We start from the raw sequence: 55,984 nt of genomic DNA, 5'->3' as shown, positions 1-55,984 counted from the left end.
GTGCGCTCGGCGCAAAGGCCTGATGCGTCGCTCGCGCAGCGACGGAGTACGGCGTTGGGCGGCCGGTTGTCGCCGGTGTTCTATCGCGAGCCGTTGCAGGTGGTCCGGGCTGCAGGGCCGTGGGTGCACACGGCCGACGGCCGCCGGTATCTCGATGCCTACAACAACGTTCCGGTGGTCGGACACGCGCATCCGGCCGTAGTACAGGCGATCTCACGGCAGGCCGCTGTGCTGAACCTCAACTCGCGCTACCTCCATCCGAACGCGATCGAGCTGGCCGAGCGGTTGACCGCGTCGATGCCGGACGGCCTGGACACCTGTGTCTTCGTCAACTCCGGCAGTGAGGCCAACGATCTGGCCTGGCGGATGGCGAAGGTCTTCACTGCGAGGTCCGGCGCCGTCGTGGCCGATCTCGCGTACCACGGGGTGAGCGAGGCGACCGCGGCCTGGTCGACCAACACTTATCCGCCGTCCGCTCGCCCGTCGCATGTCGAGGTCTTCGAAGCGCCCAGGGGACAAGAGGAGTCCGGGGTGGCCGCGGACCGGGTGCGGGCGGCGCGATCGGCCTTGCAGGCAACGGGAAACGACCTTGCCTTGGTAGCGGTCGACAGCGTGTTCAGCAGCGCCGGCATTCTCACGCCGGCCGACAGCTTCATGCAAGGACTGCAGGACGAAGCCCGGGCCGCCGGTGGACTGTTCCTGGCCGACGAGGTCCAGGCGGGCTTCGGGCGGGGTGGGCGGAACCTGTGGCGGTTCAGCGATTTCGGGCTCACCCCGGACTTCGTCACGCTCGGCAAGCCGATGGGCAACGGGCACCCGATCGCTGCCCTGATCACCCGGCGCGAGATCGCCGACCGGTTCACGGCGATCGACGAGTTCTTCAGTACCTTCGCCGGCAACCCAGTCTCCTGTGTCGCAGCGCTGACCGTGCTCGACGTGATCGAGCAGACCGGCCTGGTCGCACGGTCCGGTGCGATAGGCGCTGAGCTGAGGGCCGGCCTCGAAGCGCTGGTCCCCGCTGGTGTCGAGGTCCGCGGCCAAGGCCTGATGATCGGCGTCGACCTGTCCAGCCGGCCCGGTACTGCGTCCGCGGTGGCCGAGCGCCTCCGCGAGAACGGCGTACTGGTCGGCACCACCGGCCCGGGCGGCGACGTACTGAAGATCCGTCCGCCGCTGATCTGGGAGCCAGAGCACATCGAATACTTCCTGGAGGCATTTGAGCGGACTGCACTAGCCTGACCAGGTGCGAGAACTGGTTGTGCTGGGCACCAGTAGTCAGGTGGCGTCGCGGGAGCGGAACCAGAATGGCTACTTCCTGCGCTGGGACTCCGAAGGCTTCCTGTTCGATCCGGGCGAGGGTACGCAACGGCAGATGCTGTACGCCGGTGTGCCCGCGACCGCCATCACGCGACTCTGCGTCACCCACTTCCACGGCGACCACTGCCTCGGCGTACCGGGTGTGATTCAGCGGCTGTCACTCGACGACGTGCAGCACCCGGTCCACGCGCACTACCCGCAGTCCGGGCAGGAGTACTTCACCAGACTCCGGTACGCCGCTTCGTTCTACGAGCGGGCCGAATTGCGGGAGGAGCCGGTGGAGGAGGACGGGCTGCTCTCCGTCGGCAGCTTCGGGCAACTCTGGGCGCGCCGGCTGGAGCACCCGGTCGAGTCCTTCGGCTACCAGCTGATCGAACCCGACGGCCGCCGGATGCTGCCCGACGAGCTGAGCCGCTACGGCATCCAAGGCCCCGCCGTCGGTCGCCTGCAACAGGCCGGCTCGCTGGTCGTCGACGGACGGACAGTCACCATCGAGCAGGTGAGCGAGCCCCGCCCGGGTCAGCGGTTCGCGTTCGTGATGGACACCCGGCTGTGCGACGGCGTCTTCCGGCTCGCCGATCAGGCCGACCTGCTGGTGATCGAGTCGACGTACCTGTCCTCGGAGGCCCAGCTGGCCAGGAACTTCGGCCACCTGACCGCGCGCCAGGCCGCTCGGGTCGCGCAGGAGTGCGGCGTACGGAAGCTCGTGCTCACCCACTTCTCCCAGCGCTACACCGACCTCACCCTTTTCCACGCGGAGGCGGCCGAAGAGTTCGACGGCGAGATCGTCGTCGCCACGGACCTGGCCCGGACGCCGGTCCCCGCCCGCCGCTGACCCCCGGTTGCCGGTCGGGAACAACGGGTACCCGATGATGGTTCTAGGTTCTATTACCCGCGTGAGCAAGGAGATCGAATGCTGTACGGAGCTGAGCACATCAAGCGCTACGAGGAGACCGACGGCGCCGAGGGATATGACTGGGGCGACCACGGCGCGCACATCCTCATCCTGTCGACCATCGGCCGCAAGTCGGGCGAGGAGCGCAAGAACGCGCTGATCTTCCGTGAGGTCGACGGCGGCTACGCGATCGTGTCCTCCTACGGCGGTGCGCCGAAGAACCCGGACTGGCACTTCAACCTCGAGGCCGACCCGAACGTGAAGGTCCAGATCAAGGGCGACAAGTTCGCCGCGAAGGCCCGGGTCGCCTCCGACGAGGAGCGCGCCGCGATCTGGCCGAAGATGGCCGAGGTCTGGCCGGACTACAACGAGTACACCAAGAAGACCGACCGGGTCATCCCGATCGTGATCCTGGAACGTCAGTAGTTCGTGATCCGGCTGGGATGCGGTCGCTCTAAGATGCGACTGTGTCACTGAGTGTTCTGGAGTCCCGGGCCGAGACGGCCGAGCCGGCGGCCGTCGACTGGCTCGACCTGCTCGCTCGCGAAAAGCTCGCACTCGCGATGGCGGTCCGGCTCGGGGACTGGATGTCGCAGGGCTACAGCCATCTCGCGCTGGGCCGGGCCGCGCTGGCTCTGGGAGACCACCGCAGGGCGCGGCAACAGCTTGCCGAGGGCACGTACATTCTGCGTGCCCTCGGCATCCATCCTGATCCCGCGGCCTGAGGCTCAGCGCAGGTCGCGGAAGAACTCGCGGACGTCGGTGACCAGGATCTCCGGCTCCTCGAGTGCCGCGAAGTGCCCGCCGTGATCGACATCGGTCCAGCGGGTGATGTTGTTGGTGGGCTCGCAGTACTTCCGGATGCAGACGTCGTGCGCGAACGCGAGCACGGCCGTCGGTACGCCGGAGTTGACCGGCCGCTCGCCCCACGAGTTCTGCGCGTACCCGACGTACGCCGCCGAGCTCGCCGTACCGGTCAGCCAGTAGATCATCACGTTGGTGAGCAGCCGGTCCCGGTCGATGATCGTGTCCGGCAGCGCGCTGCGCGGATGCGTCCACTCGCGGAACTTGTCCATGATCCAGGCGAGCTGCCCGACCGGTGAGTCGACCAGCCCGTACCCGACCGTCTGCGGCCGGGTCATCTGGATCTGGATGTAGCCGAACTCCTCGCGCTGGAACGCCTGGATCCGCGCCACCCGGTCCTGCTCCAGCGGAGTCAGCGCCGCGATCTCCTCCTCCGACATCTGCATCGGCGGCAGGTTGGGCCCACCGTTCGTGTGGACGCCGACCACGTGCTCCGGCGCCGATCGAGCGACCTCCGGTGAGACGGCGCCACCGATGTCACCACCCTGTACGCCGTACCGCTCGTAGCCGAGTTCGGCCATCAACTTCGCCCACGCCCGGCCGATCCCAGACCGGGTCCAGCCGCTCTCGTGCACCGGCCCCGAGAACCCGAACCCGGGCAGCGAGGGAATCACCAGATGGAAGGCATCCGCCGCATCGCCACCGTGCGCAGCGGGATCGGTCAGCGGCCCGATGATGTCCAGGAACTCCGCGATCGAACCCGGCCAGCCATGAGTGAGGATCAAGGGCAAGGCGTCCGGGTTGGGCGACTTCACGTGCAGGAAGTGGATCCGTTGACCGTCGATCTCGGTCGTGTACTGCGGGAAGCTGTTCAGCTGCTTCTCCGCCGCGCGCCAGTCGTACTGGGTCCGCCAGTACTCGACCAGCTCACTCAGCCAGCCGACCGGTACGCCGGTGTCCCAGCCGTCACCGGGCAGCGGCGCGGGCAGCCGGCTGTGGTCGAGCCGGTACTTGAGGTCGTCGAGGGCACTCTGCGGGATGTCGATGGTGAAGGGCTTCATGTCTCCGACTCTTTCACCCAGTTAGGTCATTCTCTGTCCTAGCTCAATGGGAGACTTCGGAACATGTTGGAAACCTCGGCCCGCCTCCTCAAGCTGCTCTCCTTGCTGCAGTCCCCGCGCGACTGGAGCGGTGCTGCGCTCGCCGAGGAGCTGGGCGTCGGCGTCCGGACGGTCCGCCGCGACGTCGACAAGCTCCGCAACCTCGGCTACCCGGTCGACGCCGTTCCGGGCGTGGCCGGCTATCGACTCGGCGCCGGCGCCGCCCTGCCACCACTCCTGCTCGACGACGAGGAAGCAGTCGCTGTCGCGATCGGCTTGCGCGCGGCCGCGACCGGAAGCGTGGCAGGCATCGAGGAGTCGTCGGTCCGCGCGTTGACCAAGCTCGAGCAGGTCCTGCCATCGCGCCTGCGCCACCGGGTGCGGCTACTCCAGTCGGTCGCCATCGCCCCATCGGTCGGCGCTGCGGTCTCACCCGAGGTCGTGATGGCGGTCGCCACGGCCGCCCGCGATCACCAGCGACTCCGCTTCGACTACCGCAGCCACGGCGGCACCTCCACGGTCCGTACTACGGAACCGCACCGACTCGTCCACACCGGGCGCAGGTGGTACCTGGTCGCCTGGGACCTGGATCGCGACGACTGGCGAACCTTCCGCCTCGACCGCCTGGAACCACGCATCCCGACCGGCCCGCGCTTCACCCCACGCGACGCGCCCGAGCTGGACCGGACGATGCAGGGCGTGGCATCAGGCGCCTACACCTACCAAGCCCGCTTCGTCATCCAAGCCCCCGCCGACCAGATCGCCGACCGAATCCCCAGCACCGTAGGCACCGTCGAGTCGATCGATGCCACCAGCTGCCTGCTGAAGGTCGGCTCGAACTCCCTCGACGAGCTGCTCATGCACACCGGCGCCCTCGGCTACGACTTCACCATCCAGCACCCACCAGAACTCATCGAGCGCTCGCATCTACTGGCTGCGCGGCTGACCGCGGCGACTACTGGCCGGCCGGCTTGATGTTCTGGTTCAGGTGGAAGATGTTCGCCTGGTCCCAGATGGTCTTCAGTGAGGTCAGGCGGGCCAGTTTGGCGGGTGGGAAGGCGCGGTTGACGGTCTCGCCGTTCAAGGTGTTGAGGTAGGCGCCGCCGGCGTACTGGTCGAGGGTGGCGGCGTACGCGCGGATGGTGGCGATGCGTTCGGCGTCGTCGGCCGGGTCCTCCCAGCGGGTGGCGGTGACGAACTCGAACAGGGTGTCCCGGTGGCTGAAGGCCGCATCGTCGTCCGGTACTTCGGAGATCGCGCCGCCGTAGGCCTGCAGGCTCGCACCGACGCCGGGGTTGCGGAGCAGCGCGCGGATCGCCTCGTCGGGCAGGCTCTTGAAGTAGTGGCCCTTCCAGTAGCGGCGGAAGCGGTGACCTTGGATGCTGTCGTCGCGGCTCTGCAGAGTCAGGTAGGACATCTCCTCGATGGACTCGTTGGTCGCGTTGCCCATCGCCCTGAAGGCGTCGAGCAGTGCGTCCGGGTTGCCGGGGGCGCCTACCCAGACGAAGCCGACGGTGACGTGGTCGCCGTTGATGTACGCGGTGAAGGTCGCTTGGCGCGGGGCGGTGGCGTTCAGGTCGCGCCAGGTCTGCAGGATTTTGAAGGCCTCGGTGGTGGGGTAGGTGAAGTCGGCGACGAGGGCGCGGGTGCCGATCTGGTGCAGCCGGAAGACGAACTCGGTGACGATGCCGAAGTTGCCGCCGCCACCGCGCAGGCCCCAGAAGAGCTGCGGGTTCTCCGTGGCCGACGCCGTGACGACCTCGCCGTCGGCGGTGACCAGTTCGTAGGAGAGGACGTTGTCGCAGGCGAGCCCGTACTGCCGTGCCAGCCAGCCCATGCCGCCGCCGAGGGTGAGCCCGCCGACGCCGGTGTGCGAGACGTTGCCGGCCGTCGTGGCCAGCCCGTACTTCTGCGCGGCGCGATCGAGCTCGCCGAGCATCGCGCCGCCTTGGACCCGGGCGACCTTGGCGTCCGGGTCGACGTCGACCGCGGCCATCGGAGTGAGGTCGATCATCAGGCCGCCCTCGGGAACCGCGAGGCCGGCGATGTTGTGCCCACCGCAGCGCACGGCGATCTCGAGGTCGTTGGCCCGGGCGTAGCGGACAGCGGCGGCGACTTCGGCGGTACTGCGGCAGCGGGCGATCGCGGCCGGGTGCCGGTCGACCATGGCGTTCCAGACGGTGCGCGCCTCGTCGTATCCGGTGTCGCCGGGGTGCAGCAAGGTCAGGGCGTCGGTGGCGGTCATCGTGCTGCTCCTCTGCGGGGGATTTGCTGGTGGTTCCACCCTGACAGCGAAGCGGTACCCGGATAAGGTCCAGTTGTATGAGCCGATCCAGGACCAATTCCGGTACCGGCGAGCTGCTGGTCGAGCTCCGCCGGGACGGTGGCGTGCCGCTGCACCAGCAGCTGGAGAGCGGGATCCGGGAGCGGATCCGGCAGGGACTGCTCCGTGCCGACACGGTGATGCCGGCGACCCGAGCGCTCGCGGCGGACCTGGGGTTGTCGCGTGGAGTGGTCGTCGAGGCGTACCAGCAGTTGGTCGCCGAGGGATATCTGGTCAGTCGGGCCGGCGGCTACACGCAGGTGGCGCCGGCCGCTGATGGTTCGATTTCTGGTGCCAGGCCGACGAGCGCTGCTACCCGTCAGGTCGATGGTCCGCCGCGGATCGACTTTCGGTACAGCCGGCCGGATGTCACGCAGTTTCCGCGAGCGGCCTGGTTGAGGTCGGTCCGGCGGGTGCTGAACGAGACGCCGCATCGGGCGCTGGCCTATCTGGACGGGCAAGGCTCGATCGAGTTGCGGGAGGCGATGGCCGACTACCTCAACCGGGTTCGCGGGACGTCGGCGCGGGCCGAGACCATGCTTGTCTGCAACGGGTTTGCGCAGGGATCACGGTTGCTGCTCCAGGTGCTCGCCGCAGCGGGGTACAAGCGGTTGGCGGTCGAGGACCCGTCTGATGACGAGCTTCGCGGGGTCGCGGCGACCGCTGGGCTGGAGGCTGTCGGCGTACCGGTGCTGGAGGCCGGGCTGGACGTGGAGGCGCTCGATCGGTCGGGGGCGGACGTAGTACTGGTGACTGCGGCGCATCAGTTCCCGACCGGGGCGGTGACGTCGGCCGCGACCCGGGCAGCGCTCATCGAGTGGGCGACGCGGAGGGACGCGTTGATCATCGAGGACGACTACGACGCGGAGTACCGGTACGACCGGGAGCCGATCGGGGCGATGCAGGGGCTGGCGCCGGACCGGGTGGCGTATGCGGGGACGGCGAGCAAGACGCTGGCGCCGGGGCTGCGGCTGGGGTGGCTGATCCTGCCGGAGTGGCTGGTCGAACCGATGGCGACGGCGAAGTTCGTGGATGATCGCGGGTCGTCGGTGCTGGACCAGTTGACGTTCGCGGATTTCGTGGCGCGGGGTGAGTTCGACCGGCATCTGCGACGGATGCGGCCGCGGTACCGGGCGTTGCGGGACGCGCTCGTCGGGCGGTTGGCTTCGGCGGTACCGGATCTGCGGCCGATCGGGGTGTCGGCGGGGCTGCACGTGATGACCTGGCTGCCGCCGGACCTGACCGAGCGCGACGTGACGCAGGCCGCACGCGAACGTGGCGTCGGGGTCTATGGACTCCGGCCGTACTGGGTGCAGAATTCCGGTCCTGAGGGTCTGGTCTTCGGCTATGGCAGCCTGACCGAGCCGGACGTTGCCGAAGGCATCGACCTGCTCGCCGACGCCATCGCCGCGATACGAAGGTAGGCAGCCCATGGTGGACCGGTACGTCGACACGGTGCTCGGCCGGATTCGCTTGCAGGTCAGCGGATCCGGCCCCGCGATGCTGTTCTGGCCGAGCCTGCTGATGGACGGCGGACTCTGGGCCGGCCAGGCTGCTCATTTCGCCGACCGCTTCCAGGTGGTCGTCGTCGATCCACCCGGCCACGGCGGTTCGAGCCCTCTGACCCGGACGTTCACCTTCGACGAGTGCGCGCGGGTGATCGTGCAGATCCTCGATGCGTTGAGCATCGATCGCGTCCACATGATCGGCAACTCGTGGGGCGGAATGAAGTGGTTGCCACAGTCAACGAATCCGTACGCCGAGTGGTGATCAGCTCGGGCCGCCGCGCGGTGACCAGCGTCGTCCCGCGTCGCCCGGACCAACGCGAGTTCTTCGCCCGAATCAGCACGCCGGTACTCGTCGTGGCCGGCGCCGAAGACGCGACCTTCCCGGTAGGGGAGGCCCGGGCGATGGCTGACGCGATCCCGGGCTCACTCTTCGTCGTGCTGGAAAAGGCCGCCCACCTCGCCGCGCTCGAATGCCCGGCCGAGGTGAACGCTTTGATCGAAGAGTTCGTCGCCGCTCATTCGTAGTCGGTCGACGTGGTGATGTCTGCCCAGCGGGCTGCTTCCTCCGCGCGTGAGCGGGAGGCTCGGTCGGCGTGCTCCAATGCGTCCTTGCCGAGCAGGAGACGGAGTGGTGGCTCGTCGAGCGTGACGATGCGGATGATGGCTGCGGCCGCCTTGGCCGGGCCGCCGGGTTGCTGGCCGTCCACCTTGAGGCGGTAGCGGTTGAGCTCGCCGACGGTCGACTCGTAGTCCTCGCCGACGGCCGCGATTGCCATCGATGAGCCGCCCCAGTCGGTTCGGAAGGCGCCGGGCTCGATGATGGTCACCTTGACGCCGAACGGCTTGACCTCGTTGCTGAGTACTTCCGAGAAGCCTTCGACGGCGAACTTCGCGGTCTGGTAGGCGCCCATGCCCGGCGTACCACCGACCCGGCCGCCGATCGACGAGAACTGGAGGAAGTGGCCGGCGCGCTGCGTACGGAAGTACGGGAGGGCCGCCTTGGTGACGTTCACGACGCCGAAGAGGTTGGTCTCCAGTTGCGCGCGGAAGTCGTCGTCGGGCGTCTCCTCGATCGGGGCGCTGTTCGCGTAGCCGGCGTTGTTGGCGACGACGTCCAGGCCGCCGAACTCGTCGATCGCGGTCTGGACCGCGCTCTTGGCCGCCTCGGCGTCCGTGACGTCGAGCGCGACGGCGCGGATCTGGTCGCCGTACTGCGCGACGAGGTCGTCGAGCTGCTCGGGCTTGCGGGCGGTGGCGACGACGCGGTCGCCGGTGGTGAGGACTGCCTTGGTGAGCTCACGGCCGAGGCCGCGGGAGCTGCCGGTGATGAGCCAGGTCTTGCTCATGATCTCTCCGTCTCGATGTAACTGACTGGTTGGATAGTTCTATGAAACCTCGCCGGCCGCCGATATGCAACTGACCGGTTGGTTGGTTAGGCTGGGGGCATGCAGAGAGACGCGGAGCGGACCCGGCGGCAGATCCTGGCGGCGGCGACCGAGGAGTTCGCCGAGCGCGGGATCGCCGGCGCCCGGGTGGACCGGATCGCGACGGTCGCGGGGTGCAACAAGGCGATGCTCTACGCGTACTACGGGAGCAAGGACGGGCTGTTCGACGCGGTCTTCACGGCGTACGTGGAGCTGTATCTGGCGGAGGTGGGGTTCGACGCGGAGGATCTGCCGACGTACGCGGGCCGGGTCTTCGACTACTTCGAGCGGAATCCTGGGCATCTGCGGCTGGCGACCTGGTACCGGCTGGAGCGGCCGGCTTCTACCCAGCTGGACGCTGTCGTCGCGGTCAATGCTGAGCGGCTGGGGGCGCTGGAGGAGGCGCAGTCGGCGGGGGAGGTGCCGGCGGACTTCTCGCCGGTCGCGTTGCTGTCGTTGATCCAGTCGATCGCGACCAGTTGGTCGACGATGAATCCGGAGTACAAGGCTGCTCAGCCGGCTCGGGCGGTCCGTCGGCAGGCGGTCGTGAAGGCGGTCGAAATGCTTCTTCATCGGTAATTCACGGGGGTGTGCCAGGTCACTTCGGATTCTCAGCTGATTCATCGGTTCAGCCGATGGAGTTCTCAGACTGCCGAGGTCTACTCGTTGTCAGGCAGGAAGGGCTGAGGAGGCAACGGGACATGAACACCACCGAAGGACCGCAGGAGCCGGGAAACCAGAACCCGGGGAACCAGCAGTCGGCGCAAACAGAAGGCGTGCAGCCGGAAGGCATGCAGGCGGGAGGTGCCGCGGAGGCAGCCGGTCGGCCGGCGCAGCAGCAGCCCGCACCGCAGCAGCCGCCGGCACCGCAGGCGCAGACGCCTGGCTCCGCGCAGCCTTCGGGGAATCCTCAGCCAGGGCAGGGGAATCCGCAGCAGGGATGGGTGCCGGACGGGCAGCCGCACTACGGTCCGGCCCACCTGGGCAACGGCCCGCAGGGCCAACCGCAGTACGGCCAGGCGCCGCACGGGCAGGGGCCATTCGGTCCGGGGGCGTACGGGCAGGCGCCTTATGGGAATGGGCAGTTCGGGCCTTCGCAGTATGGGCAGCAGTATGGGCCGCCGGTGTATGGGCCGCAGTGGGGGCCGCAGGCGGTGGCGCCGAAGAAGCACAAGCGGCTGCCGATGGTGATCGGGGCGCTGGGGCTGGCGGCGGTGGTCGCGGCCGGGTCTGTTGCCTGGGGCATCGATCAGCAGTCCAACGCGAACAGCTCGACCATGTCGCAGGTGATGACTCCGTCGGCGGTGGCGGCGAAGGTGACGCCTGGGCTGGTCGACGTCAATACAGTGCTCGGCTTCCAGGGCGCCCGCGCCGCCGGTACCGGCATCGTGCTGACGTCGGACGGCGAGATCCTCACCAACCACCACGTGATCGCCGGCGCGACCGAGATCAGCGTGGTCGACAAGGGCAACGGCAAGACGTACACGGCAACCGTGGTCGGCTACGACACAGCGCATGACATCGCCGTACTGAAGCTGAAGGACGCGTCCGGGCTGGAGACGGCGAAGATCGGCGACTCGTCCAAGGTGAAGGTCGGCGACCAGGTCGTCGGCATCGGCAACGCGGGCGGCAAGGGCGGTACGCCGAGCTACGCGGCCGGCAGCGTGACCGCGCTGGACCAGGCGATCACTGCGACCGACGAGTCCGGCTCCAACCCGGAGAACCTCGCCGGGCTGATCCAGACCGACGCGAACATCCAGCCGGGCGACTCCGGTGGCCCGCTGGCCAACTCGGCCGGCGAGGTGATCGGCGTCGACACCGCGGGCGGCACCAGCAACCCGGGCAGCGGCAACTCGCAGACCGGCTACAACCCCAACGTCAACAACAGCTTGGTGCCCAGCACGGCGATCGCCGCGCTGACCGACTACGGCAACGGGTACGGCGACGGCAACGGACCATTCGGCGACGGCAACAACCCGTTCGGCGACGGCAGCGGCCTTCCCAACCAGGGCCAGGGCAACGGCCAGGGTGACCAGGGGCAGAACGGCGGCCAGGCGACCACCACCGGGTACGCGGTACCGATCAACCAGGCGATGGACGTCGTCAAGCAGATCGAATCCGGCAAGGAGTCCGCGAACGTCCACATCGGCAGCTCCGCGATGCTCGGTGTCTCGGTCCTCTCGAACGCCAACGGCACCGCCGGCGCGGTCATCAACGATGTCGTCGCCAACGGCAAGGCAGCGGAGGCGGGCCTGGTGGCCGGCGACGTGATCACCAGCTTCGACGGCAAGACGATCGACTCGCCCGACGCGCTGTCCACCGCCCTCAACGCCCACCACCCCGGCGACAAGGTCTCGGTCTCCTGGACCGACCAGTCCGGCACCCAGCACACCAAGACCATCGAACTCACCACCGGCCCGGTTCGCTGACACCCTCCCGTCACCGAACCGCCCTGAACGGGCCCGCGCGCTCCCTCCCCCCAGAGCGCCCGGGCCCGTTCGCATGCCACGCTGACCCGGTGACGGGACTCGACCTGCATCTGGAGCTGCGACTGGATCCGGCCCAACCGACCGGTCGCGCACTGGAACAGGCACTCCGCGAGGCAATCCGCTCAGGGCGCCTAGCGACCGGCACCCGGCTGCCCGGGACGAGGTCCCTGGCCGGCGACCTTGGAGTCGCCCGAGGAACCGTAGTCCAGGCGTACTCGCAGCTAGTAGCCGAGGGCTGGCTAGTAGGCCTCCCCGGCGCTGGCACGCGAGTAGCAGCGATCATCACCACTTCTAGGAATTCCATCGACCTTCGGAGTAGTGGTGTGGAGTCGGTGGGTGGGGGAGAGGTTCTGAGTTTGCAGGCTGGGCGGCCGGATCTCAGTTCGTTTCCTCGGCAGGTGTGGGGGCGGGCGGTGCGGCGGGTGCTGGCGGGAGCAACCAGCGAGAGCTTCGACTACGCGCCGCCGGAGGGCTTGCCGGTACTACGGAACGCGGTGGCCGAGTATGTGTCGCGGGCGGCTGGGTTGGAGATCAGCCCGCTGACGGTCGACGCGTCTGGGGCGGATCCGGACGACGTACGAGGGCAGGTGGCCGTGTTGACGCCGGCTCATCAGCATCCGCGGGGCGCGGTACTGGCTCCTGAGCGGCGGGTGAGGTTCGTCGAGTGGGCGAAGGACGGGTTCGTCGTCGAGGATGACTACGACGGCGAGTTCCGGTATGACCAGCAGCCGGTCGGGGCGATGCAGGCGCTCGCTCCGGACCGGGTGATCTTCGCCGGTTGCGCGAGCAAAGCGCTTGCGCCCGGTGTGCGGCTCGGCTGGCTGGTCATCCCGCCAGTACTACGCAAGCCGTTGCTGCAGGCAATGACCAGTACCGGCTCCGGTGTCTCCGCGATAGAGCAACTGGTGATGGCCGACCTGATCACCCGCGGCGACTACGACCGGCACATCCGCAAGGTACGGCTGGAGTATCGCCGCCGCCGGACCGAGCTCGCCGACCGCGTCAACGCCGTCTGGCCGCATCCTTTGGAGGGGATCGCGGCCGGTATGCATGCACTGCTCCCGCTCGATTCGGCCGAGGAGGAGCGCAGGCTGATCGACGTCGCGCAGTACGGCGGGCTGTCGGTCCATGGCCTGCACGGGATGGACTACTGGCACACCGAGGACGACGCCCAGCCGGCCGCGCTCGTCCTCAGCTATGCCACTCCACCGCCGCATGCCTGGCGGACGGCCCTCGACCGCCTCACCAAGGTGCTTCAGGCAACAAACCCCTCGCGCCAGGACGGATAACGCGGCGTCCACTTCAAGTGCTTGCGGGCGTAGTGATTGTCCGCCCCACGCGCCCACGGCGCGCGCTCGGCCTCGACAGCAGCCGGCTCCGCCGCCCCCACCGATCGCGCGAATGCCGGCACCCACACACTGCCCGGCACCGGCTCGTCATCCACGATGTTGACGGGACCAGTCGGCCACTCCAGAGCCTGTACAGCGGCAGTCGCAGCGTCGGCGATATGCAGAAAGCTGGTCACATCAGCGGTGGGAGCCAGCTTGCCCGCGCGCACGGCGTCGTCCATCAGCGCGCCCTTCGTGTACCAAGTCCCCGGCCCGTAGAACAGCCCGTACCGCAACACGACCCACTCCGGCGCCTCCGCCACAATCTCCTCCAGCGCGACCACCCCGGCAACCGAGTTCAGCCGGGCTCCGTCCGCGCCGACATCCAAAGGAGTCTCCTCGGTCGCAGGCTGCACGCCAGGCTCGTAGACCCACGCGATGCTCTGCGCGATCACCTTCCGTACGCCGGCACCGAGCGCCGCGTCGACAAGATTGCGCGTGCCGACCTTCCGGATCTCCACGTTGCCCGCGTAGTCCCGGTTGGCCAGATCCGTCAGCTGGTGCATCACGACATCGGGCTCGGCCGCCGCGACAGCCGCCGCAACCGCCGGAGCGTCGTAGATGTCGGCCAGCACTGAATCGGCACCTTGGCTCCGCAACCGCTCCGCAGCCTCCGGTCGCCTGATCAACCCGGTGACCTGATGGCCGGCCGCCACCAGCTCAGGTACGAGAAGTCGCCCGACCGCACCGGTCGCGCCCGCCAGGAACACCCGCATCAGGACCTCGTGCCCGCCGAGTCGGTGGCAGCGCTCGCGCCCGGCCCCGCGCCCTGCGGGGCTCCGCGGCGGTCGCGTCTTGCTTCGAGTTCGTCCGCGTCGACGAAGGTGAGCATCGGTTCGCCGGGGACGCCGATCATGACGGCGACGAACTTGCTCTCGCGGTCGAACAGGATCTCGCCCTCGAGCATGTACCCGAAGACCGGCCCCGAGTGCCGGTGCGGCGCCGCGCCCGGGTCGCCGGGCGGTAGTTCGTTGGTGATCGTCATGACCTCGGCGCCGGCCGGGACCATCGGCGGCACGATGTCGAGCAGCATTGTCAGTTTGTTCGTCATACTCGCCAAGCTAATCCGGCTCCGGACCATTCACCTGGTCCACTTCCGGGCCATTTCACTGGACCACTTGAGCCACCACGCCGCAAAGGTGAACGATCGTTTAGTATTGATGGTGAACAAGCGTTCACCCCTGCGCCGTGAGGATCCCCGAGTTGACCGTCCGCCCTGCTGCTCACCCACGCCTGGTACTGGCGGTGCTCTCCTCCTGCGGAGTGCTCGTCGCGGTCATGCAGACGATCGTCGTGCCGTTGCTGCCGCAGTTCCCCGCGCTGACCCACAGCAAGCCGGCCGACGTCAGCTGGCTGGTCACCGTGACCCTGCTGACCGGCGCCGTCTTCACCCCGCTGCTCGGTCGCGCCGGTGACATGTACGGCAAGCGGAAGGTGCTGCTGGTCGCGCTCGCGTCGATGGTCCTCGGTTCCCTGCTCTGCGCCATCAGCTCGCTCCTGCCGGTACTGATCCTCGGTCGCGGCTTCCAGGGCGCGGCCGTCGCGGTCGTACCGCTCGGCATCAGCATCCTGCGCGACGAACTGCCGCCGGAGCGCGTCATCCCGTCGATCGCGATCATGAGCTCGACCCTCGGCGTCGGCGCCGCGTTCGGCATCCCGGCGGCAACACTGGTGGTCGAGTACCTGGACTGGCACACCATGTTCTGGATCTGCCTCGGGCTCGGCCTGCTCAACATCGTGGCCGTACTGCTCGTCGTCCCCGAGTCGGCGTTGCGCAGCAGCGGGCGCTTCGACGTACTGGGTGCGCTCGGACTGAGTGGGTTCCTCGTATGCCTGCTGCTCGCGGTGTCGAAGGGGAGCGCCTGGGGCTGGGGCTCGCCGGCGACCGTCGGGCTGTTCGTCGCCGCGCTGGCGATCGTGCCGCTCTGGGGCTGGTACGAACTGCGCAGCGCGACTCCGTTGGTGGACCTGCGAGTGTCGGCCCGTCCGGCCGTGCTGTTCACCAACTTGGCGGCGCTGCTCATCGGCTTCGCGTTCTACGCCAACTCACTCAGCACCGCGCAACTGGTCCAGGAACCCAAATCGACCGGCTACGGCCTCGGCGCGTCGATCGTGGTCAGCGGGTTGTGTCTCTTGCCGGGTGGTGTCGCGATGGTGCTGCTGTCGCCCGTCTCGGCCCGGATCTCGAAGGCTCGCGGGCCGCGATTCACGCTCGCGGTGGCGTCCGGGCTGATGGCGCTCGGCTACCTCGTCCGGCTGTTCACCAGCGGGAACCTGGCCGCGATCGTGGTCGGCGCGACCGTCGTCTCGGCCGGAACCGCCGTGGCGTATTCGGCGCTGCCCGCCCTGATCATGCATGCTGTGCCGGTGACCGAAACGGCCGCGGCGAACGGCCTCAACACCTTGATGCGCACGATCGGCCAGGCGGTTTGCAGCGCCATCGTGGTGACAGTGCTGACCAATGTGGTCGCGACGCGCTCCGGAGTCACCGCTCCGACCCTGCACGCGTACCTGCTCGTCTTCGTGATCGCGGGCAGCTGCGCGCTGGTCGCGGTCGGTCTGACGCTGCTGATCCCCGCGCGGCGCGCAGTACCGGCGAGGCACCCCGAACTGGCCGAGACAGGCCGTACGACGTGACCGACGCCAGCCGCCCCGCCATCCTCAAGGCCGCCCGCCGCGCCTTCGCCCGCCAGCCCTACGACGCGGTCACCCTGCGCGGGATCGCCAAGGACGCCAACGTCAGCGCCTCGCTGATCATCAAGCACTTCGGCGGTAAAGAGGCTCTGTTCGGCCGGGTCGCCGACTTCAGCGACGCGGCCGCACTGTTGCTGGCGGCGCCGAACGAGGAGCTCGGCCGGCATGCCGTCGAAACGCTCATCAACTGGCGCCGCGAAACCGAGACCGACCTGCTCCTCCGGGTCATCTTCGCGATCGGCGTAGGCGACGAACGCAAACTCCTCCGCGACCACTTCCGCGACCAGGTCGTGCACGCCTTCGCCCAACGCCTCACCGGCGACCACGCCGCCATCCGCGCCGAACTGATCGTCGGCCACCTCCTCGGCCTCGGCGCCACCCTCTCCGTCAACAAGGAGGGCCCGGCCGCCGCGGCCGAACCCTCCCTGATCGCCGACCTCTACGGCCCGGGAATCCAAGCGCTCATCAACTAGGGCGTCACGAACATCGTTGCCATCATTCCGGCGTCGGCGTGGCCGAGGAGGTGGCAGTGGTAGAGGAAGCGGCCGGGGAAGTCGGCGAAGCGCATGATGATGCGGACCCGCTCGCCGGGCATCACGGTGACGCTGTCCTTCCAGCCTGATTCGAACGGGGCGGGAGGGTTGCCGTCGCGGTCGAGGATCTGGAAGCGGACCAGGTGGGTGTGGAAGACGTGCGGGATCGGCAGTTCGGGGGTCTCGCCGTTGAAGATGGTCCAGACCTCGGTGCTGCCGAGCTTCGGGCGGATGTCGATCCGGTCGGGGTCGAAGCTCTTGCCGTTGATCACCATCTCGCCCTTGGCGAGGTCCAGGTTGAGCTGGAAGTCGCGGTGGACCTTGGCCTGCGACTCCTTCAGGCGCTGGATCGGGACCAGCTTGCCGGGCAGCTTCGGGTGGCCGCTCGTCGACTTCACGACGTCGAAGCGCAGGAGCCGCATCGGCGTACCGAAGACGGAGCTGTTGAGGACGATCTGCGAGCCGTCCGGGTACTTGCCGAAGTCGATGATCACCTCGGCCCGCTCGGAGGGGGCCAGCGGCAACTTGCTGACGGCGACCGGGGCCGCGAGCAGTCCGCCGTCGGTGCCGATGACGTGGAAAGCGTCGCCCGAGCCCAGGGTGAGCTCATGGAGGCAGTCAGCGGACGAGCCGTTGAGCAGCCGGAACCGGTAGCGCCGCTGCTCGACGGTGAAGCGCGGGATGCTCGCCAGGGCACGCCGAACAGGACGGCGGCGATCAAGGTGAGCGCGAACGTGTAGCGGATGGTGACCAGGGCGACGCCGGTGAGATGCGAGGCCAGCGATACCCCGGCGACCTGCTCGTCGAACAGCCAGCCGTGCGCCAGTACTTCGGGAACGCTGGCGACTCCGGCGACGAGCGCGGCGGCGACGGCGTACGCGATCCGAGCCCGGGCGGTGTCGGCGCGCCAGAAGGCACGGACCGCGAGCGCGGCGATCAGCAGTACGGCGATCGTCACCGGCAACGCCAGCGTCGAGTCCCGCAGGAAATGCAGCAGCGGACTCAGTTCATGGTGCTCGCGAGCACCATGGCCTTCATGCAAGCCGACAGCACCCGCCGCGACATGCTGGTCAGGCAGGTAGACGTAATGCAGCACCCAGCCGGTCACGTAGTTCTCGACCACCCCGAGTGCCACGACTCTCCAGATCATGGCTCCCCCTTCAGACTCCCCAACCCTCACCGAGCCGCCCCTGCGCGGTCATCGGTGGCAACTGCCCATCTCACCCAGCCCACTACCTACGCTGGAGACATGAAGATCGCCTTCGCCTCGGACGACGACAACGAATGCGTGCAGGCCGTCGTGGCCTACCTCCGGTCGGAGCACGAGCTGGTCACCCCGACGGCCTCAACCACTTGGCCGACCATGTCCCAGGAGCTGGCCCAGTCGGTCGTCTCGGGGGAGTGCGATTTCGGCGTACTGATGTGCTGGACCGGCACCGGTACTGCGATCGCCGCCAACAAAGTGCGGGGAGCACGGGCGGCGACCGTCAGCGACGCGTGGACGGCTCGGGGTGCGCGGCTGTGGAACGACGCCATCCGGGAGCTGTAGGAGCTGTCTCAAGTACTGGCGGGTAATCTCAATAGTTGGGCAGAGATTCTGCTTCGGGAGTCTCGGTCAGTAAGATCGAAGTCCAGGTCGAGAGGCGCTGCGACGGGCCCGGAGGGGCTCGCCACGCTCGGTCTGGTTCGACCGAGTAAGGGCGCCTCCGGAAACTCTTCTGGAGGTGGCCGACGGTGACGGATCGTCAGACCGAGTTACGGACCTTGCTCGACCAGCGGGTCGCGGTGCTGGACGGCGCCTGGGGCACGATGCTGCAGGGCGCGAAGCTGGCGCCCGAGGACTACCGCGGCGACCGTTTCCTCGACCACAGCCACGACGTGACCGGCGACCCGGACCTGGTCAACCTGATGCGCCCGGACGTGATCCTGGACGTCCACCGGCAGTACCTGAACGCCGGCGCCGACATCACCACCACCAACACGTTCACCGCGACCAGCATCGGCCAGGCCGACTACGGCCTCCAGTCGCTCGTGCGGGAGATGAACCTCGAGGGCGCCCGGCTGGCCCGCCAGGCCGCCGACGAGGCCGGTGGCAAGTTCGTGGCCGGCTCGGTCGGCCCGCTGAACGTCACTCTCTCGCTGTCCCCGCGAGTCGAGGACCCGTCGTACCGGGCGGTGTCGTTCGAGCAGGTCAAGGACACATATGCCGAGCAGATCTCGGCGCTCAAAGAGGGCGGCGTCGACCTGCTGCTGATCGAGACGATCTTCGACACTCTGAACTGCAAGGCCGCGATCGCCGCTGCCCGCGAGGTCGCCCCCGAGCTCCCGCTGTGGATTTCGGTGACCATCGTCGACCTGTCCGGTCGCACGCTGTCCGGCCAGACCGTCGAGGCGTTCTGGAGTTCCGTCGAGCACGCCAAGCCGCTCGTCGTCGGTGTGAACTGCTCGCTCGGTGCCGCCGAGATGCGCCCGCACGTCGCCGACCTCGCCCGGTTCGCCGACACCTACGTCGCCTCCCACCCGAACGCCGGCCTCCCGAACGCCTTCGGTGGGTACGACGAGACCCCGGACCAGACGGCCGGGATGCTGCAGGAGTTCGCGCAGTCCGGCCTGGTCAACATCGTCGGCGGCTGCTGCGGTACGACGCCGGCCCACATCGCCGAGATCGCGAAGTCGGTCAAGGGGCTGCCGCCTCGTTCCGTTGTCCCGGCGTCTGAGCAGACCCGGTTCAGCGGGCTGGAGCCGTTCTCGATCGGCCCGGACACCGGGTTCGTGATGATCGGCGAGCGGACCAACGTGACCGGCTCGGCGCGGTTCCGCCGGCTGATCGAGTCCGACAACCACCAGGCCGCGGTCGATGTCGCGCTGGAGCAGGTCCGCGGCGGCGCGAACCTGCTGGACGTGAACATGGACGCCGACCTGCTCGACAGCGAGCAGGCGATGACGACCTTCCTCAACCTGGTCGCGACCGAGCCCGAGGTGGCCCGGATCCCGATCATGATCGACAGCTCGAAGTGGTCGGTGCTCGAGGCCGGACTGAAATGCGTGCAGGGCAAGGGCGTGGTCAACTCGATCAGCCTGAAGGAGGGCGAGGAGGAGTTCCTCGAGCGTGCCCAGCGGATCCGCGACTACGGCGCCGGCGCGGTGGTGATGGCCTTCGACGAGCAGGGCCAGGCCGACACCGTCGAGCGCAAGGTCGACATCTGCGGCCGGGCGTACGACCTGCTGACGCAGAAGATCGGCTTCCCGCCCGAGGACATCATCTTCGACCCGAACGTACTGGCCGTCGCGACCGGCATGTCCGAGCACAACGGGTACGCGAAGAACTTCATCGACGCGCTGCCGCTGATCAAACAGCGCTGTCCGGGTGTCCACATCAGCGGCGGTATCTCGAACCTGTCGTTCTCGTTCCGCGGCAACGACATCGTCCGCGAGGCGATGCACTCGGCCTTCCTGTACCACGCCGGCCAGGTCGGTCTGGACATGGGAATCGTCAACGCGGGCCAGCTCGCGGTCTACCAGGACATCCCGGCCGACCTGCTGGAGCTGGTCGAGGACGTCATCTTCAACCGGCGCGACGACGCCACCGACCGGCTGGTCGCCTTCGCCGAGAACGTGAAGGGCAAGGGCACCAAGCGCGAGGTCGACCTGAGCTGGCGTGAGGGCACCGTCGAGGAGCGGCTGTCGCACGCGCTCGTGCACGGCATCGTGGACTTCATCGAGGAAGACACCGAGGAGGCCCGGCTGACCCGCAAGCGGCCGCTCGAGGTGATCGAGGGCCCGTTGATGGACGGGATGAAGGTGGTCGGCGACCTGTTCGGCGCGGGCAAGATGTTCCTGCCGCAGGTGGTGAAGAGCGCGCGCGTGATGAAGCGCTCGGTCGCGTACCTGGAGCCGTTCATGGAGGCGGAGAAGGAGCTGGCCCGGCAGGAGGGTCGCGCCGAGGACGTCCGCGGGCAGGGCAAGGTCGTGCTGGCGACGGTCAAGGGCGACGTCCACGACATCGGCAAGAACATCGTCGGCGTCGTGCTCGGCTGCAACAACTACGAGGTGATCGACCTCGGCGTGATGGTGCCGGCCGCGAAGATCCTCGACACGGCCGTTGCCGAGGGCGCCGATGTCGTCGGGCTGTCCGGGCTGATCACGCCGTCGCTGGACGAGATGGTCGCGGTCGCCGCCGAGATGGATCGGCGTGGGCTCAAGCTTCCTTTGCTGGTCGGCGGTGCGACCACGTCGAAGCAGCACACGGCGGTCCGGATCGCACCGGCGTACGAGAACACGACGGTGCACGTGCTCGACGCGTCCCGGGTGGTCGGGGTCGTCTCCGATCTGCTCGACGAGGATCGCGCGGAAGAACTTGCCGTGAGCAACCATGCCGCTCAGGAGATCCTCCGCGAGCAGCACGCGAACAAGCAGCGCAAGCCGATGCTGACGGTCGAGGCGGCTCGGGCGAATCGGGAGGTCGTCGACTACGGCGAGATTCCGGTCCCCGAGTTCATCGGCGTACGCCGGGTAGCCCCCGATCTCGAGACCCTGCGCGCGATGGTCGACTGGCAGTTCCTCTTCCTGGCCTGGGAGTTGAAGGGCAAGTACCCGGCCATCCTGGAGCAGCCCGTCGCTCGGGAGCTGTTCGACGACGCGAACACGTTGCTCGACCAGATCATCGCGGACGGCTCGTTCACCGCGAAGGGCGCTTACGCGTACTGGCGGGCGCACAGCGAGGGCGACGACATCCTGCTCGACGACCTGGGTGTCTCGTTCCCGATGCTGCGGCAGCAGACCGAGAAGCCCGCCGGCCGCGAGAACCGTTGCCTGTCCGACTACATCGCGCCGAAGGGTGACCACCTCGGCGGCTTCGCGGTGGCGATCCATGGCGCCGAGGAGTTGGCGGCGAAGTACGAGGCGCAGAACGACGACTACAAGGCGATCATGGTCAAGGCGCTGGCCGACCGGTTGGCCGAGGCGTTCGCCGAGTGGATCCACCTGGAGGCGCGCAAGGGCTGGTTCGAGCCGGACGCGGAGCCGCTGCTGGAGGACCTGCACGCCGAGCGCTTCCGCGGCATCCGGCCGGCGCTCGGCTACCCGGCGAGCCCGGATCACAGCGAGAAGGAACTGCTCTTCGACCTGCTCGAGGCAGACCAACTCGGCCTCGGCCTGACCGAGTCGTTCGCGATGACCCCGGCCGCGGCAGTCAGCGGCCTGATCTTCGCCAGCCCGGCCGCGAAGTACTTCAGCGTCGGCCGGGTCGGCAAGGACCAGGTCACCGACTACGCCAAGCGACGCGGCATGCCGCTGGCGGAACTGGAGCGCTGGCTCCGCCCGAACCTGGCCTACGACCCGGACTGAGGATTTACAGTGACGGGATGACTGTCACGCTGAGGGCCGCGAGAGCGGGGGATGCCGATGCGATCGCCTCCATCTGGTACTCCGGATGGGGCGACGGGCATCTCGGGAACGTGCCGGACGAACTGGTCGCGATCCGCACCAAGGAGTCGTTCTGGGAACGGGTACCGGCCAGGATCCCCGACACGACTGTGGCACTGGCCGAGGCTGAGGTGGCCGGCTTCGTGATGGTCGTCGGGGACGAGGTCGAGCAGGTCTACGTGTCCGGCGAGCACCGTGGCTCCGGGATCGCAGGGACGTTGATCGCCGAGGCTGAGCGGCAGGTGATGGCCAACGGGTACGACGAGGCCTGGCTCGCGGTGGCGACCGGCAATGCGCGGGCCCGGCGCTTCTACGAGCGCAGCGGCTGGATCGACGCGGGTGCCTTCGACTACCCGGCGACCACCGACGACGGACACATCCCGGTGGCGTGCCACAGGTACGTGAAGAAGGTCTAGATGCTGGAGCGTGAGGCGCTGCTGGCGACGCTGCGGGAGGTCGAGCCCGGGGCGATGGTGTTCGTCTCCGGCGAGGCGGGGATCGGCAAGACCTCACTGGTACGCGCCTTCTGCGCCGACCAGCCATTGGTCCGGTACGGCTTCTGCGACGCCCTCGGTACGCCTCGAGCGCTCGGTCCGCTGCATGACATCGCGAGGTCGAGCCACGACTCCGCGCTGACCGGCCTGCTGGCGTCCGGAGCCGACCGGCACACGCTCTTCACCGCGTTCCTCGACCTGCTCGCCGCCGGACCGTCGGTGACTGTTGTGGAGGACGCGCACTGGGCAGACGAGGCCACGCTCGACCTGCTGCTCTTCGTCGGCCGCCGCATCGACGAACTGCCCGCACTCGTCATCGTCACGTATCGCTCCGAGGAGGTCGGTCGCGACCACCCGCTGCGCCGAGTCCTGGGCGACCTGGCCACCGCCCGGCCGGTACGCCGGTTGCAGGTGCCTGCACTGTCTCCGGCAGCAGTGGCCGAGCTGGCCGAGCCGCTCGGGCTGAACGCGGACCAGTTGTTCGCGGTGACCGACGGCAACCCGTTCTTCGTCACGGAGGCGCTCAGTGCGCCGGGCGAGGAGCTACCGGCCACGGTGCGGGACGCAGTACTGGCCAGGGCTGCTCGACTCGGCCCTGACGGTCGGGCTGTACTGGACATTGTCTCGCTGGTGCCGGACCGGGCCGAGCTTGCCCTTGCAGGTAAGGGGGTTGAGGAGTGCATCGAGTCCGGCATGCTTCAACTGGAAGGGCAGACCGTCCGCTTCCGTCATGAGCTTGCCCGGCGGGCGATCGAGTCCGACGTACCGGCTGTGCGGCTCTCGTTGCTGCACGGGCAGGTGCTGGACTACCTGGCCGGCTTGGACGAGGTGGATCCGGCACGGCTCTCGTACCACGCGGAAGCATCCGGGGATCGTGCCGCTGCTCTGGAGTACGCGCCACTGGCCGCCCGGCGAGCGGCAGAGGTCGGCGCCTACCGGCAGGCGGCTGAGCACTACGCGCGAGCGTTGCGGCACGCGAGCGGAGCACCCGTGGAGGTGCAGGCCTCGCTCTGGCGAGACAACGCGGAGGCCTGCGACAACAGCGGATACCTGGCTGAGTCGGTCAAGGCATCGGAGCGATCTGCCGAGCTGTGGGCGTCACTGGGCGAGGTCGACAGGCAGGCCACAGTGATGGCTCGCTGCTCGCACGTGCTGTGGAAGGCGGGCCGCAACACCGAGGCCCACGCAATGGCGCGCGAGGCAGTAGCCCTGGTGGAAGCCGGTACGCCGGGGCTCGGGCTGGCGACGGCGTACGCGGCGCTCGCCAGGTTGCTCATGCTCGGCCGGGACATGCCAGGAGCGATCGCCCTCGGGACCAAAGCGGCCACTTATGCGGAGCAGATCGGCGACACCCAGGTATTGGGTCGCGCGCTCAACGCGGTCGGCAGCGCGCATTGGCTGACCGATCCTGAGCGTGCAGTCGAGGTGCTGACGGCCAGCCTGGATGCGGCGGTCGAAACCGGCGACCAGATGGGCGTCGCCTCGGCGATGACCAATCTCGGGTCCGGCGCCGGGGAGGTACGCCGGTACGCCCTGGCCGACCACTGGCTTGCAGCGGCTACCGAATACTGCTCAGCACGCGACCTGGACGCATCCGGGAGCTACGTGCAGGCGTGGCAGTCGCGGAGCCTGTTCGAGCAGGGCCACTGGTCTGCTGCCGGCGCCAAGGCGGCCGAGGTGCTCGCTGCGCATAGCCAACACGTGCCGTCGTACATCGTGGCCAATGTGGTGCTCGGCCGGCTTCGGGCGCGACGGGGAGATCCTGACGCGGAGACGCCATTGCGGCGGGGGTGGGAACTCGCAGTACAGACAGGGGACCTGCAGCGGTTGTGGCCGGCCGCTGCGGCGCTGGCGGAGAACGCCTGGCTGCAAGGGACTCCTCAGCTGATCGAGGGGCTTGTCGCGGAGACCTATGAGCACGCGCTGGTGCTGAAGCATCCGTGGGCGGTCGGGGAGCTGGCGCAGCTACTGCGGCTCGGGGGAGTCGAGACAGAGCTTCCGGAGTACGTCGCTCAGCCTTATCTGACTGGAGAGGGATGGAAGGAGCTCGGGTGCCCGTACGAGGCTGCGCTGGCCCTGGCTGCGAGTGAGGACCCGGAGCGGCAGGTGGACGGGTTGTTCGGGCTGCAGCAGTTGGGCGCCTGGTCGACAGCCGAGGTCGTCGCGAAGCAGTTGCGCGAGAACGGCATCCAGCGCCTGCCCCGGCGCCCCCGCGGCACCACCCGCGAGAACCCCGCCCACCTGACCGACCGCGAAACCGAAGTACTGGCCCTACTCGCCGAGGACCTCCGCAACGTCGACATCGGCGCCCGCCTGCACATCTCGCCGAAAACGGTGGATCACCACGTGTCGTCGATCCTCGGCAAACTCGGTGTCTCGTCGCGCCAGGAAGCGGCTGAGTGGCTGCGGCTACACGACGCGTAGCTTGCGGGTGGCAGGGACGATCAGCAGTAGGGCGGCGCAGACCAGGCCGAGACCGGAGGCGAAGACCATCAGCGGCCGCTCCCCGGTCAGTGAGGCCAGTGGTCCGGCGATGCTTCGGCCGAGCGCCATGGTCACCAGCGAGCCGGCGACGTCGTACGCGTAGACGCGGTTGAGCAGCTCAGAGGGGATCTGTGTCTGGACGGTCGTGGACCAGATGACCGACCAGAAGGCGAGCCCTGCTCCGGCAATAGCCCAGCCGATCACCAGCACGGTCAGGTCGGGATGGAGTGCCGGGATGAGTGGGTAGATCGCGAACAGAGCCCAACCAGCCGAGCCGACCGCCAGTGGGCGGTGTGGACGGATCCGGATCGCCACAGTGCCGCCGATGGCTCCACCTGCGCCGAATGCGGCCAACCCGATGCCCAGCGCGGCTGAGTCGAGGTTCGACACGATCAGGTCGGCGCCGATCGGCAGGGAGACCCCGACGACGAAACACCCGTACAGCAAGAAGATCGTGATCACACTGGACAACCAGCGCCTTGCCCGGAACTCCTGCCAGCCCTCGGCGAGTTGACCGAGGAAGGCTGCTCCTGCTGACGGCTGGACGCCGGGCAGCCGCAAGGCGAACAAGCAGAGCGCACTGATCGCGTAGGTGGCCGAGTAGATCGCGAAGACGACGCTGGGCCCGGAGACACTCACCAGCACTCCGGCTGCCGCCGGCCCGAGGACGGCTGCCATCGATTCGGCGATGCGGAGAATCCCGTTGGCCCGCTGCACGTCGTCGGCGACCTGCGGGACCATGCTGGCCACACCAGGCTGGAACATCGCGGTAGCCACGCCACTGACGAACTGCAGCACGACGATCGTCGCCAACCCGGGAGTGCCGAGGGCGAACAACACTGCCATGCCCGCTTGCAGGACGAAGCGCGCGACGTCGGCGATCACCATCATCCGGCGAGCGGTGAAGCGGTCCGCGAGCACACCGCCGACCAGCATGCAGAGGGCGACGGCGGCGGTCCAGGAGCCGAGTGCGTAGCCGACCCCGCCGGCGCCGTAGCCGGCTTGGAGCACCCCGACCGACAGGGCCACCGGCAACATCGCGTCGCCCAGCAACGAGGTGGTGCGCGCACCGAAGTACAGGCGGAAGTTCCGCGACCACGGCGAGCTGGTCGGTGCCACCACGGTGGGTAGATCGGTCGCGCAGCTCATCGGGTCGACTCCCAGGGATATATCAGCGGCTGGTGATGAATCGATAAGATATCATCGGCGGATGATACGTGGTCAAGCTGTTTCGGCGGCGGTGATGCTCGAGGTCGGCCGGGCGCTGAGCTGTGAGAACCGGCTCAACCTGCTGATGGCCCTGACCGAGGGCGAGGCGACGGTGAGCGAGCTGGTCGACTACACCGGGACCAGCCAGCCGAACGTGTCGAACCACCTGGCCGTGCTGCGGTCCGTCGGTCTGGTCGCCAGTGAGCGCAGTGGGCGCACGGTCCGCTACGAGCTGGCATCACCGGAGGTCGGCAACCTGGTCAAGGCACTGATGGCGGTCGCCGAAGATAGGGAGCTGACCGGGCGAACATAGGGAGCTGCTCCCGATGGCCGGGCGGCCGCGGATCGGCAGAGTTCTTCGTGGGAGGCGACCCAGCCTCCCGACAACGAAGAAAGGCACTGCTGATGAATCGCTACCTGGTAGAGCGCAGCTTTCCCGAAGGCCTCGAAATCCCGACCGACGACCGCGGCGCCAAGTCGTGCCTGAACGTCGTCGACGGCAACGCGCAGCACGACGTGACCTGGGTGCACTCCTACGTGTCGCCGGACCACAAGACGACGTACTGCGTGTACGACGGCCCGTCGCCCGAGGCGATCCGCAGCGCGGCCGAGACCAACGGCCTCCCGGTCACCAAGATCACCGAGGTCCGGGTCCTCGACCCGTACTTCTACCACTGACGGCTCTCCCAGGGTTAGTTTGCTTTTGCAAGCATTTGAGCCCGTACTTGGGAGAGATCATGGTCAAGCGTTCCTGGCGCCGTCCGTCGCGCCGGCTGGTCCTCACCGGGGTCGTCACTCTCGCCGTTGCCTCCGTGGCAGGCGGAGTGGCGTACTCCGCGGGGGTGGCTGCCCAGCAGCCGGCCATCCAGACGTCGACGCCCCGGTCCGAGAAGCAGGTCACCAACATCGACGTACTGCGGCAGCAACTCCGCAACTACTACGGTGACCCGCTGGGAACCGGTACCTTCGCCGCGGACGGCAACTACGCCAAGGAGGCCAGGTCGGTCGCCAAGGACGGCACCCGCTTCCTGGCGGGCCGGCACCACACCCGTGGTACCAAGGCGATCCTGCTCGACGTCGACGACACCTCGCTGGCGACCTGGAACTACGAGATCGCCAGCAACTGGGCGTTCAACCCGGGTACCAACGGGACCTTCGTCACCGAGCAGCGCTTCCCGGCCGTCCCCGGCATGGTCGACATGGTGAAGTCGGCCGAGCGTGAGGGCTACGCGATCTTCTACCTCACCGGGCGCGGTGCGGCCCAGGAGCAGGCGACCCTCGGCAACCTGACCGCCGACAACATCGGCGTCGACGCCGGCTACCCGAAGCCGACCGATCTGCGCAACGGCGAGGACGGTCTGTTCACCAAGCCGGCCGTCGCCGACTACCCGGCGTACCTCAAGACCGCCTGCGCCGGCGACCCCAACGGTTCCTGCACAACCATCCACTACAAGTCCGCCACCCGGGCCCACATCGAATCCCTCGGCTACGACATCGTCGCCAACTTCGGCGACCAGTTCAGCGACCTCAAGGGCGGCTACGCCGACCGCACCTTCAAGTTGCCGAACCCGAACTACTACCTGCCCTGATCCCCGCCTGATCAGGCATGGCCTGTCCCGTGCTTGATCGGTAGCGTCGACTGCGTCTACTGATTGGGGGAACGGGGATGCCAACAGCGGAAAGTGTTTTCGCGCTGGTCGACAAACAGGATGTGCGGGGGATCGGGGCGTTGCTCGCGCCGCGGGCGAGGTTTGCCATCGGCAACCGTGAACCGGCCAACGGGCGGGACGAGATCGTCGCCACCCAAGGGATTTTCTTCACTTTGGTGCAGGGGCTGAGGCATGAGCTGCTGCGCGAATGGGCAGTTGACGACACCACCATCGCCGAGGCCAACGTGACCTACACCCGGCTGGACGGTCGCGACGTCACGGTGCCGGCGGTTTCGATCTGGACGGTTGACGAGGCCGACCTGATCACGGACTTCCGGGTCTTCATCGACCAGAGTCCGGTCTTCTTCGAGGAGCCGCTGGAGTGCTAGCGCGGTAGGACGCCGGTGAGGACCGTCTGCAGGGAGTCGCGGAGGGCCGGGCCGAAGGTGATCCGGAAGGCGGCGACCTCGGGGTCCGTCTCGTAGACGGCGAGGATCGCGGCCGAGGGGTGGGAGTGCGTCCAGATGGCGCCGGTGAGCATCACGGTCGCCGCGATCAGCCGGCCGGCGCCGTCCTCGCCCAGCTCGGGGAGGCGGGCGAGGACCTGCCGGATCATCACGGCGTAGTTCGCGATCGAGCTGCGCTTGAACGCGGCCGCGACCTCGACGGAGATGTTGTGCTCCAGTACGGCGGCCTGCGCGGCGATCAGCGCGCACAGCATCGGCCGTGACTCCAGCGTCGTGACGATCGCGTCGACCACCAGGCCGGCGCGCTCGCCGCCCGGTGCGTCGAGGTCGACGGTCGCGGTCAGTTCGGCGTCGAACTGGTCCATCCAGGCGCGCGTCTCGGCGTCGAGCAGCTCCAGCAGGACCGCCTCGCGGGAGTCGAAGTAGTTCAGCACGTTCGACTTCGCCAGCCCGACGCGGCGGCTCAGCTCGTTCAGGCTGAGCTCGGCGACCGGCATCTCGGCCAGCATCGCCGCCGCGGTGCTGAGGATCGCCTGCCGCCGGACGGCCCGCTGCTCCTCGCTCCGGGCCCGCTGGAAAGTCGTCATGCTCACATCCTACAGACCGCTGGTCTGTTGTCATCAGACCAGCGGTCTGATAACTTCGTTCGTAACAGACCGGCAGTCTTTTACGAAGGAGCAGCTCATGTACGACGTCCCGGACCAGACCGGCAAGTACGCAGTGGTGACCGGCGCGAACAGCGGTACCGGCAAGGAGACGGTCCGGCGGCTGGCCGGCGCCGGCGCCCGGATCGTGATGGCGGTCCGGACGCCGTCGAAGGGCGAGGCGGCCCGGGCGGAGATCCTGGCGCAGTACCCGCAGGCGCAGTTGGAGGTCCGCCGGATCGACCTGGCCGACCTCGAGTCGGTCCGCGAGTTCGCCGACGGCCTGATCGCGGACGGCGCGCCGATCGACCTGCTGGTCAACAACGCCGGCGTGATGGCCCCGCCTTCGAGGATGACCACCTCCGACGACTTCGAGCTGCAGTTCGGCAGCAACTTCCTCGGCCCGTTCGCGCTGACCCTCCGGCTGCTCCCGCTGCTGCTGGCCGCGCCCGCGCCGCGGGTGGCGACGATGAGCAGCGGCGCGGCGAACTTCGGCCGGATCAACTTCGACGATCTCCAATGGGAGCAGAGCTACCGCCCCAGTACTTCGTACGCCCAGTCGAAGCTGGCCGACCTGATGTTCGCCCACCACCTCGCGGCGATCGCCCACGACCGCGGCTGGAACCTGATGAGCAACGCGGCCCACCCCGGCTTCACCAGGACCAATCTGCAGTCCACCGGCCCGAGCCTCGGCCTGGACAAAACGCCTTTGCTGGTTCGGTTCTTCGAGCGGTTCAACCCGTTGCCGTCGCAGGGGGTCGAGCAAGGCGCCGAGCCGTTGCTGTACGCGGCGACCAGCCCCGAAGCAACCGCCGGCGCCTACTACGGTCCGAGCAAAAGGTTCGGCCTCGTCGGCCCGACCAAGCTCGCCAAGGCCCCTCGCCGATCCCTCGACGACCAAACGAACGCACGCCTCTGGCTGGAAGCCGAACGCCTCACCGGCGTCTCCCTGCCCAGCCGCGTCGCTTGAGTCTGGCCGAGTGGGCCGCGCCGACCTATGGTGCGGAGATGAGTCAGTGGTCGCAGGGGGAGATCTACGAGTCGTATGTCGGGCGATGGAGCCGGCTGGTCGCGGTCGAGTTCGTGGAGTGGCTGGACCAGCCAGCGGGACTGCGGTGGCTCGACGTCGGTTGCGGGACCGGGGCCTTGACGAGCGCGGTCCTGGCGGGTGCGGCACCGAGTGCAGTGGTCGGGGTCGATCCGTCGGAGGGCTTCATCGGGTTTGCCCGGGGCGCGGTGACGGATGAGCGGGCTCGCTTCGACGTGCTGTCCGCGGCCGAGCTGAGCGTCGAGGCAGTCGGTGGGGCAGTGGACGTGGTGGTGGCCGGGCTGGTGCTCAACTTCATTCCGGAGCGGGTGGAGGCGTTGCGCCGGATGCGGGAGATCGGCCGGACGGTCGGCGTGTACGTGTGGGACTACGCCGATGGCATGCAGTTGATGCGGTACTTCTGGGAAGCGGCGGCCGACGTCGTACCGGACGATCGGGAGCGGGACGAAGGCCGGGCGTTCCCGTTCTGCAATCCCGCTGGGCTCGAAGGGCTCTTCACCGAGGCCGGCTTCAGCGACATCGAGACCCGCGCGATCGTCGTACCGACTGTGTTCGAGTCATTCGACGCGTACTGGACGCCGTTCCTCGGTGGCCAAGGGCCTGGACCTGCCTACCTGCGCAGCCTTCATCCCGACACCCAGACAGCGATCCGGCATCTGGTGGAGTCGCGGTTGCCGGCCAACCCGGACGGCTCCATCGAGCTCACTGCTCGTGCCTGGTCAGCCCGCGCTACGAGCTGATCGCCAGTTGCTCTGCAGTAGGCCGAACAGCAGGTCGTCGGTCCACTCGTCCTTGAACCACGTGTTCTGCGGCCGGAACCCCTCCTGCTGGAACCCGAGCCGCTCCAGCAGTCGAGCCGACGCGACATTGCGAGCGTCGACCTCCGCGGAGACCCGGTGGAGCTCCCGCACGGTGAAGAGCTGGTCGAGCAGCCCGCCGACCGCCTCGGTCGCGTAGCCCTTGCCCTGGTACTCCGGCGCCAGCGTGTAGCCGATGTCGGCCTGCATCAGGTTGTCGAAGGTGTTCAGCCCGATGTCGCCGATCAGCTGGCCGTCGAGCGCGATCGCGTACTGGAACCACCCCGGCTGCAACGGATCCCCTTCCGCGAAGCGCGCCACGGTCCGCTGCGCCTCCTCCGGGCTGAAGGGCGCGTTCCAGGACTGGAAGCGGGCGACCTCAGGCACCGACCGGTACGCCGAGAAGGCTGCCGCGTCCTCGGGCTGGAAACGGCGCAGCTCCAGTCGTTCGGTCGTGATCATCCACCAAGTATGGATGTCAAGAAGGGCCGTTCGGCCGCGTACTTGTGGTGAGGGCCGCAGCGCGCGGACCGGGACGGAGGAGGGCGATGAAGTACTTGCTGGTTCTGCAGGTCGACGCCGGGGTGCAATTGACGACCGAGCAGCGCGAGGAGGTGCACGCCGGGCGCAGCGAGTTCGAGCGGATCGCGTCCGAGGCCGGTGAGCTGGTCGGTACGCAGGCGCTCGCCGATCCCTCGCGGAGCACGGTGATCCGCAGCAGGCGCGGCCGGCAAGAGGTGTCGGCCGCGCCTGTCCGGGAGGAGTACCTGAGCGCGTACTACCTCGTCGCCGTCGACGATCTGGATCGCGCGCTCGAACTGGCCGCCCTGCTTCCCGACGTACGGATCGATGGACTGGCAGTGGAGATCCGCCCGATCATGTGTGGCGCTATAGCGTCAGATAGCGCGTAGCGCCGGCCGCACCGGCGACGTCGACGGTGACCTTGGTGCCCATGACGGTCAGGCGGATGGTGGTGGCCAGCTGGGTCGGGTCCGAGACGGCGAGCTCGATGTTGCGGCCCCGGATGCGGGCGATCACTGAGCAGGGCGTGTCTGTTTGGAGGTCGCCGACTCGGTCGGGCTGCCAGAAGTTCACCAGGGTCATACCGAGAGGCATGCTGGTTACTGCCTGCACTGAAGCGGTGTTTCGCAGTACGAGCAGGCCGGAGCCCTTGGACAGCTGCTTGGTGCGGGCAGCCGAGGCTCCCGGCACCAGTAGATAGCTGTACGCCGCTCCGCTGGGGTCGACGCCGTGGTCTTGCCACATGGTCAGGTAGCGACGGGTGATGGGCGTGATGGGCCCGCCGGTGTTGATGTCGTGCCAGGAGCCTGTCCGTGCCTCGCGACGGAGGTGCAGTGTCGAGCCACTGGGGAAGATGTAGCCGCCTACGCCGTCCAGGTGCGCCCACTTGGCGTTGTTGATCGTTGCGGAGTCGCCTAGCGTCGGTACGCGGCTGAGGTCGTCCACGGTCAGGGCGTTGGTGCCGCTGCTGTGCAGGTTGCGGTTCTCGATCACTGTCTCGACGGGATAGCCACTGCTGCCCGTGATGCCGGCACCTAGCGCAACGACGTACTCGTCGAGGCAGAACCAGGACTTGCGGGCGCGCATGGGTGATACCGGGCCCTGGAGGTCCTGCCCGACCGCTGCGTAGCCGTCGAGGGTGCTGCCGCCGACCCAGGCCGTTGTTGGGCGGGCCTCGCCCCACTCGCCACCTGCCTTCGGGGGAAGGGGGAGCTTGTCCACTGTCGTGCCGGGGAGCCGGGTGCGGTCCACCGTCGGCCAGAAGGCGTCGGCGTACTGCCCGTTGTCCTTGTCGTACAGGTAGGTCATGCCGGAACCGCTGTGGTAGCCCTGCTCGTTCTCGCCGTTGCCTGACTCGTAGTAGGCGATTCGGCGGCTGGCCATCGAGATCGAGTACGCCCAGCCGGAGCGCCGATGCACCGAGCGGTCCATGCTGGCGAACAAGGTATGCCCGTCGCGCTCGGGTGCCGGGGCCACGCCGCGGAGCGACTTCACCAGGGTCACTCGTGGGATAGTTGCCCCCGACAACATGTTTCCGAAGGTGTCGCGCTGCAGCCAGCCGGCCACCGCGGATCGCCATTGCGTCGCGAGTGTTGTGTCGACTCCGGCGGCGAGGCGCAGGATCGCCTCGGCCGCGGTGTAGCCGTCGTTGTGGTCGGAGGCGTTGTAACGGGAGACCGCGCGGCCGCGGACGAAGTCCATCATCCTTGCGTCGTGGACGACTGGAAGGTATGCCTTCGCGACGGAGTCGAAGAGGATCTGCCGTTTCGGGTCGGTCACCTGCCAGGGAGAATTCGCCAGCAGGGCAAGGAGTTTGCTGATCCCGCTGAGCAGGACATGGCCGTACGTTCCGGTGTAGGCGACCCAGGTGTGTTGCACGAACGAGCCGTCGCGGTAGAAGCCGTCGCCGGTCGTCACGTACTGCCAGGTGTCGCTGAGGCCGTCGCGCGCGTGGGTCAGTTTTGGCTCGTCGTCGGTGACGAGCGCGCGGACGATGATCGCCTGGCAGAGGTCGACCCGGTTGGCGCCGGTGGAGAGGACCTTGCCGCGCTCGGGCGGGAACATCCAGTACGGGTCGGCGACGAAGTGGTCGATGGCGGCGCAGTAGCGCTCGCGGGTTGCTGGTGCGAGTTCGGCGTACAGGAGGACCAGTGTGTTGGCGAGGGGGCGGGTGGCGCCGATCTCCCACGACCACCAGTTGCCGAACTCGACCGTGCTGGGGTTGTAGATCAGTTGGTCCATCGACTCCAATGCGGCTTGGAGGTCGGCTAGCAGCGAGGCGTTCGAGTGGTACGCCGAACCGGGGGTGGCCCAGGCGGTCGCCAACTGCTCCAAGCGGACGTAGGTGTTGGCGACGGACGGGTCCTGGTTGAGCGGGTAGTCGGTGAAGACGGCTTTGCGGCCGATGGAGCGGTCGAGCTTACCCAGCGATGCCTTGACCGCGTTGTCGAGCCGGGTCAGGGCTGCGGCGTAGTCGGGGTCGGTGGGGTCGAGGGACGCGCCACCGGTCAGGTCGGCGACCCACTTGGCGCGCAGTGCGGCGAAGTCGGCGGGGGCGGCGAAGGCGGTGGCGGGGAGTCCGAGGGACATCGCTGCGACGGTAGCGCTGGAGGCAGCCAGGAACGTACGGCGTTTCAGCATGGCGGGGTTCCTTCAGAGAGGCGGATCACTGAGGAAGAGCTGCGGGGGTTGCTCCTCGCCCCGTGCGTGCTGCGCGGCACTCGGCACCTGCTCGCGACTGCACGGGACGAGGAGCAACCCCCTGCGGATGAGTCTCTGGGAAGTCATTCCTTCCGTCAATAGATTCATGCTAATGAATTTCCAGGTAGAGTCCGTGCATGAGTGCGTCGGAGGCGGTGCGGGGGCAGAAGGCCCGGCATCTCGCGGAGGAGTTGCGGCGGGGGATCGCCGAGCTGCGGTGGCCGGGTGGGAAGTTGCCGACCGAGCAGCAGATCGCCGGCGAGCAGGGGGTCAGCCTCAACACCGTGCGCCGGGCGGTCGACCTGCTGGTGCAGGACGGGCTGGTCTATCGGCGGCAGGGCTCAGGGATGTACATCGCGAGCAACGAGACCGGCCCGCTGATCGGGGTCGCGGTGCCGTCGATGACCTACTACTACCCGCGGATCATCGTCGGGATCGAGCGTGAGCTGGCCAAGCAGGGTGCGCAGATGTTGTTGCGCAGTACCGAGTGGGACAGCGCCGAGGAGCGGCTGGCCGTCGACGGGCTGATCGGCGCGGGCGCGGCCGGGCTGATCCTCGCGCCCGATGGGCCGTCAGGGCTGGCCGAGCTCGAGGAGCTGGAGTTGCCGATCGTGCTCGTCGAGCGCGGCCTGGAGGATCCGGCGACGGTGCATGAGTTCGTCGGGACCAATCACGCGGCGGGCGCCCGGGCGGCACTCAAGCATCTGCGCGGCTTCGGACATACCCGGATCGCTTACCTGGAACGCGTCAGCCCGCACACTGCCCCGCAGGTCAGGGCCGGCCTGGGCGACGTACCCGTCCTGATCGACTCGCGCGACCGCTGGAGCGCGGCCGACGCCGACGAGTTCCTCGACGAGGTACTGCGTCGCAGGGCGACCGCGGTGATCTGCTTCGCCGACCGCGAGGCGACAGTACTGCTCAACGCGGCGCTCGCTCGCGGCATCGACGTACCGGGGGAGTTGTCGGTGATCAGCTACGACGACGAGGTAGCCGACCTGTCCGAAGTACCCCTGACCGCCGTCTCCCCTGCAAAACTCGAGGTTGGGCGAACCGCGGTGGAGCTACTCCGCGCCCGACTGACCGATCCCAACGCGCCACGCAGGCAGGTATCACTCGTCCCGCGCCTCGTCGTCAGGGAGTCGACCGGGCCGGTCTGACCGCCTGGCAGATGAGCAGGAGGGGTACGGGATCGCCGGGGAGGCGCCAGAAGCCGGCGTCGTCTTGGGTCATGAGGGGGTGGCGCTGGCGGAGGTCGAGAGGTAGTTCGTCCACGCGGGTCACGTGCAGGCCGGCTCGGCCGAGGGCGGTGACGAGTTTGGCGACGGTCCACGGCCAGGTGGTTTGGATGTGGGGCTGGTCCATCTCGCCGGCGTAGGTCTGCTTGACCTCGCGCTCGGTGGGTCCGCTACGGAAGTACGATCTCGTCAGGGCCAGTTCGTCGTCGAACAGCATTGCGGTCGGGTGGAAGTCGGCGACGAACAAGGTGCCGCCCGGCTTGAGGCAGCGGGCGGCCGCGCGTGCCCAGCCGTCGAGGTCGGGCAGCCAGATCAGCGTCCCGTAAGTCATCACGACGAAGTCGAAGGCGCCATCTAGTTCGCCCGGAAGCTCGTAGACGTTGGCCTGGAGGAATTGCGCGTCGATCGACAGTTCCTGTGCCAACGCGGTCGCGGCGGCGATCGACTCGGCCGAGAAGTCCACGCCGGTGACCTGAGCGCCGAGTCGGGCCCACGACAACGTGTCCAGCCCGAAGTGGCACATCAGATGCAGCAGCGATCGCCCGCGGACGTCACCGAGCGCCTCCTGCTCGAACGGCCGCAAGGAGTTCTTGCCCGCCTTGAACGACGCGACGTCATAGAACTCCGACTCGACGTGCGCCCCCGTCTGCGCATCCCAGGCCTGCTGGTTCCGCAGCATCTGCTGCTTCTCGTCCATGCCGACGAAGCTAACTTGTCAGCCGACCTCGAACCACAGGTTTGTCGCCAGCGGTACCTCCGTAGCGCTGAGCCGTTTGAGCTTGACCGTGCGCCCGCCCGGGTGGTCGAAGAGGCGGACGCCGTCACCGAGCATCACCGGCGCGACGCAGGTCAGCACCTCGTCGAGCTCGCCTGCCTCCAGGCACTGCCGAGCGATGTCCGCGCCGAGTACGTTCACGTACTTGTCACCAGCAGCCTCCTGCGCCTGCGCCAGCGCACTCGCGAAGTCGTCGACGAAGTACAGGTCGGCAGCTGAGCTCGCCGGGGGACGGTGGGTGACGACGTACTGCGGTCCGTCCCACCCACCACCGAAAGCCTTGCCCTCACCGGGGCGGCCCTTGTTCGGGTCGTCGCCGTCGAAGGTCCGTCGGCCGACCAGCAGCGATCCGATCTGCCCGATGAGGTCCCGTACCTCGGGGTTCGGGCCGAGGTACGGGGTCATCCACTGCATGTCGCCGGCCGGGCCGGCGATGAAGCCGTCCAGCGACATGGTCACCGCATAGAGCACCTTTGCCATGTTTCCTCCAAGAGTCGGTTGTCATGGAGACGAGCGACCCTGGAGAAACTCATCGCCGGCGGTCAGGCAGACTGCGGCCCCACGTCGGTGGAGGTCAGCGGGCGGTTGATCGGCGTGGCCGTGCCGTACTCGTCGGCGCCGACGTCCGCCTTGCCCGAACGGGGATTGCCGTCCAGGTCCCGGGTGACGGTGGAGTACGTCCTGCTGGCCGCGTCGATCGCCGGGCTCGACGAGGTCAGCCGCCGGACACCGTCGGAACCCGTTGCCAGCAAGGGATCCTTGCGGCTGAAACCGGAAGCAGGGATGTTGCCGTTGCCTGCGGCGCCCCAGAGCAGGTTGCCCGACCATGTGATGCCCTGCTGGAACGGCATGTCGACGAGCTGACGACCCGAGTCACCCACCAGAAGGTTGTCGGAGATCGTGCAGCCCAGCGGGGGCAGCGTCCGCATCGACTCGCCCGCGATCGCGGTACCGCAGGAAAGTACCGTGTTGAGCGCGATCGTCACCCGGTCCGGGGCGTCGTTGCCCCTCCGGCTCTCCGGTGAGTCGCTCGGCTTGTCGTCGCGTACCGATCCGCTGCCGAGCACGATCCCGGCGCCGGTCACCTTCTCGACGTAGTTGTTCACCACCAGGTGGTCGTTGCCGTACATCCGGATCCCGTTGGTGCCGTTGAGGATGAAGTTGCCCTCGACCCGCGACCGGCTGCCGTGCCGCAGCACGATCCCGCCGAGGCTGTTGCGCACAGTGTTGTCCCGGATCGTGTTGCTGCACGACTTGACCGAGATCGCCTCCGGATCGCCGTTGGCCCGCTCGAACAGGTTCTGCTCGACGATCGCGCCGGCGTCGCTCAGCGACCGGCCGCTCAGCCCGAGCCGGATCGGCTCACCGCCGTTGGAACCGCCGAAGGTGTGGTCGGAGAAGTAGTTGCGCAGGATGTGCACCCCGCGTGCCATCCCGGCCGTCCCTGGTCCTTCGACGCACAGGAAGACGCCCAGCGACGACTTGTTGTGGAAGTGGTTGCGGTCGACCTTCGAGTAGTCCGAGCGGACCATCAGCCAGTTGAGACCTTCGGTGTTCGCGAGCTGGATGTCGTTGCGGCTGATCCGCAGATGGCTGCAGCTGGTCGGCAGGTCGATCATCGTGCTCTGCCGGAACCGGAAGCCGCTGACCGTCACCCAAGACGAGTCGGCGAACGTGAAGCCCTGGCTGCCGGTGAGCGTCACTCCGCCGACCGATTCGGCCTGCACGATGATGGAGGCGGTCGAGGTGCCGTGCTTGCCCTGGATCGCGATCGGCCGTCCGGACGGTACTGCGTAAGTGCCGTTGGCCAGGGTGACTGTGTCGCCCGGGTTGGCCGCGGCGATCGCCGAGCGCAGCTGGTCGAGCGTTGTCACCCGTACTGCGCGGGCCTGGGTGACGGTCGCGCTGGCCAGGTTGGGGAGTGCGACGGCGAGGCCGGCGCCTAGGGCGGTACTGGTCAGGAATGTCCTGCGGTCCATGGTGTCCTCCGGTCGGGGCGGTGATCCGGGTGGTGAATGTGGCTCAGTCTGGGACCGCCCCGGCGCCTTCGGCAAGCGTTTGCCGGAGTGTCGTTCGGCGATGTCCCGTGGGCCGGAACGTAGTTCCAGCAAGGTTCCGCCGGGTAAGAGATGTGGGGCAGCGCAGGGCAGTTCGGGGGCAGATCGCGGGTAAGGGTGTGCTGGCGGTGTACAGAGCGAATTGCTGCGATAGCCTCCGGTAATCGCGATTTTCGGATTCGGGCGGGTGGAGATGGACGAAGGGACCGGCGGCCGGCGCAGAACCGCGCCAGACGTCGACATGCAGCGGCCGAACGATGCCCGCGTGTACGACCTTCTGCTCGGTGGCAAGGACAACTACGAGACCGATCGCCAGCTCGCCCAGCAGGTGCTCAAGGTCGCGCCGGAGATGCCCGAACTGCTGCAGGCGAACCGGCGCTGGCTCGCCGAGGTGGTCGAGCGGCTGCTCCGCGAGGCGGCCGTGGTCCAGTTCCTCGACCTCGGCTCCGGCCTGCCGACCACGGACAACACCCACGAGATCGCGGCCCGGGTGAACCCGAAGGCGAAGGTCGTCTATCTCGACAACGACCCGACGGTGATCCGGCACGGCCAGGCGCTGCTTGCCGACGACCGGCACAGCTTCTTCGCCGAGGGCGACCTTTCCGACCCGGCCGCCGTGCTGGCCAACCCGATCATCACCGGGGCGCTCAAGCTCGACCGGCCCGTCGCGGTGATCCTGTGCCTGGTGCTGCACCACATCCGTGACGCCAAGGCCGCCCGCGAGATCGTCGCCGGGTACCTGGACGCGCTGCCCTCAGGGTCGTACCTGGCGCTCACGCATCCGTGCAACCCGCGCGACGGGAGCCGGCGGGCGGAGTTCGCCACCGGGGTGGAGGAGAAGCTGCGGATCGGCTTCAAGGCCGTCACGTTCCGGACCCCGGACGAGATCGCCACCCTGTTCGACGGCCTCGAACTGCTCGACCCGGGGCTGGTCAGCCTCGGCGAATGGTGGCCGTCCCCGACCGCCACCCCGACCGGCGCCAGTCACCTGATCATGGCCGGCCTCGCCCGCAAGCCCTGATCAAATAGCTGGCCATCGCCGGCCGGCCCCTCGATGATGGCTGCATGTCTACTGCGAAGGCTGCTGCCGTTTACTGATCCGCGTTCTCCCGCGTGATCGACGACCCTGCCTAGTCGCCGGGTCCTTCAAGCGTGCAGTTTTTCCTTCTCAGGGAGCCCTATGTCGTCGCGACAGCTCGAGATCGCCTGTGACGAGTCCGGATTCACCGGAACGAACATGCTCGATCCCGGCCATGAACTCATCACCCACGCAGGCGTGCAGCTCGACCAGGAGACAGCGGCGGAGTACGCCGCCCTGATCCGCACCCGATTCCACCGCTACTCGGCCACGGAGTACAAAGCCGGCCAACTGCTCCGCAACCGGATCGCCGTCGAGTGGTTGCTCGGCACGCTCAACGGCCGGGCGACCGTGCACCTCACCGACAAGACTTACTTCACCGTCACCCGCCTGGTCGACCTGCTGATCGGCGACCCGACGTACACCGCCGGAACCAGCCTCGCGCTCGACCTTCGCCCGGTCGCCCGGACCCTGCACCGCGCCGGACCGGTCGTCTTCGGTACGACGCGTTGGCGCGCCTTCCTCGACACGTTCGTCGAGATGATGCGGCACAAGCGCTACCGCCTGATCGACGGTCCCTGGGTCGCCCATTTCCTGCAGACGCTCGACGGCATGCGCTCCGAGCGACTCGACCCGCTGATGCAACCGCTCCGCGACGCCCGCCCGCAGCTCTTCCGCGTCCTCACCGAACTTCAGGACGACCGCTCGCCGGTACCTCCGCCGCTCGAACCGTTGATCCCCGCGCTCTTCGAGACCGCCCGGCTATGGACGGCCGACGGCTCCTCGATCACGATCCTTCACGACGAGCAAAGCGCCCTCACCCAACACCGGGTAACCCGGGTCGGAGCACTCCTGCGCACGGTCTCCCAAAACCCGGAACCCCTGCGCGGCCTCACGATGCTCGACTCCCGCACCGACCCCCGGATCCAGCTGGCCGACCTCCTGGCCGGCACCGCCCGGTACCTCGCCACGGCCGAACTCCGCAACCGCGCCGACCCCCGGCTGACCGCGCTCCTCCGCCCATACCTGGCACCTACCTCCCTCTGGTCCGACCAAGCCAGCTGGCAGCGGTTGACCGGAGATCTCGTATTCCGCTAACCCCACCTCCTCTTTGTTCTTTCTTTCTGTCTGTGACGAGCCGTTGACGAACAGAGATCAGGGCTGCAACCTTTGGCTACCGTCTCGCAAAAAGCTTGCAAATCTCTGCAACTTTGAGATCCCGCCCCTCCGCCCTGAGGACACCTATGAAACGAATGCTCGGCGGCCTTGTCGCGGCCGCCCTGATCGTCATCGGCCTCGTGCCGACCGCCCCCGCAGCCTCCGCCGCCACCACGGCGGTGCTGACCAAGACCCTGACCGCCAACAGCTCACTGGGCGACTACCCGGTCGGCAACGCCGGCGACGGCAACCAGAACACGTACTGGGAGAGCACCAACAACGCCTTCCCGCAATGGATCCGCGCCGACCTCGGCAGTTCGAAAGCCGTCGACCGGGTCGTACTGAAACTCCCCGCAAGCTGGGGCGCCCGCACTCAGACGCTGGCGGTCCAGGGCAGTACCAACGGCACGACCTACTCCGACCTGGTGGCGAGCGCGGGCTACAACTTCGCGCCCGGGAGCAGCAACACCGTCACGATCACCTTCCCCGCCGCGACCACCCGGTACGTCCGGCTGAACATCACCGGCAACACCGGCTGGGCCGCCGGCCAGCTGTCCGAGTTCGAGCTCTACGGCCCGGACACCGGCGGCGACACCCAGCCACCGACCGTGCCGGGCAACCTCGCGCTCACCGAGCCGAGCTCCGGCCAGATCCGGCTCGCCTGGACCGCGTCGACCGACAATGTCGGCGTCACCGGCTACACCGTCTACCGCAACAACGCCGCCGTCACCACGGTCGCCGGCAATGTGCTCACCTTCACCGAGTCGCAGCCCGCGACGGCGACGGTCGAGTACTTCGTCCGCGCCCGCGACGCGGCCGGCAACGAGTCCGGCGACAGCAACCGCGTCCGCCGCAACGGGCAGGGCGGTGGTACCAACCTCGCCAACGGCAAGCCGGTCGAGGCGTCCTCGTCGGTCTTCGGTTTCGTCGCGACAAATGCCAACGACAACAACGTCGCCACCTACTGGGAGTCGAACGGTTTCCCGTCGACGCTGACCGTCAAGCTCGGCGCCAACGCCGACGTCAGCTCGGTCGTCGTCAAGCTCAACCCGGACCAGGCCTGGGGACCGCGGACGCAGAGCATCGAGGTGCTCGGCCGTGATCAGGGCGCCACCACCTTCACCACCTTGAAGGCGCGCGCCAACTACGACTTCAGCCCGGCCTCGGGCAACACCGTCGAGATCCCGGTCGCCGGTCGCGTCGCGGATCTGCGGCTGCAGGTCTTCAGCAACACCGGTGCACCCGGTGGTCAGGTCGCCGAACTCCAGGTGATCGGTACGCCCGCCCCGAACCCGGATCTGGTCGTCACCGCGGCCAGCTGGACCCCGGCCTCGCCCAGCGAGTCGACCCCGATCACGCTCTCGGCGACCGTGCAGAACATCGGCACGGCAGCGGCCCCGGCCAGCTCGCTCAACTTCAACCTGGGCGGCACTGTCGTCGGTACCGTCCCGGTGGGCGCTCTTGCCGCCGGCGCCTCGGCCACCGTCTCCTTCAACGCCGGTACGCGCGCCGAAGGCACGTACAGCGTGTCGGCGGTGGTCGACCCGACCAACACCGTCGTCGAGCAGAACGACACCAACAACACCTTCACTGCAGCCACTCAACTCGTGGTTGCGCAGGCGCCTGGTCCTGACCTGCAGGTCCTGAACATCACCTCCAACCCGCCGAACCCGGCCGTCGGAGCCCAGGTCACCTTCACGGTCACGGTCAACAACCGCGGTACGTCGTCAGCAGCAGCCAGTACTACGCGACTGACCGTCGGCAGCACGACCCTCACCGGCGCCACCGGAGCAATCGCGGCCGGTGCCACCGTCAACGTCGCCATCAGCGGAACGTGGACCGCGACCAGCGGGGGAGCGACCCTCACCGCGACCGCGGACTCGACCAACGCCGTCGCCGAGACCAACGAGACCAACAACTCGCTGTCCCGCGCGATCGTCGTCGGCCGTGGCGCGGCTGTCCCGTACACCTCGTACGAGGCCGAGGCCGCCAACTACACCGGCACACTGCTCACCGCGGATGCGCTCCGTACCTTCGGCCACACCAACTTCGCCACCGAATCGTCGGGGCGGCAGTCGGTCCGGCTGAACTCCACCGGGCAGTTCGTCGAGTTCACCTCGACCAACCAGACGAACTCGATCGTCGTGCGCAACTCGATCCCCGACTCGGCCAACGGTCAGGGCATCGACGCGACGCTGAGCCTCTACGTCAACGGCACGTTCGCGCAGAAGCTCAACCTGTCGTCGCACTACAGCTGGCTCTACGGCAACAGCGACGGACCGGAAGCCCTGACGAACACGCCTGGCGGCGACGCACGCCGGCTCTTCGACGAGTCGCACGCGTTGCTGTCGCAGTCCTACCCGGCTGGTACGAAGTTCAAGTTGCAGCGCGACTCGGGTGACACCGCGTCGTTCTACATCGTCGACATGATCGACCTCGAGCAGGTCGCACCCACGTTGTCCCAGCCGGCGGGGTGCACCAGCATCACGCAGTACGGGGCGATCGCCGGTGACGGCATCGATGACGCGGACGCGATCCAGCGGGCCGTCACCGACGACCAGAACGGCGTGATCAGCTGCGTCTGGATCCCGGCCGGCCAGTGGCGGCAGGAGAAGAAGATCCTCACCGACGACCCGCTGAACCGGGGTCAGTACAACCAGGTCGGGATCAGCAACGTCACGATTCGCGGCGCGGGCATGTGGTACTCGCAGCTCTACTCCACGATCGAGCCGCAGAATGCGGGCGGCATCAACCACCCGCATGAAGGCAACTTCGGCTTCGACATCGACAAGTTCACGCAGATCTCGGACATCGCGATCTTCGGGTCGGGCCGGATCCGCGGTGGTGACGGCAACGCCGAGGGTGGCGTCGGCCTGAACGGGCGGTTCGGTACCGGCACCAAGATCACCAACGTCTGGATCGAGCACGCCAACGTCGCGGTCTGGGTCGGCCGCGACTACGACAACATCCCCGACCTGTGGGGCCCGGCCGACGGGCTGGAGTTCAGCGGGATGCGGATCCGCGACATCTACGCCGACGGCATCAACTTCGCCAACGGCTCGCGCAACTCCAAGGTGTTCAACTCGTCGTTCCGGACCACGGGTGACGACTCGATGGCCGTCTGGGCCAGCAAGTACGTCAAGGACCAGTCGGTCGACATCGGCCACGACAACTCGTTCACCAACAACACCGTCCAGCTGCCCTGGCGCGCCAACGGCATCGCGATCTACGGCGGCTACGGCAACAAGATCGAGAACAACCTGATCTACGACACGATGAACTACCCCGGCATCATGCTCGCGACCGACCACGACCCGCTGCCGTTCTCCGGCACGACGCTGATCGCGAACAACGGCCTGTACCGCACCGGCGGCGCGTTCTGGAACGAGGACCAGGAGTTCGGCGCGATCACCCTGTTCCCGTCCAACCTGCCGATCCCCGGCGTCACCATCCGCGACACCGACATCTACGACTCCACCTACGACGGAATCCAGTTCAAGACCGGCGGCGGCGAAATGCCCAACGTCGCGATCACCAACGTCCGGATCGACAAGTCCAACAACGGCTCCGGCATCCTCGCCATGGGCGGCGCCCGCGGCAACGCCAACCTCACCAACGTCGTCATCACCAACTCCCGCGACGGCGACATCCTCAAGGAACCCGGCTCGACCTTCGTCTTCTCGGGCCAGTAACACCTCCGCCGGCCCCCGGACCCGGTCTGCCCACCGGGTCCGGGGGCTCGGTGCTGTGGATCGCGTCGCTTGGTCCGCCGCCAACCGGTTTACCCAACCCACGCGACTGTTGATCGCGTCGCCGGGCCCCCACCATCCGCTCTACCCACTCCAAGTGACTGTGGATCGCGTCGCCGGGCTGCTTGAGTGTCCTGGTCGTGGCGGTGGGTATCAAGGGCGCTTCGCGTCCCTTCGGGATCGAACAAGTTCGACCCTTGACACCCACCGCCACGACCAGGGAAGGACGCAGCTATCCCGGAGCCGCTGAGAAGTACGGCAACAAATGAACGACGGGGACACCGCCAACGCCCGGCGGACCCGTGTTGCGGCCCGGGACGAGCACGGCTGGTCCTGTGGGGTGGGGCAGCGCCGGGCCGGCGTCCTGTTGGGGTGGCCACTGGCAGGTTTTCGGGCCGCTGGCGTCAAGCATCACGCCAGCGGCCCCAAACCCCGCCAGTCGACCCCGAAATCACCGCACTGAACCGGTTCGGGGAGGATCCTGCCCGAGACCCGGGAGACATTTACCCCGATGCCGGGGTGCAACCCTCCCGAAAACCCTTATCCGGAAGGGATTTCCCTCCCCAATCGCCCGCCCCGGACCGCCACCACTCACCAACCCCCGCAAACGACCCCGACACGCCCAAGCAAGCGCATTCCCGGCAGCTTGTGAAGTGCTGGCGATCCGCCCGTTGCCCTCAGCAACCAAATTCACCCCCCTGCCGTCGCCACCCCTCAACCCGGCCGGCCATGCCGTCGTCACCCCGGCACACGACCCACCTTGCCGAAGTCCTCGTCGGCTCAGACCCCTCCGCGGGATCCCGATAGCTGCATCCTCTCGACTAGGACACTCCCGCAGCGGAGACCGCGAACCACAGTCGTCCTTACCGCAGCAACCACGCAACCAGACCACCCCGCAATCCACAGCACCAACGGACCCCTCGGGCAGGATGACGGGGAGCATCGGTGGAAGGGGAGTACTGGGATGAGTGTCTGCATCGTCACGGGCGGGGGTGGGCCGCGGATCGGGAACGGGATCTGCCGGGCGTTGTCGGCCAAGGGGTGGACTGTGGTGGTTGCTGATCAGGAGTTGGCGGCGGCTGAGGCTGTTGCTGAGGAGTTGCGGGGTGCGGGTGGGAAGGCCTTGGCGATGGAGCTCGACGTGACTGATGCTGAGTCGGTTCGGGCGGTTGTGGCGGCGACGGTTGCTGAGTTCGGGACTGTTGACGGGTTGGTGAACAGCGCTGGGGTGGGGCTGCGGAAGGATGGAGCCGAGGCGACTCCAGAGGAGTTTGATCGGGTTAATGGGATCAACTACCGGGGGCCTTGGACCTGTATCAGGGAAGTTGTGCCGGTGATGGTGGAGAACGGTGGCGGGAGCATCGTCAATATCGGGTCGGTGCATGCGGCGGGGGCGGCTGAGACGTTCACGCTGTATGCGGGGACCAAGGCCGCGTTGGCTGCGTTGAGTCGGGGGATCGCGCGGGACTACGGGCGGCGCGGGATTCGGTGCAACATCGTGCATCCGGGGGCGGTCGAGGTCCGGGGGAACGAGCACGTGCTGGATGAGTTCGTCGCCAAGCAGCAGATGTTGCCGGATGCGGTGGAGGCGATCGACATCGGGAATGCCGTCGCCTTCCTGTTGTCGGCGGAGGCGCGGGCGATTACCGGGGTTGAGCTGTTTGTCGACGCCGGTACTACGGCGATGCTTTTCTCCAACGGGTTCACCGACTGAACCCGCTTTGCGTGGGGGAGGGTGACGATGACGCTCAAGCGTTACGGCGTACTGGTGGGGACCGTGATCGGGCGGCGGGCCGAGGGTGGGGTGGACTCGCCGCATTTCCAGGTGCATGTGCGGGGCGGCGGTACGGAGTACCGGGTGGCGGTGAATGTGTTGTCGCAGCAGTCGCCGTCGGAGCTGCTCTACCTGGCGGTGGAGGACTTCCAGCATCCGGTGCTGGATTCATTGCGGACCGTTCCGGATGGCTTCACCGATCTGGACAGCGTCGGCGGGGGAGCGGCGCTCGACTACATCCGGGGCAACCTGTTCGACCGGTCGCAGCTGCGGCCGATGCCGGCGACAGTGCCCGGACCGGACAACGATCTCGCCGACCGGCTGGAGTTCTTCACCGCCCGCGCGCTCGCCGATCCGGGGGCCCGGATCTATGCGATCGGTGAGCGCTGGGGGCCGGAGGGCGGCGTACCGGACAAGATCTTCGGCTTCTCGCCGGGCAACGGCGTGCACGACATCCACATGAATCAAGGCAACAACGGGTCGTTCACGAAGGACGACGGGGTGTGGCAGGACGGTGGGCTGCTGTTCCAGTTCGCGGATCAGTGGGTGGCGATCTTCCTCGCCTTCCAGAGCCAGACCTGGCACACCGACGACACCACCGGCCATGCGCTGCCGGGTGAGCCGGGACCGATTCCGGGCCCGGCCGACCCGCATCGCTCGCTCCGCATCATCGCCGCGCTGGTCAACCCGATCGGCCCGGCACCCGAGCCAGAGTCGGTCACTCTGATCAACCCAGGTGCGGCGCCGATCGACCTCGGCAGCTGGTTCCTCGTCGATCGACTCGGCCAACGGATGCAGCTCGCGGCTCAGGAGTTGCCGGCCGGCGATGCTCTGCGGATCGCTCTGCGGGCACCCGTCCAGCTCGGCAACCGAGGCGGCACCCTGACCCTCCTCGACCCGAACGGCCTCAAGGTCGACGGCATCTCCTACACGAAGGAGCAGGTGGCGGAGGAGGGTTTCTCGCTCGTCTTCTGAGAGCTTCAGCGGGTGTAGCTGCGGGCGACGTCGACCCCGACCACGGCGGGCTGACCGGCCGGCTCGGGGCCGAGCGCCTTGGCGAGGGCCGGGCCGAGACGGTCGGCGAAGAAGCGGTCGGCGGCGTCCTTGGACTCCCACAGGGTGACGACACGCAGGCCGTCGGCGGCGGTTCCGACGTACCGGGCCTGGAGGCCTTCGGGTTCGGTACCGATGTTCTCCATCACCTTGTCGAACTGGTCGATCGAGGCGAACGGCGGGGTGGCGATCGCGATCCACTGCATGGCTTGCTCCTCTGTTCGGGTGGCCGTTGCGGCCACACGAATCACGCTAGGAGCCGGCCGGCCGGCGCGAATCCGCCGAATCACTCATCGCGGTACTCAACTGCCCGCGGGTCGCCCAGGTGGCGATCTGGCTGCGGGTGGTGAAACCGAGTTTGGTGAGGATGTGCTGGACGTGGTTCTGCGCGGTCCGCTCGGACAGCACCAGCCGGGTCGCGATCTGCCGGTTCGTGAGGCCCTCGGCGACGAGCGCTGCCACCTCGGTCTCCCGGGTGCTCAGCACCGGCTCGTCCGCGATGTACGCCGTCATCCCGAGCGAGTTGATGAGTCGTGCCGCGTCCCGCGAGTGGGATTCGGCGTCGGCCCGGTCGCCAGGGCGGTTGCGCTCGAGAAGGGTCCGGGCGAGGTGGTACTGCGCTTCCGCGACGAACCCCGGCGCACCCGCGCAACCAGCCTGGTGGACTGCGGCGGTCAGGTCGTCGACGGCATCGTCCAGTCGCCCGAGTACTGCGGCGCCGCGACCGAGCGTCAGCTCGACAGGACCCAGATACGCGACGCCGTTGCCGACCGCGTGCTCACCCCGGAACGGTTCGAGCCGGCGCAGGAGTTCCGCGAGGTCGTCGTACCGGCCGATGCCGGCGCAGGCGAGAGCGGCGTACACATACCCGGGCAAGGTGAAGAAGACGGGCAGAGACCAGGTATCGAGCGGACCAGCCTGCCGGTACGACGCGGCCGCCTCGCTCGTGAGTCCTGCACAGGTCTGGAGGTACGCACGCGACAAGTGAGCCATCGTCGCGAACCGAGGCGGCGGGTCGAACGCCTGCCTGGCGACCTCGGGGCTGACTCCGACGTGACCGGCCAGAGCAGCAAGCAGGGCGAAGTACGCGCCGGTGGCGGGTGCCTTCTCGATCACCCGCATCCGCTCGAACCCGCGGCGGGCGATCGCGGCAGCCTCGTCGTAGCGCCCACGAGCCTGGGCCACGCAGGCAGCGACGCGATCATGGTGCCATGCGCTGACTGGGCCGCCTACTCGCTCGACCGCGACCTCCAGCGCAGGCAACTCCTCCGCCGCAGCCGCCAGTCGACCACTCTCGATCAGGGCGTCGAGCCGCCAGAGCTCACCCCACATGGCCGAGCGAGGCTTGCCGGTTCGCTGTGCGAGCTCGAGCATTTCTGTTGCCAAAAGCAACCTCTCGGCGCGACCGGCTGGGCCTGGACAGGACTCCTGCCGAGCATGCAGCGCATCAGCGAGCGCCTGCTCGGCGAGTGCTTGGCTGTCGAGCGCTTGGCCGACAGTCGGCTGGTTGGCGGTTGCCTGGCGGGCTAGGTCGAGGGCTGCTCGGCTGAGTTCGTCCGTGCGGTCCTGCTCGCCGTCGTAGAAGGCGAGGTGGCTGCGCTGGGCCAGCAGCCTCGCCCTGGTCGCCTCGCCCACCTGACCGGCCATCGCTTCCTCGCACAGGCGCTTGGCGACGGTGTTGATCCCGGGATCGGGGACGGCCTCGAGAACGAGCGCCGCCTCGGCCCGCTGCTCATCATCCAGGGCGGCCGCCGCGGCCTCGGTCGCCGCCGCCACACAGGTCTGCAGATCCCCGGCCAGCCGGGCCGCACGGCCGAGTACTACTTGCCGTTGGCAACGTTTGGCGGACTCCATGGGCGCGATCTCCCAGGCGGCCTGGTAGAGCCGCACGCCCTCCTCGTACGCCAGCCGCCGGACCGCCTCGTCGGCAGCCAGAGTCAACCAGTACTGCGCGATCGCACCTTCCCCGTACTGCGCCAAGTGCGCCCGATGCCGGGCGATCTCGACCAGATGCTCACTCAGATCGCCCGCATGCTGCCGTTCCAACGCCTCCGCGATCCCGCGATGGAGAGCGGCCCGTTCGGCGGTACCGAGCGAAGCCGCCACCGCGTCGCGGGTCAGCGCATGGCTGAACCGTCCCGGCTGAACCAGGAATCCGAAGGCGATGGCCTCGTCGGTGAGCGGCAAGCAGTCTTCAACGGTGAAGCCCAATACGGCGGCAACTGTCGTCAGCTGGAAGTCGCGGCCGACGATCGCCGCCGTCTGCACCATCCGCCGGCAGTCACCACTGACCCGGTCGAGCCGGCCCGCAACGATGTCGAGCACCGTCCGAGGCGGCCTGTCCGGCTGCCACGAGCGGTCCGCGATCGCCCGTCCTACCTCGGTGACGAACAGCGGGTTGCCGCCGGTGACCTGGAAGACCTGCTCAGCCTGCCCCGTCGACGCCATGGGGAGTTGCTCCCGGACGGCTGCGAGATCGAGCCCCCGGAGCTCCAGTCGCTCGGCAGGCAGCTCGGCGAGCACGCGTGCGCTCCCCGGCTCGCCTAGTCGATGGGTGGCGAGCACTAGTACCGGCATGTCGCTCAGCTGGGCCGCGAGATGCCGCAGTACCAGCAGGGAGGGCTCATCAGCGCGGTGAACGTCGTCCAGCAGGATCACCAGCCCCTGCGCCTCCGCTGCCTGCGCTATGGCCTCAGAGACCGCCTCGAACAGGCGGAACCGGTCACCCGCCTCTCCCGCGAGCACCTGGTCGGCATCGACCTTCAACCCGCGCAGTACCTGCCGCCACGGCCAGTACGCCGGCGCGCCCTCGCCCTCGACGCAGCGCCCCCAGGCAACAGCGGTACCGGCCGCTAGTGCCACCCCGGCGAACTCCTGCGCCAACCGGGTCTTCCCGATCCCCGCCTCGCCCCCGCACACCACCAGCCGCCCTCGGCCGCCGCGCGCGTCATCGAGCCACCCGCGCAACGCCCCGAGCTCCCGCCCCCGTCCCACAATCCCCATTCGCTCAGCATCGCCCAACCCTCGGTACTTCGGGAAGCCCAGTGAACCGTCGCTTGTGTGGTCGGTCAGACTTACGCGGTGAAACGGTTCCTGCGGCGGGCTCTCATCGTCATCGTCGTATTCCTGCTGGTCGTCACGGTCGGGTCGCTGACGTACAACGCCTTCACCGGCGGCACGGAGCCGGCGCCGGAAGGGCTGAAGTTCGTGCAGGCCGGTGACGTCAACACCCGCTACGACAGCTGGGGCACGACCGGTACTCCGGTGGTACTCGTGCACGGCTCGGTGGAGTCGGTCGACACCTGGTCGCGGCTGGTGCCGTTGCTGGCCAAGACGCATCGGGTCTACGCGTACGACATCACGGGCTACGGGTACAGCGAGCGCAAGGCGCCGTACACGGTCGAGCATCTCGCCGGGCAGCTGCTCGGTTTCCTGGATGCGATGCATCTTGGGGGCCCTGGGCAACCACGCCCGGTGCTGGTCGGGCACTCGCTCGGCGCGGGGATCGCGGCCGAGGCGACGCTGGAGCAGCCGGGGCGGATCGGCGGGCTGATGTTCCTCGACGGCGACGGGCTGCCGCTTCCGGGTGGTGCGCCGCCGACGGGCGTGATCGTGCCGCCGTACCGGACGACGTTGTTCCGGATGGTGCTGGGGTCCGACTGGCTGCTCAGGCGGATCTACAAGTCGACGTGTGGGCCGTCATGTCCGCCGATGGACGTCGAGCAGTGGGTCCGGCCGTTCCGTCAACCGGGTGCCGAGAAGGCCGTCTGGCAGATGACGGCGCACGGGATTCCCTCAGTACCGGCTGATCGGTTGGCGGGGCTGCGCGAGGTACCGGTTCCTACTTCGGTGGTTTTCGGTGCACGGGATACCAACGGCGGCAACGCTGTCGAGACGGCCGAGCGGATCGGTGCGCCTGCGCCGACGCTCATCCCGGACGCCAACCACCTGACGCTGATCTCCAACCCGGCCGAGATCACCACCGCAGTGAACGCGCTCGCGGCCCGCAGCGCCTGAGCGCTGCTGGGAGAGCGTTCAGGCTCCGGAGAGCTGGAGGTTCGTGGCTGCGGCGGTCAGGACGATGGACTGGCCTTCGATGGCCACCTGCTGAAGAGTGGCCTTGAACGGCAGCTCCGGTACGACGATGCCGCGCGACAGGATCGCGCCGACCGTGCCGCGGAGTTGCTGGGGGATGCCTTGCAGGGTGCTCTCGTCGACGACCAGTCCGATCCGGCCGTTGCGTGCCTCGGGCCGTACCGTGGCGGAGACGTTCATGCCCTGAATGGTCGCCTTGGCCACCAGGTTGCCGCTGACGGTTTGCAGAGTGAGCTTGTCGATACCCCTGGTGTTCGCGGTGAGCTTCGCGAGGGCCGATGGGGACAGGCGCAGCTTGACGTCGGCCCTGTCCACCGTGACGGCGGCGCTCCGGTCGCCGGTCAGCGCTTCGCGAGGTACGTGGATGCCGTGCATGTCCACGGTCAGATCCTCGGCCGCGATCTTCTCGATCTCCGGCTCGCGCATAGTCATCGTGACCTGGTCGAACTTGCTCCTGGCCAACTGCGGCAGGAAGCCGAAGCCCCCGATCTCCACCTTGGTCTCGGCCGCGGTGACGTCGTACTTCGCTGCCTCGTCGGCCGCCGACTTGGCCAGCTGGCCCTCGGCGAGCGACTCACCGATCCGGTCGGCGGCGACGGCGAGGCCGGCGAGGATCAACAGGACGACGATCAGCGCGCGGAGTACCCGGCGTGGTCTTCTGGAGCTCATGCAGGCAGAGCCTAGTGTCCGGGTCCTAACCCCGTCGGCCGCCCTGGTGCCAGCGATGATGCCGCGCCGGTCCGCTGAACATCGCGACCCAGAACAGCATCCAGAGCAACCACGGTGCTGCCAGTACGACCGCTGAGGCGACCAGGCCGATCATGAGGACCGGGATGACGAACATCAGCGGGGACGGCGGCCCCGGCCGGCTGCGTCTCGGCCGGCCCGGATGGGCCGACTCCAGCTCTGGGAGGTCGGCGAAGAGGAGCTCGACCTCGTCGGCGTACCGGGCCTTGGTCGCCTGGTCGCTGCGCTCCTCGAACTCCTCTTGCGTCAGCCGGCCGGCGACGAAGTGATCGCTCAACTGCTCGACCGCCCTGTCGCGCTCGGCGTCACCGATGCGGAGCGAACCTCTGGCGGGGAGGTATCCGCTCATGACCGGTCGCTGTCGTCGTCATCCGCGAGGATGGAGTAGAGCGTGCGGCGCAAGGTGATCAACGCGTCCCGCGCCTTCGCCTGCTGCTCGGTCGAGCCGGCCGCCATGATCTGCCACATCGCGGTCGCGACCTGCCCGAGGATCGGCTTCAGCCCGTTCTCGTCCTCGTCCTGCGCCGACATCGCCTCCCACGGAGCCGAGACCTCGTCGGCGTGCTCGGCGACGTACGTGCGACCCTCGTCGGTCAGCGTGAACGTCCGCCGCCCGGTCGCCGCGTCGGCCGTCACCAGCCCCTCGTCCTCGAGCTGCTGCAAGGTCGGATAAATCGAACCAGGGCTGGGCTTCCAGACCCCACCACTGCGCTCGGCGACCTCCTGAATGATCTGGTAACCATTCATCGGCTGCTCCGCCAGTACGGCGAGAATCGCCGCCCGTACGTCGCCTCGCCGAGCCTTCGGACCCCGGCTGAACCCACGCGGCCCGCCGCCCCACTGCGGCCCGCCGAACATCCCCCACGGGTTCTGCCCGCCGAACGGATGCCCACCGAACGTCTGCTGCCCACCACGCCGGCCACGCTGCCCGGTCATCGCCGCGCGCAGCTCTTCCTTCAACTGCTCGAACCCGTCACAATCCAGCCGCCCGAACCCGGGCCACCCACCGACAAACGCCGAACCCGTCATCCCAACCACTCCTCACCGAGCCATCACGATAATCCGACGATATATCGCGATCACCGGCCACCCAAGGAGTTCGTCAGCTCTCAGCAACCTCTTACCCAGCCTTGCTACCGTCGGTGACTCCCTCCAAGCCGACTACGACTGAAGGGTCACACCATGAGCTTCTTCGACAGCCTCAAGGACAAGGCTTCCGAACTCCTCCAAACCGCCACCGAAAAGGTCACCGACGCCACCGGCGTAGACCTGGGCGGCGTCACCGACAAGATCACCGAGACCACCGGCGTAGACGTAACAGGCGCAGCCGACCAGGCCACCCAATCCGCCGAAGACCTCACCACCCAAGCCCAGGACCATGCCAACGCGGCCGGCGACCAACTAGCCGAAACCACCGGCATCGACGTACCGACCGAGAACCTGACCGACCAGGCAACCGACAAACTCGGCGACATCACCGGCCGCTGACCGTCACAGGCCGGCATCGTCGTAGGCGACGATGCCGGTCGGGCGGCGGCTGCTAGGCAGATGTAGGGGATGAAGGAGTCGTAGCGGTTCTCGAAGACTCGGTTGCGGGTTGCTTCGAAGAGTTCTCGGGCTCGGGGGAGGTTGCCGAGGTTGAGTTCGGTGAAGGCGAGGTTGTGGTACTCCGAGTTGGCGGTCTCGTGTTGGCCGAGGGACTCGTTGAGGTCGATGTTGGCGAGGTACAGCTCCTTCGCCCGCGGGAAGTCGCCGGTCATGCGGGTTACGCCGGCCAGGACGTGGCGGGGGCGTTCCTCGAGCCGCTTCTCACCGGACCGTACTGCGATCGCCAGCGCCTCGGTCGCCAGTTCGCGGGCTCGTGGCAGGTCGCCGTCGCGGATGGCGACTCGGCTCATCGCGTAGACGGCTTCGACCTCGCCGGCGGGATCGCCGGCGGCGCGAGCGCGCTCGACCTCAGCGGCGGCCATGCGTAGTACCGCCGCGCTGTCGCCCCGCCGGAACGCCCCGCGTACTTCTGCCTCGAAGGTCATTCGAAGCTCGGTGGGAATCGATGGACTTCTTGTGGCCAGTCGAGCGCGACGGCGAGTCGTCCTGCCCAGAGCCGGGCGGCCGCGTCGTCGGGGACCTCGATCACGCAGAATCCGCCGAGGTGCTCCTTGGTCTCGACGTACGGTCCGTCGGTGAAGACCGGCTCACCGTCCTGCGCGGTGACGCTGCAGAGCACCGTCGAAGCGTCCAGAGCGCCGTTGCTGAAGACGAAGACGCCTTGCGCCTGCATGTCGTCGATCACGGGTCGCACCGCGGTGGACTTCGCACGGATCTGCTCCGGCGTGTGCTCGGGCACCCACTCGTCGTTGAAGCTGATCAGGTACTGACTCATCGTCGTCTCCTCTCGGGGCAACGGCTGCCCACACCATCTCCACGAACGGCCGTGCGCCGATCCGACACCGCTCCAGAAACTAGTTTCACGACGATCGGCCGCGGCGGAATCTCGAGCGGAAGCTCGAGTCGTACTCGAGCTGAACGTATCCCGAGGAGTGCACCCCCACCGCCACGAACCCCATCGCCAGGAACACGATTCCCGCCACCAGGGAGATATGCCAGAAGGCCGCCGTGATGCCGACGAACGCCGACGCCTGGGCCACCGCCTTCGCCACCCCGACGACTGCTGACTTGCTCGTCCGGCGGCGGAAGGACTCCTGCCGGTTCAGCACCAGCAGCGCGGCGAGCAGCGGTATCGAGACGGCAAACGCGACGACGCACACCGTCGCCGCCAGGTCGAGCCGGTCCTCGCTCAGGAACGGCTGCACCACCACCAGCCCGGCGGCCGCCAGCCCGCCGTAGACCAGGTTGGACTGCCGGATCCATTCCTCCTGGGCCGCCGGGTCGGCGGCGGCACTCTCGACCTCCTGCCGGACGCGTTCGGCATCGGCTTCCGCCTGCTCGGCCAGAAAGGCCTCATCCTCGTTCATGCGCCTATCTTCCCGAACCCCCGGCCGTGGCCTGACAAGACCTCGGGGCCGGACGACGAATCGCCCGGCCCCGAGTCCTGCGTGTCAGTGTCAGTGCTTGGCCACTGCCCCAGTGGTCGGGTTGAGCAGTACCGGCCGGGCATCCGGGCGGTGGTGGAAGTCCAGCATGCCGGTCAGCGAGCCGGCCCGGGCGTCGTACGAGGAGTCGCCGATGGTTCCGGTCCGCCAGTTGTCCTCGATGAACTTGAGGATCGAGGTCTGGTCGGTCCGGCTGTGGTCGACGTAGTTGGTCTTGCTGTACGGGCTGATCACCAGCAGCGGCTGGCGCGGACCGAAGCCACAGCGGTCGGCGTACCCACCGGCGGCCGGTTTGCCGCCACACAGTGCCGCCTGGTCGTTGGCCGGGTCCGCGGAACCGTTGCGGAGCGGCGGCGTCACGTGGTCGTACCAGCCGTCGGAGTCGTCATACGCGACGACGACCGCGGTGGAGGCCCAGTCCTTGGACTTCTGTACCTCGTTGATCGTGTTGACCAGGAACTGCTGCTCGTCCAGCGGGTCGGAGTAGCCGGCGTGACCGTCCTGGTACTCGCCGGCCTTGAGGAAGCTGACCGCCGGCAGGTTGCCCGCCTTCGCGGCGGCGGAGAAGTCGGTCAGGTCGTAGTTGTGGTTGGCCTGGTCGGTGTACCCGATCTTGGCGACCGAGGTCGGCGGCAGGTGCTTCGGGTTGCTGGTCGACTTGTAGTACGAGAACGGGTTGTGGTGCGGGCTGTAGTCGACCACCGTGTTGCCGCCGACATTCTGGTGGGTGGCGCCGCAGACGGAGTACCCGCTCGCAGTACTGGTCGGCCGGAAGCCGCCCTGGAACCAGCCCCAGGTGGTGCCCTGCTTGTTGAGCAGGTCGCCGACGTTCTTGCCGGTCATCACGCCGAGCGCGTTCTTCGACGTGTGGTTGTTGTCCGAGCAGTCGTCGTACGCCGGATCCGGGTCGTTGATCATCGTGCCGACGCCGTTCGCGTCCGGCGACGCGACGGTGTAGGCGTCGGTGACCTTCTTGCCGGTGACCGAGTCGACGGCGTAGATCCCGTGGGTCTGGCCGGAGATCAGGTTGACCGCACCGGGCGACGAGGGGCCGAAGGTGCTGCTGTACGAGTTGTCGCTCATCGCGTAGTGCTGGGCGTAGTTCCACAGCCCGGCCACCGTGTTGCCGTCGTAGTAGTCCATGACGAGTCCGGGCGCGCCGTACAGGATCGGCTGGCCGGTGCACTTGTCGGTCTCGGTGTACTCGACGAACTTGTCGGCCTTACCGCCGTCGTACGCCTTCTGCTCCGCGCCGTACCCGTGGTTCTGGTCGCAGGTCAGCGCCTGCTCGTGGCTC

54 protein-coding genes (2 of these 54 cut by a window edge) are annotated in these 55,984 nt (G+C 68.0%); 31 read left to right on the top strand and 23 right to left on the bottom strand.

Features of this window, described 5'->3' with window-relative positions; translation table 11 throughout:
* The 4 genes from AB0M15_RS00820 to AB0M15_RS00805 form a co-directional block, all read left to right on the top strand.
* A protein-coding gene (locus AB0M15_RS00820) for an aminotransferase class III-fold pyridoxal phosphate-dependent enzyme (RefSeq protein ID WP_363812548.1) crosses the window boundary here: on the top strand, positions 1–1,239 show its 3' portion. The gene continues 1,041 nt to the left of window position 1, outside the view; only the last 1,239 of its 2,280 coding nucleotides appear in the window; its start codon lies off the left edge, out of view; the stop codon is at positions 1,237–1,239.
* Positions 1,240–1,243: 4 nt separating this feature from the next.
* Positions 1,244–2,152 carry a ribonuclease Z gene (locus tag AB0M15_RS00815; RefSeq protein ID WP_363812547.1) on the top strand — a complete coding sequence of 303 codons (909 nt, stop codon included), beginning with the start codon at positions 1,244–1,246 and terminating at the stop codon, positions 2,150–2,152.
* Between the two features lie 78 nt (positions 2,153–2,230).
* Positions 2,231–2,638: a nitroreductase family deazaflavin-dependent oxidoreductase gene (locus tag AB0M15_RS00810; protein ID WP_363812545.1), complete on the top strand. Its 408-nt coding sequence runs from the start codon at positions 2,231–2,233 to the stop codon at positions 2,636–2,638.
* A gap of 41 nt (positions 2,639–2,679) precedes the next feature.
* Positions 2,680–2,937 (top strand): hypothetical protein, encoded by a 258-nt coding sequence (locus AB0M15_RS00805; RefSeq protein WP_363812543.1) that lies wholly within the window; start codon positions 2,680–2,682, stop codon positions 2,935–2,937.
* A gap of 3 nt (positions 2,938–2,940) precedes the next feature.
* Here AB0M15_RS00805 and AB0M15_RS00800 read toward each other — a convergent pair whose 3' ends face one another.
* Positions 2,941–4,077, bottom strand: a complete 1,137-nt coding sequence (locus tag AB0M15_RS00800; RefSeq protein ID WP_363812542.1) for an epoxide hydrolase family protein — start codon at positions 4,075–4,077, stop codon at positions 2,941–2,943.
* Between the two features lie 63 nt (positions 4,078–4,140).
* Between AB0M15_RS00800 and AB0M15_RS00795 the strand changes: the two genes are divergently transcribed.
* Positions 4,141–5,091 (top strand): YafY family protein, encoded by a 951-nt coding sequence (locus tag AB0M15_RS00795; protein ID WP_363812540.1) that lies wholly within the window; start codon positions 4,141–4,143, stop codon positions 5,089–5,091.
* Here AB0M15_RS00795 and AB0M15_RS00790 read toward each other — a convergent pair.
* Positions 5,072–6,361 carry an FAD-binding oxidoreductase gene (locus AB0M15_RS00790; protein WP_363812538.1) on the bottom strand — a complete coding sequence of 430 codons (1,290 nt, stop codon included), beginning with the start codon at positions 6,359–6,361 and terminating at the stop codon, positions 5,072–5,074. The genes AB0M15_RS00795 and AB0M15_RS00790 overlap by 20 nt on opposite strands.
* Before the next feature lie 77 nt (positions 6,362–6,438).
* On the opposite strand from AB0M15_RS00790, the gene AB0M15_RS00785 reads away from it, so the two are divergent.
* Genes AB0M15_RS00785 through AB0M15_RS00775 form a run of 3 tightly spaced genes read left to right on the top strand, consistent with a single transcriptional unit; the run spans position 6,439 to position 8,472 of the window.
* On the top strand, positions 6,439–7,863 hold the full coding sequence (locus AB0M15_RS00785) for a PLP-dependent aminotransferase family protein (RefSeq protein WP_363812536.1): 1,425 nt from the start codon (positions 6,439–6,441) through the stop codon (positions 7,861–7,863).
* Between the two features lie 7 nt (positions 7,864–7,870).
* Entirely contained in the window at positions 7,871–8,209 is a 339-nt protein-coding gene (locus AB0M15_RS00780) for an alpha/beta fold hydrolase (RefSeq protein ID WP_363812534.1), read from the top strand.
* Entirely contained in the window at positions 8,203–8,472 is a 270-nt protein-coding gene (locus AB0M15_RS00775) for an alpha/beta hydrolase (RefSeq protein WP_363812533.1), read from the top strand. The genes AB0M15_RS00780 and AB0M15_RS00775 overlap by 7 nt, the downstream gene beginning before the upstream one ends.
* Here AB0M15_RS00775 and AB0M15_RS00770 read toward each other — a convergent pair.
* Positions 8,463–9,293: an oxidoreductase gene (locus AB0M15_RS00770; RefSeq protein ID WP_363812531.1), complete on the bottom strand. Its 831-nt coding sequence runs from the start codon at positions 9,291–9,293 to the stop codon at positions 8,463–8,465. The two genes, AB0M15_RS00775 and AB0M15_RS00770, sit on opposite strands and share 10 nt — an antisense overlap.
* 99 nt (positions 9,294–9,392) lie before the next feature.
* Between AB0M15_RS00770 and AB0M15_RS00765 the strand changes: the two genes are divergently transcribed.
* The 3 genes from AB0M15_RS00765 to AB0M15_RS00755 all read left to right on the top strand — a co-directional run bounded on the left by AB0M15_RS00765 (position 9,393) and on the right by AB0M15_RS00755 (position 13,149).
* Entirely contained in the window at positions 9,393–9,950 is a 558-nt protein-coding gene (locus tag AB0M15_RS00765; protein ID WP_363812529.1) for a TetR family transcriptional regulator, read from the top strand.
* Positions 9,951–10,072: 122 nt separating this feature from the next.
* A complete protein-coding gene (locus AB0M15_RS00760) occupies positions 10,073–11,800 on the top strand; it encodes a trypsin-like peptidase domain-containing protein (RefSeq protein WP_363812527.1) in 1,728 nt (575 codons plus the stop codon).
* An 89-nt stretch (positions 11,801–11,889) separates the two neighbouring features.
* The gene (locus AB0M15_RS00755; protein WP_363812526.1) at positions 11,890–13,149 is read left to right on the top strand and encodes a PLP-dependent aminotransferase family protein; all 1,260 of its coding nucleotides are present in this window, start codon (positions 11,890–11,892) and stop codon (positions 13,147–13,149) included.
* Here AB0M15_RS00755 and AB0M15_RS00750 read toward each other — a convergent pair.
* Entirely contained in the window at positions 13,116–13,964 is an 849-nt protein-coding gene (locus AB0M15_RS00750) for an NAD(P)-dependent oxidoreductase (RefSeq protein ID WP_363812524.1), read from the bottom strand. The genes AB0M15_RS00755 and AB0M15_RS00750 overlap by 34 nt on opposite strands.
* A complete protein-coding gene (locus AB0M15_RS00745) occupies positions 13,964–14,299 on the bottom strand; it encodes a cupin (protein ID WP_363812522.1) in 336 nt (111 codons plus the stop codon). Before AB0M15_RS00745 ends, AB0M15_RS00750 begins: the two co-directional genes overlap by 1 nt.
* Before the next feature lie 152 nt (positions 14,300–14,451).
* Between AB0M15_RS00745 and AB0M15_RS00740 the strand changes: the two genes are divergently transcribed.
* Both AB0M15_RS00740 and AB0M15_RS00735 read left to right on the top strand, forming a co-directional pair.
* Positions 14,452–15,885 carry an MFS transporter gene (locus AB0M15_RS00740; RefSeq protein WP_363812520.1) on the top strand — a complete coding sequence of 478 codons (1,434 nt, stop codon included), beginning with the start codon at positions 14,452–14,454 and terminating at the stop codon, positions 15,883–15,885.
* On the top strand, positions 15,882–16,415 hold the full coding sequence (locus AB0M15_RS00735; protein WP_363812518.1) for a TetR family transcriptional regulator: 534 nt from the start codon (positions 15,882–15,884) through the stop codon (positions 16,413–16,415). The genes AB0M15_RS00740 and AB0M15_RS00735 overlap by 4 nt, the downstream gene beginning before the upstream one ends.
* On the opposite strand, the gene AB0M15_RS00730 is transcribed toward AB0M15_RS00735, so the two are convergent.
* The gene (locus AB0M15_RS00730; RefSeq protein ID WP_363812516.1) at positions 16,412–16,999 is read right to left on the bottom strand and encodes a multicopper oxidase domain-containing protein; all 588 of its coding nucleotides are present in this window, start codon (positions 16,997–16,999) and stop codon (positions 16,412–16,414) included. The two genes, AB0M15_RS00735 and AB0M15_RS00730, sit on opposite strands and share 4 nt — an antisense overlap.
* Complete coding sequence (locus AB0M15_RS00725; protein WP_363812514.1) at positions 16,966–17,625, bottom strand: hypothetical protein; 660 nt, start codon at positions 17,623–17,625, stop codon at positions 16,966–16,968. Before AB0M15_RS00725 ends, AB0M15_RS00730 begins: the two co-directional genes overlap by 34 nt.
* Positions 17,626–17,724: 99 nt before the next feature.
* On the opposite strand from AB0M15_RS00725, the gene AB0M15_RS00720 reads away from it, so the two are divergent.
* From AB0M15_RS00720 to AB0M15_RS00705, 4 genes are all read left to right on the top strand, one after another.
* Complete coding sequence (locus AB0M15_RS00720) at positions 17,725–18,024, top strand: RpiB/LacA/LacB family sugar-phosphate isomerase (protein ID WP_363812512.1); 300 nt, start codon at positions 17,725–17,727, stop codon at positions 18,022–18,024.
* 185 nt (positions 18,025–18,209) lie between these two features.
* Entirely contained in the window at positions 18,210–21,821 is a 3,612-nt protein-coding gene (metH, locus tag AB0M15_RS00715; protein ID WP_363812511.1) for a methionine synthase, read from the top strand.
* A 17-nt stretch (positions 21,822–21,838) separates the two neighbouring features.
* Positions 21,839–22,315, top strand: coding sequence for a GNAT family N-acetyltransferase (locus AB0M15_RS00710; protein WP_363812509.1), 477 nt, complete (start codon positions 21,839–21,841; stop codon positions 22,313–22,315).
* The gene (locus AB0M15_RS00705; protein WP_363812507.1) at positions 22,316–24,817 is read left to right on the top strand and encodes a LuxR C-terminal-related transcriptional regulator; all 2,502 of its coding nucleotides are present in this window, start codon (positions 22,316–22,318) and stop codon (positions 24,815–24,817) included.
* Here AB0M15_RS00705 and AB0M15_RS00700 read toward each other — a convergent pair.
* Complete coding sequence (locus AB0M15_RS00700; RefSeq protein ID WP_363812505.1) at positions 24,803–26,026, bottom strand: MFS transporter; 1,224 nt, start codon at positions 26,024–26,026, stop codon at positions 24,803–24,805. The two genes, AB0M15_RS00705 and AB0M15_RS00700, sit on opposite strands and share 15 nt — an antisense overlap.
* 61 nt (positions 26,027–26,087) lie before the next feature.
* Here AB0M15_RS00700 and AB0M15_RS00695 point away from each other — a divergent pair, with 61 nt between their 5' ends.
* The 4 genes from AB0M15_RS00695 to AB0M15_RS00680 all read left to right on the top strand — a co-directional run bounded on the left by AB0M15_RS00695 (position 26,088) and on the right by AB0M15_RS00680 (position 28,124).
* A complete protein-coding gene (locus AB0M15_RS00695; RefSeq protein WP_363812503.1) occupies positions 26,088–26,399 on the top strand; it encodes a metalloregulator ArsR/SmtB family transcription factor in 312 nt (103 codons plus the stop codon).
* A gap of 92 nt (positions 26,400–26,491) precedes the next feature.
* Positions 26,492–26,764: a DUF4242 domain-containing protein gene (locus AB0M15_RS00690; protein WP_363812501.1), complete on the top strand. Its 273-nt coding sequence runs from the start codon at positions 26,492–26,494 to the stop codon at positions 26,762–26,764.
* Between the two features lie 59 nt (positions 26,765–26,823).
* Entirely contained in the window at positions 26,824–27,675 is an 852-nt protein-coding gene (locus AB0M15_RS00685; protein WP_363812499.1) for an HAD family acid phosphatase, read from the top strand.
* A gap of 77 nt (positions 27,676–27,752) precedes the next feature.
* Entirely contained in the window at positions 27,753–28,124 is a 372-nt protein-coding gene (locus AB0M15_RS00680) for a nuclear transport factor 2 family protein (protein WP_363812497.1), read from the top strand.
* Here the strand turns inward: AB0M15_RS00680 and AB0M15_RS00675 are convergent.
* Positions 28,121–28,789 (bottom strand): TetR family transcriptional regulator, encoded by a 669-nt coding sequence (locus tag AB0M15_RS00675; protein WP_363812495.1) that lies wholly within the window; start codon positions 28,787–28,789, stop codon positions 28,121–28,123. The genes AB0M15_RS00680 and AB0M15_RS00675 overlap by 4 nt on opposite strands.
* A gap of 97 nt (positions 28,790–28,886) precedes the next feature.
* Here AB0M15_RS00675 and AB0M15_RS00670 point away from each other — a divergent pair, with 97 nt between their 5' ends.
* Together AB0M15_RS00670 and AB0M15_RS00665 are read left to right on the top strand one after the other, a co-directional pair.
* Positions 28,887–29,816: an SDR family oxidoreductase gene (locus AB0M15_RS00670; protein WP_363812494.1), complete on the top strand. Its 930-nt coding sequence runs from the start codon at positions 28,887–28,889 to the stop codon at positions 29,814–29,816.
* 38 nt (positions 29,817–29,854) lie between these two features.
* Positions 29,855–30,634, top strand: coding sequence for a methyltransferase (locus AB0M15_RS00665; RefSeq protein WP_363812492.1), 780 nt, complete (start codon positions 29,855–29,857; stop codon positions 30,632–30,634).
* Here the strand turns inward: AB0M15_RS00665 and AB0M15_RS00660 are convergent.
* Positions 30,614–31,153 (bottom strand): GNAT family protein, encoded by a 540-nt coding sequence (locus tag AB0M15_RS00660; protein ID WP_363812490.1) that lies wholly within the window; start codon positions 31,151–31,153, stop codon positions 30,614–30,616. The genes AB0M15_RS00665 and AB0M15_RS00660 overlap by 21 nt on opposite strands.
* A gap of 86 nt (positions 31,154–31,239) precedes the next feature.
* Here AB0M15_RS00660 and AB0M15_RS00655 point away from each other — a divergent pair, with 86 nt between their 5' ends.
* The gene (locus AB0M15_RS00655) at positions 31,240–31,602 is read left to right on the top strand and encodes a hypothetical protein (RefSeq protein ID WP_363812488.1); all 363 of its coding nucleotides are present in this window, start codon (positions 31,240–31,242) and stop codon (positions 31,600–31,602) included.
* Here AB0M15_RS00655 and AB0M15_RS00650 read toward each other — a convergent pair.
* On the bottom strand, positions 31,580–33,853 hold the full coding sequence (locus tag AB0M15_RS00650; protein WP_363812486.1) for a polysaccharide lyase 8 family protein: 2,274 nt from the start codon (positions 33,851–33,853) through the stop codon (positions 31,580–31,582). The genes AB0M15_RS00655 and AB0M15_RS00650 overlap by 23 nt on opposite strands.
* 197 nt (positions 33,854–34,050) lie before the next feature.
* On the opposite strand from AB0M15_RS00650, the gene AB0M15_RS00645 reads away from it, so the two are divergent.
* Positions 34,051–35,070, top strand: a complete 1,020-nt coding sequence (locus AB0M15_RS00645; RefSeq protein WP_363812484.1) for a substrate-binding domain-containing protein — start codon at positions 34,051–34,053, stop codon at positions 35,068–35,070.
* Here the strand turns inward: AB0M15_RS00645 and AB0M15_RS00640 are convergent.
* The 3 genes from AB0M15_RS00640 to AB0M15_RS00630 form a co-directional block, all read right to left on the bottom strand.
* A complete protein-coding gene (locus tag AB0M15_RS00640) occupies positions 35,045–35,845 on the bottom strand; it encodes a methyltransferase domain-containing protein (protein WP_363812482.1) in 801 nt (266 codons plus the stop codon). The two genes, AB0M15_RS00645 and AB0M15_RS00640, sit on opposite strands and share 26 nt — an antisense overlap.
* A gap of 18 nt (positions 35,846–35,863) precedes the next feature.
* Entirely contained in the window at positions 35,864–36,403 is a 540-nt protein-coding gene (locus AB0M15_RS00635) for a dihydrofolate reductase family protein (protein WP_363812480.1), read from the bottom strand.
* Between the two features lie 62 nt (positions 36,404–36,465).
* Complete coding sequence (locus tag AB0M15_RS00630) at positions 36,466–37,902, bottom strand: polysaccharide lyase 6 family protein (RefSeq protein ID WP_363812478.1); 1,437 nt, start codon at positions 37,900–37,902, stop codon at positions 36,466–36,468.
* A gap of 271 nt (positions 37,903–38,173) precedes the next feature.
* On the opposite strand from AB0M15_RS00630, the gene AB0M15_RS00625 reads away from it, so the two are divergent.
* The 5 genes from AB0M15_RS00625 to AB0M15_RS00605 all read left to right on the top strand — a co-directional run bounded on the left by AB0M15_RS00625 (position 38,174) and on the right by AB0M15_RS00605 (position 46,714).
* Entirely contained in the window at positions 38,174–39,001 is an 828-nt protein-coding gene (locus AB0M15_RS00625; RefSeq protein WP_363812476.1) for an SAM-dependent methyltransferase, read from the top strand.
* 159 nt (positions 39,002–39,160) lie between these two features.
* Positions 39,161–40,156, top strand: a complete 996-nt coding sequence (locus AB0M15_RS00620; protein ID WP_363812474.1) for a hypothetical protein — start codon at positions 39,161–39,163, stop codon at positions 40,154–40,156.
* 146 nt (positions 40,157–40,302) lie between these two features.
* Positions 40,303–43,908 carry a CARDB domain-containing protein gene (locus tag AB0M15_RS00615; protein WP_363812473.1) on the top strand — a complete coding sequence of 1,202 codons (3,606 nt, stop codon included), beginning with the start codon at positions 40,303–40,305 and terminating at the stop codon, positions 43,906–43,908.
* Positions 43,909–44,929: 1,021 nt separating this feature from the next.
* Positions 44,930–45,679 (top strand): SDR family oxidoreductase, encoded by a 750-nt coding sequence (locus AB0M15_RS00610; RefSeq protein WP_363812471.1) that lies wholly within the window; start codon positions 44,930–44,932, stop codon positions 45,677–45,679.
* 27 nt (positions 45,680–45,706) lie between these two features.
* Complete coding sequence (locus AB0M15_RS00605; RefSeq protein ID WP_363812470.1) at positions 45,707–46,714, top strand: DUF2278 family protein; 1,008 nt, start codon at positions 45,707–45,709, stop codon at positions 46,712–46,714.
* Between the two features lie 5 nt (positions 46,715–46,719).
* Here AB0M15_RS00605 and AB0M15_RS00600 read toward each other — a convergent pair whose 3' ends face one another.
* Together AB0M15_RS00600 and AB0M15_RS00595 are read right to left on the bottom strand one after the other, a co-directional pair.
* On the bottom strand, positions 46,720–46,998 hold the full coding sequence (locus AB0M15_RS00600; protein WP_363812468.1) for a hypothetical protein: 279 nt from the start codon (positions 46,996–46,998) through the stop codon (positions 46,720–46,722).
* 46 nt (positions 46,999–47,044) lie between these two features.
* Positions 47,045–49,795, bottom strand: a complete 2,751-nt coding sequence (locus AB0M15_RS00595; protein WP_363812467.1) for an AAA family ATPase — start codon at positions 49,793–49,795, stop codon at positions 47,045–47,047.
* A gap of 78 nt (positions 49,796–49,873) precedes the next feature.
* Between AB0M15_RS00595 and AB0M15_RS00590 the strand changes: the two genes are divergently transcribed.
* Complete coding sequence (locus AB0M15_RS00590) at positions 49,874–50,809, top strand: alpha/beta hydrolase (RefSeq protein ID WP_363812465.1); 936 nt, start codon at positions 49,874–49,876, stop codon at positions 50,807–50,809.
* Positions 50,810–50,827: 18 nt separating this feature from the next.
* On the opposite strand, the gene AB0M15_RS00585 is transcribed toward AB0M15_RS00590, so the two are convergent.
* From AB0M15_RS00585 to AB0M15_RS00555, 7 genes are all read right to left on the bottom strand, one after another.
* A complete protein-coding gene (locus AB0M15_RS00585) occupies positions 50,828–51,556 on the bottom strand; it encodes a DUF2993 domain-containing protein (protein ID WP_363812463.1) in 729 nt (242 codons plus the stop codon).
* A 25-nt stretch (positions 51,557–51,581) separates the two neighbouring features.
* Entirely contained in the window at positions 51,582–51,983 is a 402-nt protein-coding gene (locus tag AB0M15_RS00580) for a DUF1707 domain-containing protein (protein ID WP_363812461.1), read from the bottom strand.
* A complete protein-coding gene (locus AB0M15_RS00575) occupies positions 51,980–52,663 on the bottom strand; it encodes a PadR family transcriptional regulator (RefSeq protein ID WP_363812459.1) in 684 nt (227 codons plus the stop codon). Before AB0M15_RS00575 ends, AB0M15_RS00580 begins: the two co-directional genes overlap by 4 nt.
* Positions 52,664–52,809: 146 nt before the next feature.
* A complete protein-coding gene (locus tag AB0M15_RS00570) occupies positions 52,810–53,667 on the bottom strand; it encodes a tetratricopeptide repeat protein (protein WP_363812457.1) in 858 nt (285 codons plus the stop codon).
* A complete protein-coding gene (locus AB0M15_RS00565; RefSeq protein ID WP_363812455.1) occupies positions 53,664–54,017 on the bottom strand; it encodes a YciI family protein in 354 nt (117 codons plus the stop codon). Before AB0M15_RS00565 ends, AB0M15_RS00570 begins: the two co-directional genes overlap by 4 nt.
* 85 nt (positions 54,018–54,102) lie before the next feature.
* Entirely contained in the window at positions 54,103–54,609 is a 507-nt protein-coding gene (locus tag AB0M15_RS00560) for a hypothetical protein (protein ID WP_363812453.1), read from the bottom strand.
* Positions 54,610–54,699: 90 nt separating this feature from the next.
* Positions 54,700–55,984, bottom strand: partial view of an alkaline phosphatase family protein gene (locus AB0M15_RS00555; RefSeq protein ID WP_363812451.1) — the 3' portion only. Its footprint extends 356 nt past the window's final position; only the last 1,285 of its 1,641 coding nucleotides appear in the window; its start codon lies off the right edge, out of view; the stop codon is at positions 54,700–54,702.

Source organism: Kribbella sp. NPDC051718 (genome assembly GCF_040681515.1).
Classification (GTDB): domain Bacteria; phylum Actinomycetota; class Actinomycetes; order Propionibacteriales; family Kribbellaceae; genus Kribbella.
Note: the sequence above shows the minus strand (reverse complement) of the source record. Positions and strands in the feature narration are given on the sequence as shown.

Bases quoted from the DNA above. Each gene is read 5' to 3' on its own strand.
- AB0M15_RS00770 (WP_363812531.1), bottom strand. From the start codon at position 9,293: ATGAGCAAGACCTGGCTCATCACCGGCAGCTCCCGCGGCCTCGGCCGT.
- AB0M15_RS00760 (WP_363812527.1), top strand. From the start codon at position 10,073: ATGAACACCACCGAAGGACCGCAGGAGCCGGGAAACCAGAACCCGGGG.
- AB0M15_RS00595 (WP_363812467.1), bottom strand. From the start codon at position 49,795: ATGGGGATTGTGGGACGGGGGCGGGAGCTCGGGGCGTTGCGCGGGTGG.
- AB0M15_RS00720 (WP_363812512.1), top strand. From the start codon at position 17,725: ATGAAGATCGCCTTCGCCTCGGACGACGACAACGAATGCGTGCAGGCC.
- AB0M15_RS00660 (WP_363812490.1), bottom strand. From the start codon at position 31,153: ATGATCACGACCGAACGACTGGAGCTGCGCCGTTTCCAGCCCGAGGAC.
- AB0M15_RS00625 (WP_363812476.1), top strand. From the start codon at position 38,174: ATGGACGAAGGGACCGGCGGCCGGCGCAGAACCGCGCCAGACGTCGAC.
- AB0M15_RS00650 (WP_363812486.1), bottom strand. From the start codon at position 33,853: ATGCTGAAACGCCGTACGTTCCTGGCTGCCTCCAGCGCTACCGTCGCA.
- AB0M15_RS00560 (WP_363812453.1), bottom strand. From the start codon at position 54,609: ATGAACGAGGATGAGGCCTTTCTGGCCGAGCAGGCGGAAGCCGATGCC.
- AB0M15_RS00615 (WP_363812473.1), top strand. From the start codon at position 40,303: ATGAAACGAATGCTCGGCGGCCTTGTCGCGGCCGCCCTGATCGTCATC.
- AB0M15_RS00630 (WP_363812478.1), bottom strand. From the start codon at position 37,902: ATGGACCGCAGGACATTCCTGACCAGTACCGCCCTAGGCGCCGGCCTC.
- AB0M15_RS00690 (WP_363812501.1), top strand. From the start codon at position 26,492: ATGAATCGCTACCTGGTAGAGCGCAGCTTTCCCGAAGGCCTCGAAATC.
- AB0M15_RS00665 (WP_363812492.1), top strand. From the start codon at position 29,855: ATGAGTCAGTGGTCGCAGGGGGAGATCTACGAGTCGTATGTCGGGCGA.
- AB0M15_RS00765 (WP_363812529.1), top strand. From the start codon at position 9,393: ATGCAGAGAGACGCGGAGCGGACCCGGCGGCAGATCCTGGCGGCGGCG.
- AB0M15_RS00565 (WP_363812455.1), bottom strand. From the start codon at position 54,017: ATGAGTCAGTACCTGATCAGCTTCAACGACGAGTGGGTGCCCGAGCAC.
- AB0M15_RS00575 (WP_363812459.1), bottom strand. From the start codon at position 52,663: ATGACGGGTTCGGCGTTTGTCGGTGGGTGGCCCGGGTTCGGGCGGCTG.
- AB0M15_RS00675 (WP_363812495.1), bottom strand. From the start codon at position 28,789: ATGACGACTTTCCAGCGGGCCCGGAGCGAGGAGCAGCGGGCCGTCCGG.
- AB0M15_RS00745 (WP_363812522.1), bottom strand. From the start codon at position 14,299: ATGACGAACAAACTGACAATGCTGCTCGACATCGTGCCGCCGATGGTC.
- AB0M15_RS00800 (WP_363812542.1), bottom strand. From the start codon at position 4,077: ATGAAGCCCTTCACCATCGACATCCCGCAGAGTGCCCTCGACGACCTC.
- AB0M15_RS00785 (WP_363812536.1), top strand. From the start codon at position 6,439: ATGAGCCGATCCAGGACCAATTCCGGTACCGGCGAGCTGCTGGTCGAG.
- AB0M15_RS00655 (WP_363812488.1), top strand. From the start codon at position 31,240: ATGAAGTACTTGCTGGTTCTGCAGGTCGACGCCGGGGTGCAATTGACG.
- AB0M15_RS00795 (WP_363812540.1), top strand. From the start codon at position 4,141: ATGTTGGAAACCTCGGCCCGCCTCCTCAAGCTGCTCTCCTTGCTGCAG.
- AB0M15_RS00635 (WP_363812480.1), bottom strand. From the start codon at position 36,403: ATGGCAAAGGTGCTCTATGCGGTGACCATGTCGCTGGACGGCTTCATC.
- AB0M15_RS00585 (WP_363812463.1), bottom strand. From the start codon at position 51,556: ATGAGCTCCAGAAGACCACGCCGGGTACTCCGCGCGCTGATCGTCGTC.
- AB0M15_RS00570 (WP_363812457.1), bottom strand. From the start codon at position 53,667: ATGACCTTCGAGGCAGAAGTACGCGGGGCGTTCCGGCGGGGCGACAGC.
- AB0M15_RS00670 (WP_363812494.1), top strand. From the start codon at position 28,887: ATGTACGACGTCCCGGACCAGACCGGCAAGTACGCAGTGGTGACCGGC.
- AB0M15_RS00810 (WP_363812545.1), top strand. From the start codon at position 2,231: ATGCTGTACGGAGCTGAGCACATCAAGCGCTACGAGGAGACCGACGGC.
- AB0M15_RS00790 (WP_363812538.1), bottom strand. From the start codon at position 6,361: ATGACCGCCACCGACGCCCTGACCTTGCTGCACCCCGGCGACACCGGA.
- AB0M15_RS00610 (WP_363812471.1), top strand. From the start codon at position 44,930: ATGAGTGTCTGCATCGTCACGGGCGGGGGTGGGCCGCGGATCGGGAAC.
- AB0M15_RS00580 (WP_363812461.1), bottom strand. From the start codon at position 51,983: ATGAGCGGATACCTCCCCGCCAGAGGTTCGCTCCGCATCGGTGACGCC.
- AB0M15_RS00750 (WP_363812524.1), bottom strand. From the start codon at position 13,964: ATGCGGGTGTTCCTGGCGGGCGCGACCGGTGCGGTCGGGCGACTTCTC.
- AB0M15_RS00620 (WP_363812474.1), top strand. From the start codon at position 39,161: ATGTCGTCGCGACAGCTCGAGATCGCCTGTGACGAGTCCGGATTCACC.
- AB0M15_RS00705 (WP_363812507.1), top strand. From the start codon at position 22,316: ATGCTGGAGCGTGAGGCGCTGCTGGCGACGCTGCGGGAGGTCGAGCCC.
- AB0M15_RS00605 (WP_363812470.1), top strand. From the start codon at position 45,707: ATGACGCTCAAGCGTTACGGCGTACTGGTGGGGACCGTGATCGGGCGG.
- AB0M15_RS00780 (WP_363812534.1), top strand. From the start codon at position 7,871: ATGGTGGACCGGTACGTCGACACGGTGCTCGGCCGGATTCGCTTGCAG.
- AB0M15_RS00685 (WP_363812499.1), top strand. From the start codon at position 26,824: ATGGTCAAGCGTTCCTGGCGCCGTCCGTCGCGCCGGCTGGTCCTCACC.
- AB0M15_RS00695 (WP_363812503.1), top strand. From the start codon at position 26,088: ATGATACGTGGTCAAGCTGTTTCGGCGGCGGTGATGCTCGAGGTCGGC.
- AB0M15_RS00640 (WP_363812482.1), bottom strand. From the start codon at position 35,845: ATGGACGAGAAGCAGCAGATGCTGCGGAACCAGCAGGCCTGGGATGCG.
- AB0M15_RS00700 (WP_363812505.1), bottom strand. From the start codon at position 26,026: ATGAGCTGCGCGACCGATCTACCCACCGTGGTGGCACCGACCAGCTCG.
- AB0M15_RS00600 (WP_363812468.1), bottom strand. From the start codon at position 46,998: ATGCAGTGGATCGCGATCGCCACCCCGCCGTTCGCCTCGATCGACCAG.
- AB0M15_RS00680 (WP_363812497.1), top strand. From the start codon at position 27,753: ATGCCAACAGCGGAAAGTGTTTTCGCGCTGGTCGACAAACAGGATGTG.
- AB0M15_RS00645 (WP_363812484.1), top strand. From the start codon at position 34,051: ATGAGTGCGTCGGAGGCGGTGCGGGGGCAGAAGGCCCGGCATCTCGCG.
- AB0M15_RS00725 (WP_363812514.1), bottom strand. From the start codon at position 17,625: ATGATCTGGAGAGTCGTGGCACTCGGGGTGGTCGAGAACTACGTGACC.
- AB0M15_RS00710 (WP_363812509.1), top strand. From the start codon at position 21,839: ATGACTGTCACGCTGAGGGCCGCGAGAGCGGGGGATGCCGATGCGATC.